Source organism: Geodermatophilus sp. SYSU D00525 (genome assembly GCF_054050475.1).
Map to the genome: position 1 here is coordinate 230,687 of NZ_JBJGZK010000001.1, position 55,907 is coordinate 286,593.

The following is a 55,907-nucleotide window of genomic DNA, read 5'->3' on the forward strand; positions in this document are numbered from 1 at the left end:
GGGCAGCGCTACGTCACCGCCACCCGCGAGGCCCTCGACGAGGTCGAGTACGACACCGCGCTGGCCGAGGGCGCGGTCCTCGACCGCGGCGAGGCGGTGGCGATGGTGGGCCGGCTCGCCGCGGAGACCCGCACCGCGGACCCGGTCGCCTAGCCGTCGGGTGGCCGCAGCCCGGCGTACAGCCGGGCGAGGTCGGGCAGCTGGAAGTGCGCGTTCAGCCCGCTCGGGTTGGGCAGCACCCACGTCTCGGCGCCGCCGACCGACACCGGCTGGCGGCCCCAGCCCGCGCGGGGCGCGCCGGTGGCCAGCCGCCAGGCGGTGAGCCCGAGGACCGCCAGCACCCGCGGGCGGCAGCGCGCGACCAGGCCGGCCAGCGCCGCGACGCCCGCGCGCAACTCCTCGGCGGTGAGCTCGGCCGCCGTCCGCGTGGGCCGGTCGGCGAGGTTGGTCACCCCCAGCCCGTAGCGGGGCAGGTCGCGGTCCTCCTCCGGCGCCAGCCGGCGGGGGGTGAGCCCCGCCAGGTGCAGCGCGGGCCAGAACCGGTTGCCGGGGCGGGCGAAGTGGTGGCCGCGCTCGGCCGACAGCAGCGAGGGGTTGATCCCGCAGAACAGGACGTCCAGGCCGGGGGCGACGACGTCGGGCAGCGGCTTGCCCGCTCCCCCCGGCGCGGACCGGGTCACCCCGTCCCTCCGCCGAGCCAGTCGACCGCCTCCCGGGCGACCTCGGGTGGGACGACGTGCCCGCCGCCGAACTCCCGGTAGGTGACGTCGTACCCGTCGTCGCGGAGGGCGGGGACGATCTCGCGGCTGGTCCGCTCGACCGGCAGGACGTCGTCGCCGGTCCCGTGGGACACGAAGACCGCCGGCCGCCCGCTGCGCGTCGCCGGCGGGACGAACCCCGGGGAGAAGGCGACGACCCTCCGGAACAGCCCGCCGTTGGCCAGCCCCAGCCCCAGCGCGTAGGACGCGCCGTCGGAGAAGCCGGCGACGGCGACCCGGGCGGGGTCGACCGGCACCCGGGCGAGGACGGCGGTCAGCGCGCGGTCGATCCCCGCGACGTCGGGCCCGTGGCCGCGCTGGACGGCGTCCCAGGTCGAGCCCCGGGAGGCGGGGGCCAGCAGCACCAGCCCGCGCTCGTCGGCGAGGGACCGCAGCAGCCCGAGCCCGGCCCCGGCGTCACCCCCCGCGCCGTGCAGGACGACGACGAGCGGCGCCGGGCCGGCGACCCCGGCGGCGGGGACGTGCAGCAGGGAGTCGCGCGTCTCCTGGAGGCCGAGGGCGGCGGTGCCCGGGGGCGGGGGCGGGAGGTCCGGTGGAGCGGTCGGGCGTGCGGTCAGGACGGCGGCCCCGTCGGCGTCGACCGCTCCGGGCAGCCGGACCGCGCAGCCGGTCAGGAGGGCCGCCCCGGCGACCCGGCCCGCCGCCAGGAGCAGCCGCCGGCGCGTGAGCGCGGTGCACGGGTGCCACTCAGGCGCTGACCTCCTCGTGGGTGTTCACCCCCGGGATCCGGCGGACCGACCCCCAGCCGAAGCGGGCCCACGCCACCAGCAGCGCCGCACCGACCAGGGACCCGAGGGTGTCACGGACGAGGTCGCCGTTGGTGTCGTCGTTGCCCTCCGACAGCCGCGTGCCGAACCACGCGTCGGACCGCCACTCGTACACCTCCCACAGCGCGCCGATCGTGACGCCGAGCGCCGTCGTGACGACCGCGATCCCGACGTAGTGGCGCAGGTGGGTCTCGTCGCGGGGGTCGGGGACGACGTCGAGGCGGGCGAGCGCGATGTAGACGACGGGCGCGGTGAGCAGCGGCAGCGTGACGTGCACCAGGTCGTCGAAGCGGACGAACCGGTCGTAGAGGCCCAGCGTCTCGCCGAACCCCTGCAGGACCATCCCGGCGGTCAGTGCGAGGTCGTACACCCGCGGCAGGTCGACCAGCCGCGCCAGGACGGTGACCGCCCCCAGGAACAGCAGGACCGCCGCGTCCCCCGCCCGCCCCGCCACCGCGTAGGCGACCCCGCCGGCGAGCAGCAGCAGCCGCAGGACGTCGATGCCGTCCCGGAGCACGGGCGTCCAGTCCCCCATCACGAGCCGGCGCGCGTCCACGTCCCCGCCCTACCCGGCCCGGCACGGGGACCCTCCGCCGGCCCGCCGGCGGAGGTCCGGGCGGGGCGTGGCACCGCCCCGGGGCGGCCCGCTCACCGCGGAGGGTCGGCCTCCGAGCCCACCGCGTCGTCGACCGAGGTCTCCCCGGCCGTGCGCCCTCCCCCGGCGTGCGCGACGTCCGGGCCGACGCTGGCCTGCGAGCCCTCCTCGTCCGGGCCGGCCTGGGGGGTGGGGTCGGTCTCGCTCATCGCTCCTCCTCGGGTGCGTGTCGTCCCGTCCCGTACCCCGCCGGCGGCGGGCCACGCCGCCGGTGGGGTACCGGGCCGGGTCAGTGCAGGCGCAGCACCGCCATCGCCCGGGCGGCCATCTCCGCCTCGCCGAGCGCGTTCGGGTGCATGACCACCGCGTTGGTGCCCTGCAGCACCGGCTCGACCCAGCGGACGCCGATCGGCGCGCAGGCGTCGTGCCCGGCCGAGGCGCGGGACAGGTCGACGTAGGTGACGCCGGTGGCCGCGGCCGCGCGCCGGACGGCGTCGTCGAGGGTGGTCTGCAGGGAGTGCAGGTAGGGGACGTCGCCCTCGGCGATCGGCATCCGGTCGAAGCAGCCGCCGGTCGGCGGGAGGATCGCGGGGTAGCCGAGGATCGCGACCCGGGCGCGCGGCGCGGCCTCGCGCACCGCCGTCAGCGCCTGCACCAGCGCCGGGTAGGTGGTGGTGCGGACGGTGTCCTCGAACGAGGTGCCGTAGGTGTCGCGGCACGGGCTGCCGCGGCCCAGCGTCAGCAGCCCGGCGGTGCCGCAGCGCAGGATCGACTCGATGAACACCCCGCTGTCGTTGCCGCCGATGGTCATCGTGACCAGCTGGGTGTCCGGGGACAGCGCCGCGAGCTGGGGCGGCACGCCGGGGTGCTGGGCGGTGGTGAGGTCGGAGGTGTCCGCGCCGCCGCAGGTGACGTCGGTCAGCTGCGCGCCGGTGGCCTGCGCGATCACCTGCGGGTAGTTGCGGGTGGAGCGCAGGCACTGCGGCGCGGCGGTCGGGTCCGGCGGCAGCACGCCGGAGGCCGCGCTGTAGGAGTCGCCGAGCGCGACGTAGCGCAGCGGTCCCGGGGGCGCGGCCGCGGCCGGGGGGACGACGAGCAGGACGCCGGCGAGCGCGGCGAGCAGGACGGTCAGCAGTCGGCGCACGGACCACTCCATCGGGGCCGGGGGCAGGTCGCCGGGCTCAACGACGCCGGCCCGGCCGGGTGACGGCGGTCACCCGGCCCCGGCGGCGGCGAGCGGCTCCACCCGGTGCGCCCGCACCCACGCCGCCGGGTCGCGGCGGCGCAGGACCAGCGGCAGGACGGCGTCGCGGACGGCGCGGCCCACGGCCGGCGGCGGCGTCGCGCTGCTCCGGCGGAACGCCTGGGCGACGACCCGCTCCGCGCGCGCCCGCCGCCGCTCCTCGAAGACGCGCAGGGCGTCGCCGACCGGCAGGTCCCGCAGGCACGAGGCGAGGACGACGGCGTCCTCCATCGCCAGCGACGAGCCCTGCCCCGCGGCCGGCGAGGTCGCGTGCGCGGCGTCCCCGATCAGGACCGTGCGGCCGCGGGACCAGCGGCGCAGGGTGGGGACGTCGTACGTCGTCCACCCGCGCAGCGGCCCGGGGGTGGCCGCCACCAGGTCCGCCAGCGGGGACCGGTCGCTCCCGTACAGGTCGTGGAGCAGGGCCCGCCAGCGCGCGTCGGGCGTGCCGGCGACCTCCCCGTCGGCCGGCTCGCGGGTCAGCGGCGGGTTGGCGAACCACCAGGTGCCGCCGTCCGGCGCGGCGAGGTACCCGGCGAAGGCGCGGCGGCCGAACACCATGGTCAGCCGGCCCACCTCGGCGCCGTCCGGCACGTGCGCGGAGTACCCGGCGGTGTTGAGCACCGGCACGAAGCGGGGCGGCGGGGCGGCGGGGTCGACCAGCGTGCGCACCGTCGACCGGACGCCGTCCGCGCCGACCAGCAGGTCCGCGGTCTCGGTGCGGCCGTCGGCGAACTCCGCGGTGACGCCGCTGCCGGTGTCGCGCACCCCGGTGAGGCGGGAGCCGTAGCGGACCTCGATGCCGCGCCCGACCGCCTCCGCGTGCAGCGCCCGGTAGAGGTCCGAGCGGCGCAGCGAGACGCCGGTGCCGCGCCTGCCCGACGGGTCCCCGGTGGGGAGGGCGGCCAGGACCCGGCCGGTCCCGCTGCGGAACTCGATGGTGGGCGTCGGGAAGCCCGCCGCGCGGACGGCGTCCTCGGCGCCCACCGCCGCGAGCGCGTCGAGGCCGTTGACCTGCACACCCAGCCACGCGCCGACGTCGCCTGCGGGAGCCGGGTGCGCCTCGTGCACCGTCGCCCCGATCCCCACCCGCTGCAGCGCCATGGCCGCCACCGGCCCCGCCACCCCGCCGCCGACCACGATCGCGCGCGTCATGCCCGGCATCCCCCCACACCCGGCGGCGCGCGCCAACCCCCTGACGCCCTCCCGTCCGCCGGCACCACCGGCACCGGGCCGGGCCCGGGCGGGACCTCCGTGGCCGCCGCCCGGTCCGCCGGGCACCCCGGCGGGGGCACGCGGCGGAGGTCCCGGCGGTCAGGTCGTCGGCACCGTGACCGGGGACTCCGGCTGCCGCGGGGCCGGGACGACCGGCACGGTGGCGACCTCCGGCGCGGGCGCCGGGCGGGCGGGCCGGCGGGCGAAGCCCGGGGCGAAGACGTCGGGCAGCACGAACACGACGCGCTGCGGCTGCTCGGGCCCGGCGTCCAGCAGGGCGCGGATCCGGCCCAGCTCGTCCTCCGCGGCCCGGGCGTCGTCCCAGACCTCGTAGACCATCACCGACCGGGGTTGCCGGACGTGCCGGCGCGAGAGGCAGCGCGGCGGCCGGTCCGCGTCCTCCGGGAGGGCCCGGCGCAGCACCTCGTACTGCTCCGGGTCGACGTCGTTCCACCGCAGGTGCAGGACGAGGAGAGACACGGTTCCCCCTGGTGGTCGGGCCGGTGGTGGTGCGGCACGGACGCTAGGGACGGCGGATCGGCACCGTCTGTACGCACATCTGCGTATCCGGCGGGGTGCGGCACCCCCTTGACGGCGTGCGGATCTCCGTTGACGCCGGCCCGCAGGGGCGGCCACGCTCGTCCTGCGCAGAGGGCTGCACACGCGACCGACGCGGGACCCGCGGGGTCCGCGCAGGATCGTCGGAGGCCGGCCATGGAGCCTGTGGTCCGGGAGCTGACCGACCTGGTGGTGGGCACGCTCGACGGCATGGTCGGCCCCCGGCTGCCCGCCGGCCCGGTGTTCGCCGTCCTGTGCCCCCGCCTGGAGGCGTCCGCCGCGGTGCTGCAGCGCACCGACTGGCGCACCGGGGCCACCGAGATCACCGCCACCGGCCTGGGCCCCGGTCAGCTCGAGCTGCTGGTCGACGCCACGCACCGCATGCGCTCGGTGCACCCCCTGCTGACCGCCGCCGCGGCCGGGGACCTCACGCCCGCGACCGCGCAGGAGGCGGCCGGCGGCTGGCAGAGCTGGCGCCGGTCCCCCGCCCGCGGCGTCATCGCCTCGGTGTGCGGCTGGGACCAGGTGGTCAGCCTGCCGCTGCGGGGCGGGCCGGCCGAGGTCTGCGGGTTCGCCTTCGGCCGGCCCCGCCGCGACTTCACCGCGGCCGACCTCGCGCTGCTCGGCGACGTCGCGCCGGTGCTGCGCGCGCTGGACCGGCACGTGCGGACGGTGCGGGCCTGGCAGGACGGCGCCGGGGACGGTCACGAGCCGGCCCGCGCCGCGGGCCTCACCTGCCGGGAGACGGCCGTCCTGGTGTGCCTCGCGGAGGGGCTGACGGCCACCGCGACGGCGCACCGGCTGGGCTGCTCGACCCGCACGGTCACCACGCACGCCGCGCGGCTGTACCGGAAGCTCGGCGTCCACGACCGGCTCACCGCGGTCCTCGAGGCGCAGCGCCGGGGCATCCTGGCCGCGCCGGCGGCGCTGTCCGGCTGAACGGGGTCACCGCGGTGTCCGCCAGGGCAGGAGCCGGGGGTCCAGGGGCGCCCCGAACCAGGAGGCCATCCACCGCATCCGCGCGGCGGTCGGCGACGGCGGACGGGCCGGCGTCGGGGTCGGGCTCGCGGTCATGGCGTCCTCCCTCGGAGCGGCTGCCGGACCAGGCTCCGGCCGGCGGCGGCGGCGTCGCGTCGGGGGAAACCCGCGACCTGGTGGGCCGGGCGGCGGAGCTCGCGCACCTCGACCGGCTCCTCGACGACGCCCGCGCGGGCCGGCCGGGCCTGCTGGTCGTCGAGGGCGAGGCCGGCGTCGGGAAGACCGCCCTGCTGCAGGCGGCGGCCGCGCGGGCCGGCGGGTGGACGGTGCTGCGCGCCCGCGGGATCGAGTCGGAGGCGACGCTGCCGCAAGCCGTCCTCCTGGAGCTGCTCGGCCCGCTGCGCCCCCTGCTGCCGGAGGTCCCGCCCGGGCAGGCGGCGGCACTCGCCGCGGCGCTGGGCTGGGGGCCGGCCGACGTCCCGGGCGAGCGGCACCTGGTCGCGGCGGGCACCCTCTCGCTGCTGGCGGCGGCCGCGGCGGCCGCTCCCCTGCTCGTCGTGGTCGACGACCTGCAGTGGGCCGACGCGGAGTCCGCGACCGCGCTGCTGTTCGCCGCGCGCCGGGTGCACGGGGACCGGGTCGCGGTGCTGGTGGCGCGGCGGCCGGGACCCGGCCCGCTGCCCGGCGCCGCCGTCCTCCCGGTCGCCGCCCTGCCCGACGACGCCGCCCGCGCACTGCTCGCCGACGCGGTCGCCCCCGCCGTGGCGCGCCGGCTGGTCGACCGCCTCGGCGGGGTCCCGCTGGCGCTCCTGGAGGTGGCCGCGGCCCTGTCGCCGGCCCAGCGGGCGGGCACCGAGCCGCTGCCCGCGGACCTGCCGGCCGGCCCGGCGCTGGCCGGGGCGCTCGAGCCGGAGCTGGCCGCGCTGCCGGCCGGGGCGCGGGAGGCGGTGCTGCTGCTGGCCGCGGCCCACGACGGCAGCGCCGCCGCCGTGGCCGCGGCGCTCGCCCGGTCGGGCACCGACCCCGCCGCGGCCCTGGACGCGGCGGAGGAGCGGGGCGTCGTCGTGCGCGACGGGGACGCCCTGGCGTTCCGGCACCCGCTGCTGCGCAGCCTGGTGTGGCACCGCGCGACGCCCGCCGAGCGCCGGCGGGCGCACCGCCTGCTGGCCGACAGCGTCCGGACCGGCGACGACCTCGCGGCGGTGTGGCACCGCGCCCTGGCCGCCGCCGGGCCCGACGAGGCGCTGGCCGGCGAGCTGGCCGCCGCAGCCGGCCGGGCCCGGGCGCGGCGCGGGTACGCGGCGTCGTCGGCGGCGCTGGAGCGCGCGGCCGCGCTGACCGGGGACGCCACCCGTGCCGCGGGGCTGCTGGCGGCCGCCGTCCGGGACGCCGCCGTCGGCGGGGACGCCGCCCGCGCGCGGGCGCTGGCCGGCGCCGTCCTGCGCGCCGAGGCGCCGGCGTCCGCGCGGGCGGAGGTCCTGCACGTGCTGGGCCGGGTCGAGCAGGACACCGGCTCGGTGCCGGCCGCGGGCGACCTGCTGCGCGCGGCGGCCGACCTCGCCACCGGCCGCACCGCCGCCTGGGTGCTCACCGACCTCGCCGTCGTGCAGCACCGGCTCGGGGACGTGGCGGGGATGCAGGCGACGGCGCGGCGGATCACGGCCGCCGCGGAGCCCGGCGACCCGCTGCAGCAGGTGCTCGCGGCGTGGGTCACCGGGATCGCCGCCCTGCACGCCGGCGACCCCGACCGCGGCCGGTCCGACCTGCGCCGGGCGCTGGCGGGGATGGAGGCGGGGCCGGAGCCGCGGGCGGAGCCCCGGCTGCTGCCGCTGCTCGTCCTCGCGGTGGGCTGGCTGCCCGACCCGTTCGCCGCCGTCCCGGTCGTGGAGCGCCGCCTGCGCGAGGCCCGGGAGGTCGGGGCGCTGGGCGTGCTGGTCGCCGTCCTGTCGATGACCGCCCACGGCCGGGCGGAGCTGCTGGGCGACCACCCGGGCGCCTACGCCGACGCCGGCGAGGCGGTCGAGCTCGCCGAACAGCTGGGCTACGTCGCCGACGCCGCGCCGGCCCTGGAGCTGCTGGCCTCGGAGGCCGCGATGCGCGGGCGGCACGCGGAGGCGGCGGCGCACCTGGAGCGTGCCCGCGCGCTGGTCACCCGCGCCGGCACCGCCGCCGTGGCGGCGCACCTGCCCCTCGCCGAGGCGTTCTGCGCGCTCTGCCGCGGCGACCTGGCCGCGGTGGCCCGGCCGCTGGAGGCACGGCTGGCGGCCGACGGCGGGACCGGCGCGCTCGGCGAGCCGCTGGGTGTGGCGCCGCTGCTGGTCGAGGCCTGGACCGGGCTCGGGCGGGTCGCCGAGGCCGCGGAGCTGGCCGGGGAGTACGAGCGGGTGTCCCGGTCGCCGCTGCCGCCCACGGCCGCGCTGGTGGCCCGCTGCCGGGCCCTGACCTGCCCCGACGACGAGGCCGCGGCGGCGCTGTTCGAGCGGTCGCTCGCCGCCCACGCGCTCGCGCCCGACCCCTTCGAGACCCCGCGCACGCGGCTGCTGTTCGGGGCGCGGCTGCGCCGGTCGGGGCAGCGGACGCGGGCGCGCGAGCAGCTGGCCGCGGCGGCCGACGCCTTCGCCGCGCTGGACCTCACCGCCTGGGCGCAGCGGGCCGAGGACGAGCTGCGGGCCACCGGGCGGACCGCGCGCCCGCGCCGGCCGCTGCCCGAGGAGCCCCTCACCGCGCAGGAGACGCGGATCGCCGTCCTGGCAGCGCGGGGCGCCTCGAACGCGGAGGTCGCCGCGGCGCTGTTCCTCAGCCCGAAGACCGTGGAGCACCACCTGAGCAGCGTCTACCGCAAGCGCGGGCTGCGCTCCCGCGTCGGGCTGGCGACCCTGTTCCCGCCCGGGGGCTGAGCGCGGGTCAGCCCGCCCGGTCGAGGCGGCCGGCCAGCCGGTCGACGAACCGGTCGACCGGGCGCGGCTGCTCGCCGGGCGGCAGCGGCTCGGCGGGGGTGAGCACCCACAGGACGGCGTAGAGCACCAGGCCGGCGCCGCCGGCGAGGGTCAGGGCGACGGCGGCGGCGCGCCACAGCACCGCGTCGACGCCGGTGTAGGCGGCCAGGCCGCCGCAGACGCCGCCGAGCATGCGGTCGGTGGAGCTGCGCCGCAGCGGAGGCCGGGTTCCGGTGTACGAGGTCGGGATCGTCATGGCACGAGGCTCCCGCCGCCGGGCCCCGCGGCGCATCGGGGAAGGCCCGGAACGGCACCCGGACCCGACCCTGGTCAGCCCGCGGCGACCTTCGGGGCGACCTCGGTGCCGAGCAGCTCGATGCCGCGCAGCAGGTCCTCGTGGGCCAGGCGCGGGTTGGTCATCTGGACGGAGACCCGGTCCACCCCGCCGAGCTGGGCGGAGATCCGCAGCAGCTTCTCGGCCACGGTGTCGGGATCGCCCGTGAAGAAGGCGCCGTCGGGCCCGCTGGTGGCGTCGAACTGGGCGCGGGTGGGCGCCCGGAAGCCGCGCTCGCGGGAGACCTTGGTGAACATCTCGTGCCAGCCCGGGTAGATCGTGTCCGCGGCGGCCTGCGTGCTGTCGGCGACGTAGCCGAACACGTGCAGGCCCACCTGCAGCCGCTCCGGCGCGTGCCCGGCCTGCGCGCCGGCCTGCCGGTAGAGGTCGACCAGCGGCGCGAACTGGCGGGGTTCGCCGCCGATGATCGCGACCATGAGCGGCAGGCCGAGCAGCCCGGCGCGCACGAACGACGTCGGGGTGCCGCCCACGCCCACCCAGACCGGCAGCGGGTCCTGCAGCGGCCGCGGGTACACGCCCTGGCCGGTGAGTGCCGGGCGGTGCCGGCCGGACCAGGTGACGTGCTCGGACTCGCGGATGCGCAGCAGCAGGTCCAGCTTCTCGTCGAACAGCTCGTCGTAGTCGGCCAGCGACAGGCCGAACAGCGGGAACGCCTCGGTGAACGAGCCGCGGCCGACGACGAGGTCGATCCGCCCGCGGCTGATGAGGTCGAGGGTGGCGAACTGCTGGAAGACCCGGACGGGGTCGGCCGCCGACAGCACCGCGACGGCGCTGCCCAGCCGGATCCGCTCGGTGCGGGCGGCGGCCGCGGCCAGGATCACCGGCGGCGCGGAGTCGTAGTACTCGGGCCGGTGGTGCTCGCCGATGCCGAAGGAGTACAGCCCGACCCGGTCGGCCAGCTCGATCTCCTCCAGCAGGTGGGCCATCCGCTCCTCGGGGCCCACGAGCCGGCCCGTCCGCGGGTCGGTCACCGCCGCCACGAAACTGTCGACGCCGAGGTGCACGGCGGTCCTCCTCCCGGGGCGGGCGCCCCTGCCGTCGAGACGCCGTTCGTCAAGCGCTCAACGACAGTGAACCAGCCGCCCCGCACCCGCCGCACGTGCGAGCGCCCCTCCGGCCTCGTGGCCGGAGGGGCGCTCGCGTGCAGGGTTCCTAGGCGGCGGTGGTCGCCCGGTCGTCGGTGCGGGGGCGGGGCGCCGCGGGGCGGTCCTCGGCGCCGGCGCGCAGGCCGGCGAGGTGCCAGGCGGTGCAGTCGGGGCAGCTGGCGATCCAGACGTGCCGGGGGTGGCGGAAGCAGGCGGCTCGGTCGGCCGGAGAGCTGGACATGGTGCGGGTACTCCCTGCCGCCGGTCTGACGGCGGCTCGTGACTCGTGGGACGGGTGGTGCAACACGGACGGACCGCTCCCCCATCCGCGTGTGTGGGAGGACACGTGACAGCCCGCGTACCTGCGCGTTCGGCGAGATGTGACGACGGGCACGTCACCCTTTGGCGGCGGGATGGTCACTCTCGACGACCGTGAATGCCGATCCTGGGCGCATGTCCGCTCGACTCGTCGCCGCCGGCAACGCCGCCGCGCAGCAGCCGTGGTCCCGGCCCGTCCCCCTGCCGGCGACCGAGGAGCAGCCGTGGTGGCGCTCGGCCGTCGTCTACCAGGTCTACCTGCGCTCGTTCGCCGACGGCAACGGCGACGGCATCGGTGACCTCGCCGGCCTGCGCGCCCGCCTGCCCTACCTGTCGTGGCTCGGCGTCGACGCGCTGTGGATCAACCCGCACTACCCCTCGGGCGGTGCCGACGGCGGCTACGACGTCGTCGACTACCGGGCGGTGGACCCCGAGTACGGCGACGTGTCCGACGTCGAGGCGCTGGTCGCCGACGCCCGGCAGCTCGGCCTGCGCGTCGTGCTCGACGTCGTCCCCAACCACACCTCCGACCGGCACCCCTGGTTCCAGGCGGCGCTGGCCGACCCCGACTGCCCCGAGGCCTCCCGGTACCACTTCGCGCCGCCGTCGGAGGAGCCGCCCAACAACTGGCGCTCGCTGTTCGGCGGGCCGGCCTGGTCGCGCACCCCGGACGGCCGCTGGTACCTGCACCTGTTCGCCCCCGAGCAGCCCGACCTCAACTGGCGCGACCCGGTCGTGGCCGAGGACTTCGAGCGCACCCTGCGCTTCTGGCTCGACCGCGGGGTGAGCGGCTTTCGCGTCGACGTCGCCTACGGGCTCCACAAGGACGCCGGGCTGCGCGACAACCCGGGCGAGTACTCCCCGACCCTGTTCGGCCACGGCCCCGAGCAGGCCATGACGTGGAACCAGCCCGAGGTGCACGACGTGTGGCGCCGCTGGCGGGCGGTCTGCGACGAGTACCCGGACACCATGCTCGTCGGCGAGGTGTGCCTCGCCGACCTCGACGAGGTCGCCCTCTACTCGCGGCCCGACGAGCTGCACCAGTCGCTGTCGTTCCGGCTGCTCAAGTCGACCTGGGACACCCCGGCCTTCGCCGAGGCGATCAGCAGCGCGCTGGACGCCTTCGGGCGGGTGGGCGCCCCGGTGTCGTGGGTGCTCGGCAACCACGACAAGGACCGCATGGTGACCCGCTTCGGCGGCGGCGAGACGGGCCTGGCCCGGGCGCGCGCGGCGGCCCTGCTGCTGCTCGCGCTGCCCGGCTCGGCCTACGTCTACGCCGGCGACGAGCTGGGCCTGCCGCAGGCGCACGTCCCCGACGAGGCCAAGCAGGACCCGATCTTCTTCCGCAGCAACGGCGAGCGCGCCGGCCGCGACGGCTGCCGCGTCCCGATGCCGTGGAACGCCACCACCGGCGTCGGCTTCTCCGCCGACCGCGCCGCGAGGCCGTGGCTGCCGGTGCCCGCGGAGTGGAAGCGGCACGCCGTCTCCCGGCAGACCCGCGACTCCGGCTCGGTGCTGCACCTCTACCGGCAGGCGCTGGCCGTGCGCGCCGAGCACCCGGCGCTGGGCACCGGCGAGGCCACCGTGAGCACCCGCGGCGACGTCCTCACGGTGCGCTGCACCGGCGGCGGGCGCACCGTCCGCTGCGTGGTCAACATGGGCGCCGACACCGTGCTGGTCCGCTCCCGCGGCCAGGTGCTGCTCGAGTCCGGTCCCGGGGTGCACACCTCGGCCCGCTCGGTGGCGCTGCCGCCGGACACCGCCGTCTGGATCGCTGGAGACTGACGGCGTGAGCCCGGAGCTCTGCCCCTGCGGATCCGGCCTGCCCTACGCGGAGTGCTGCGGGCGGCTGCACGACGGGACGGCGGCCGCCGCCACCGCGGAGCAGCTCATGCGCTCCCGGTACAGCGCCTTCGCCGTCGGCGACGCCGCCTACCTGCGGGAGACGTGGGACCCGGCCACCCGGCCGCGGTCGTCGACGCTGGACCCGGCGGTGCGCTGGACCGGCCTGGAGGTGCTGGCCACCACCGGCGGCGGCCTGTTCGACGCGGAGGGCACGGTGACCTTCCGCGCGCACTCGCGCGCCGGCGGGCACGAGCACGTGCAGGCCGAGCGCAGCCGGTTCCGGCGCGCCGGCGGCCGCTGGGTCTACGTGGACGGCGACCCCGCCTGAGGCCTCCGCAGCCACCGGTCCAGCCAGCGCAGCGTGCGGTCGACGACCTGCTCCAGCGCGCCGGGCTCGGGGAACAGGTGGGTCGCCCCGGGGACGACGGCCAGCTCGGCCGGCCCGCCCAGCCGCGCGGCGGCGTCCCGGTTGAGCGCGAGCACCTGCTCGTCCGCGCCACCGACGACGAGCAGCGTGGGCGCCCGCACCCGGGTCAGCGCCTCCCCGGCCAGGTCCGGCCGGCCGCCGCGGGACACCACCGCTCCCACCCGGCCGGGCCGGTCGGCGGCGGTGCGGAGGGCCGCCGCCGCCCCGGTGCTCGCCCCGAAGGTGGCCAGGGGGAGCCCGGCGGTCGCCTCCGCGCGGTCCAGCAGGTCGGCGGCAGCGGTCAGCCGGCCGGCCAGCAGGCCGACGTCGAAGCGCAGCTCGCGGGTGCGGGCGTCGACCTCCTCCTCGGCGGGCGTGAGCAGGTCCAGCAGCAGGGTGGCCCAGCCCGCCCGCTGGAGCGCTTCGGCCACCTGCCGGTTGCGCGGGCTGTGCCGGCTGCTGCCGCTGCCGTGGGCGAACAGCACCACCCCGCGGGCCGCGGCCGGCACGGCGAGGTCGCCGGCCAGCACCGCCCCGGGCGCGGGCACCTCGACGGGGACCTCACCGGGCATCGACGTCCCTCCCCGGACGACGGCTCCGGGGTACCCGGCGGGGACCGGCCCGACGCGCGGGTCCGGGCCCGGGTGTGGCGGGGAGCGGGCGGGTGTGGTGGTCTGCCGCGGTGCCCGCGCCCGCTGCCGACGTCGTCGTCGCGGGGGCCGGGCCGGCCGGGCTGTCGGTGGCCGCCGCCTGCGCCGCCGCGGGGCTGCGGACGGTGCTGGTGGCGCCGTCGGTCCGCCCGTGGCCGGCCACCTACTGCCTGTGGGCCGACGAGCTGGCGGCCGCGGCGGACCCGCTCGGGCTCGACCCGGCCGCCGCCGCGGCCGCGTACTCCCCCACCGTCGTGCGCACCGTGGCCGGCGGCGAGCGCCGGCTGGCCCGCGGCTACGCGCGGCTGCGCAACGACGTCGTCACCGCCGCCCTGCTCGACCGGCTGCACGCCGGCGGCGGCGCGGTGGTGACCGGCCGGCTGGCGGCGGTCGAGTCCGGGGAGGCCGGAGCCGGGGAGGCCGGAGCCGGGGAGGCCGGGGCCGGGGGGGCCGGAGCCGGGGAGGTCGCCGTCCTCGCCGACGGGCGCCGGCTGGCCGCGCGGGCGGTGCTCGACGCGCGCGGCGGCGGGCCGGGGACGGCGCAGCAGCGGGCAGCGCAACAACGGGCATGGGGCGAGGTGGTGGCCGGCCCCGTCGACGACGTCGTCCCGCCCGGCGGCGCGCTGCTCATGGACTGGACGGCGCTGGCCGACCCCGCCGCGCCGCCGGCGTTCCTCTACGGCCTCGGCCTCGACGACGGCACCCTGCTGCTCGAGGCGACCTCGCTGGCCGCCCGCCCGCCGGTGCCGCTGCCGGACCTGCGGGCGCGGCTGGACCGGTTCCTCGCCGCCCGCGGCCTGCGCCCGGCCGGGGAGCCCGAGCGGGTGGCGATCCCGCTGGACGCCCCGCCGCGGGCCGCCGGGCCGGGGACCCCGCTCGGCTCCGCGGCCGGCCTGGTGCACCCGGCCACCGGGTACAGCGTCGCGTCCTCGCTGCGGCTGGGTCCGCGGGTGGCGGCCGCCCTCGCGGCCGGCGGGGACGCGCGCGCGGTGGTGCGGCGGGCCCGCCCCCGGACGACGGCGGCGCTGCTGGGCCTGGGCCTGGAGGTGCTGCTGCCGCTGGACACCCGCGCCACCGATGCCTTCTTCGCCGCGTTCTTCGCGCTGCCCGAGCGGGCCTGGGCGGCCTACCTGGACGTCGGCTCGCCGCCGGCCGCCGTCGCCGCGGCGATGGCCCGGGTGTTCGCCGCGCTGCCCGGCCCGCAGCGGGCGCGGCTGCTGCGGGGGGTGGCCGGCGGGTCGGCCCGCGGCCTCAGGCGGGGGTGGGCGGCGGCGTCGGGTCGATGACGGCGGCGTGCTCGGGCAGCACGCCGGTGCGCCGGCGCTGGCGCAGCAGGTACCACGCCAGGCCGACCGCGACGATCGCGCCGATGAACACCGGCGCGGCCCACTGCAGGTACCAGTGCGGCTCGCCGGTGGCGTTGTAGACCTCCCGCCGCGGCCAGGCCAGGTTGACCGCCATCCCGGCGCCCCACAGCACCGCGAGCACGTTGACCGGCAGCCCCAGGCGGCCGAGGGAGAAGCGGCCCGGCGCCGGCCGGGGCCAGCGCCCGCGCAGCCGGGCGACCAGCATCGGCCCGGTCACCAGCAGGTAGGCCAGGTAGATCATCACCACGGCGATGCTGGTCAGCGCGGTGAACACCTGCGGCTGGCGCACGTTGAGCAGCAGCACGCCGACGGCGAGCAGCCCGACCAGGACGGCGGGCACCACCGGCGTGCGGCGCCGCGGGTCGACGTGCGCGAGCCGGGCGGAAGCGGGCAGCGCGTTGTCGCGGGCCATGGCGAAGGTCATCCGGATGGCCGCGGTGTGCACCGCGAGGCAGCAGACGGTGACCGCGACGACGATGCAGACGAGGAACGCCTTCCCCAGGCCGGTGCCGGCCACCGACAGCAGCACGTACTGCAGGCCCCCGCTGCTGGAGGACAGCTGCGGGTCGGTCAGGTCGGGGGCGGCCATCAGCCCGAACAGCAGGATCAGTCCGCCGAGCACGAAGGACGCGGTGATCGCCCGCAGGATCGCCCGCGGTGCGGTGCGGCCCGGGTCGACCGTCTCCTCGCCGAGCGAGCTGGCGGTGTCGAAGCCGTACATGACGTAGCCCGACGCGAGCGCCGCGACGAGGAAGGCGCCGAGGTAGCCCAGCGGCTGGCCCTCGCCCCGGCCGCCGGTGTCGAACAGCACCTCCTGCGGCCCGCGGGTGATCGCGGTGGCCAGGACGACGACGATCAGCACCGCGGCCACCAGCTCGATGAACACCCCGGCGCTGTTGATCCGCGCCATCAGCCGCACGCCGAACGCGTTGACCAGCGTGGTGAACGTGATCAGCAGGCCGCCCAGCACGACGGCGTTGACGGCGACGTCGTAGGTCCCGGTCCCGTCGCCCACCAGTTGGAAGCCGGACCACAGCTGCGGCAGCGTGATCTGGTAGGCCAGCGCGGTCGCGGCGAGGGTCACGATCGAGGCGGTGAGCATCACCCAGCCGGCCAGCCACGACGTCGTCGCGCTGCCGAGGCGCTTGGTCCAGTTGTAGAGCGACCCGGCCACGGGGTAGCGGGCGGCGAGCTCGGCGAAGCACAGCGCGACCATGAGCTGCCCGACGAAGACCATCGGCCACGACCACACGTACGCCGGGCCGCCGGCGCCGAAGCCGAAGTAGAAGAGCTGGAACGTCCCGGTGAGGATCGAGATGTAGCTGACGCCGGCGGCGAAGCTGGAGAACCGGCCGATGCTGCGGTCCAGGTGCTGCCGGTAGCCGAACTCCGCGAGCTGGGGTTCGCCGTCGTCGGTGGGGCGCACGGGGGGCCTTCCGGGTGGGGGGTGGGGGCGCTCCACTGTGGCCGACGGCGCGGCCCCCGGCCAGCCGGGGACCGGGCCGCCGTCGGGCTCAGCCGGCCGAGGGCTGCGGGGCGAACTGCGCCCGGGCCGCCGCGGCGGCGCCCTCCACCTCCTCGGCGCCGGCCGTCCCCGACGCCGTCACCGTGTCCACCCACGCGTCGACCGACGCGGCGGTGAAGCGGCGCACGTCCTCGCCGGCCTCCCACGCGACCGGGTCGCCGACGTCCTCGCCGCGCAGGTGCAGCGCCAGGCCGAGCAGCGCGACGTCCCAGCCCGGGCCGACGAACAGCGCGCCGGCGCCGCTGCCCGCGAACGCCAGGGGGACGGTGTGCTCGAGCGCCAGGACGGTGCCCTCCCCCGCCGGGGTCAGCGAGACGGTGACGACGCTGACCGGCCCGCCCCAGGTGAGGACCAGGGTCGAGGGCGGCGTGCACTCGCGGATCTCGCCGTCGGCGTTGCCCTCGACGGCGAAGGTGCCGCCCTCGCGGAGGTCGCCGGTGACCGGGGCGAACCAGCGGGCCAGGCGGGCCGGGTCGGTGACCGCCTCCCACACGTCCTCGGGCGCGGCCGGGTACCGGCGGCGCACGGTGACGGCGACCAGTTCGTCGTCGTCCCCGCCACGGCGGGCGACCTCCCGGGCGGTGTCGGCGATCTCGGCCAGCAGGTCTCTCACGGTTCCTCCTCGGGTGGACTGTCCTGGGGCCGGGTCTCGCGCGTGCGGCGCTCGCGCTTCCCCCGCGCGAGCTCGGTGGCGAGTGCGTCGAGGTGCCGGTCCCAGGTGCGGCGGAACCGCTCGAGCCACCGGTCGACGTCCTGCAGCGGGGCGGGCTCGACGGCGTACAGCCGCCGCGCTCCCTCCGCGCGGACCCGGGCGAAGCCGTTCTCCCGCAGCACCCGCAGGTGCCCGGACACGGCCGGCTGGGTGATCCCGAACTCCCGGCGGACGACGGCGGTGACCTCCCCGGCCGAGAGCTCGCCGTCGGCGAGCAGCTCGAGGATCCGCCGCCGGACCGGGTCGCCCAGGACGTCGAACGCGTGCACGGGAGGAGTGTTCAGCCTCCGCTGATATCAGTCAAGACCGATCACTCAGCCGAAGGTGAGCACCTCCGCGACCGGCCGGCGGTTGGTCGCCGGGCTGCGGTCCCCGGACGGGTACCCGAGCCGCATCAGCATCTGCGGGTGGCCGACCAGCGACAGCCGCGAGCGCAGCTGCGCGCGGGTGGCCGGCCAGTCCAGCGCCTGGGTCAGCGGGGAGGCCGCGAGCCCGGCGGCGGTCACCTCGAGCAGCACCCGGCCGAGCGCCCGCCCGGCGGTGAGCCAGGCCTGCCGGTCGTCGCCGTCGGTGCCCATGAGCACGACGGTCGGACGCTCGACCGGCGGCGGCGGGGCGTCGGGGTCGAGGTCGGGGACGTGCGGCCGGCCGGCGGGACGGGAGCCCACCACGAAGTCGCGGACCAGCCAGTTCGACGGCCGGGTCGACGGGTCCTCCCCGGGCACCGCCCTCACCGGGATCCCGTCGGGAGCGGTCGGGTCCGTGCGCATCCACCGCTGCAGCTCGGCGAGGTACTCGGGCTCGCGCTGCTCGACCTCCTCGGCGCGGGACAGCAGGAAGGTCGTGGTGACCTCCTCGTCCTCCCCGCTGATCCGCTTCACCCACACCCGGAACGCGCCGGCGGTGGCCTGCAGCCGGTCGACCACCTCGGCCGGGACGGCCTGCGGCAGGAACGGCGCGCGCTCGGTGTGCCGGGCGCCGATGGCGTCGGCCAGGGCGCGGTCGGCCTCGTCCGGGGTGCGGCCGCCGGTGACGGTGACGACGGCCAGCAGGTCGGGGTCGGCGGGGTCGGGCAGCTCCTCGACGGCGGTGTCGTGCCCGGCGGCCGCGAGCGCGACGACGGCGAACTCGACGGCGACGCCGCAGCTGACCACGCGTTGCCGGCCGCTGGGGTCGAGGGCGTGCAGCGCCCGCGCCGGATCGGTGCGGACCTCCAGCCGGTCGCCGGACGCGGTGAACCGCCACGGCTGCGTGTTGTGGATCGAGGGGGCCCGGGTCGCGGCCTCCACCACACGCGTCCACTCCTGCTGGTCCACCGTCGGCCTCCCGTCGTCCGTGCGTCCCGTGCAGGACCTGCCTACCCCATCCCCGCAGGTCACACCGCGCTGACCGCCGGGGCCCGCCGGAGCCGCCCGGCGAGGAGGACGACGACGCCGCGGCCGGTGACCGCCGCCATCGTCAGGGCCATCGCGAGGCCGCCGAGGACGCCGATCGCGGCGACCAGCAGGGGGTCCTGCCCTGGCTGCCACAGCGGTGTGGTGAGGGCGGTGAACACGAGCAGGCCGGCGAGCCAGGCCAGCGCGGTGCACCCGATCCAGCGGCCGGCGCGGGGCACGTGCCGGCGCAGCACCGTCCACTGGGCGGCGCCGATGACGGTGAGCAGCAGCGCCGCCGCGACCAGCGCCAGGGGCACCTGCACGGCGAGCGGCAGGCCGAGCACCCCGGACGCCCAGGTGCTCGGCGCCGCCCCGAGGAACCACGCCACGACGGCGGCCGCGGCGGTGCGCGCCGTCCAGTCGCGGCGGGACAGGCCGGGCAGCACGGGGGCGAGCACGGCGGCCTGCGCCGCGCCGAGCAGGGCTCCCTCGGCCGCGCCGGCGGCGACGAGCACCGCGAGCGCAGCGGGGCCGGGCAGGTCGGCGGCGCCGAGCAGCACCGCGGTCACCGGCACCAGGAACCCCAGGGCCTCGCCGGCGGTGACCACGAGCAGCCAGCGCCGCCACAGCGCGGTCGGGGTGGTCACCCGCGCAGCGTGCCGGGCGGACGCGCGCGTTCCGTAGGGCCGGAGGTCCCCGCCCGCCGGGCCCGCCGGCCAGTACCCTCCCGGCCGGTGAGCGCCCCTCCGTCCGACCCCGGCCCCGTGGCGGCGCTGCTGCGCCGGTGGCGGACGGCGGCCGCGCTCACCCAGGAGGAGCTCGCCGCCCGGTCCGGGCTCACCGCCAAGGCGGTGAGCGCGCTGGAGCGGGGCGAGCGGCGCCGTCCCCACCCGCACACCGTGCGCGCCCTCGCCGACGCCCTCGGCCTCGACGTCGCCGACCGCGCCGCCCTGACCGCCGCCGCCCGCCCGGTCGGCGGCGGGCCCGCGGCGGGCACCCTCCTGCCGCCCGCGGCACCGGTGTTCGGCCGCGAGGACGACCTCGCCGAGGTGGCCGGGCTGCTGCGGTCGGGCACCGCCCGGCTGGTCACGCTCACCGGCCCCGGTGGGGTGGGCAAGACGACGCTGGCGCTGGCCGTGGCGCGGGAGGTGGCGGCCGCGTTCCCCGACGGCGTCACGGTGGTCGAGCTCGCCCCGGTGCGCGAGCCGCGGCTGGTGCTGCCCACGCTGGCCCGCGCGCTCGGCGGCCGGCAGCTGGCCGGGCCGGTCGCCGACGCGGTGGCCGCCCGGATCGGCGACCGGCGGCACCTCGTGGTCCTCGACAACGTGGAGCACGTGCTCGACGCCGCGCCCGAGGTCGCCGGGCTCCTCGGGCGCTGCCCGGGCCTCGCGGTGCTGGCCACCAGCCGGGCGCCGCTGCGGGTGCGGGCGGAGCGGGAGCGTCCGCTCGCACCCCTCCCGCTGCCGGCGGGCACCGGCGCCGCGGCCGTGGCCGCCTCCCCCGCCGCCCAGGTGTTCCTCGACCGGGCGGCGGCCGCCGGGCGCCCGGTCGTCCTCACCGACGCCACGGCCGCCGACGTCGCCGCGATCTGCCGGCGCCTCGACGGGCTGCCCCTCGCCCTGGAGCTGGCCGCCGCGCACGCCCGGTACCTGCCGCCGGCGGCGCTGCTCGGGCGGCTGGACGAGGCGCTCGGGTCGGGCGGCTCCCGGGACCTGCCCGAGCGGCAGCGCACGATGCGGGCCGCGCTGGACTGGAGCCACGACCTGCTGACCGCCGCCGAGCAGCGGCTGCTGCGCCGGCTGGCGGTGTTCGCCGGCAGCTTCTCCCTCGACGCCGCGCGGGCGGTGTCCGGCGACGGCGACGTGCTGCCCGCGCTGGGCGGCCTGGTCGAGCAGTCCCTCGTCGTCGCCGAGGAGGGGCCCGAGGCCCGCTACCGGCTGCTGGAGCCGGTGCGGCAGTACGCCGCCGCCCGACTCGCCGACGCCGGGGAGACCGAGCTCGCCGCGGACCGCGCGACGGCCGCCGTCCTCGACCTCGCCGCCGGCGCCGAGGCCGGGCTGACCGGCCCCGCGCAGGGCGCCTGGCTGGACCGGCTGGAGCGCGACCACGGCAACCTGAGCGCGGCGCTCGGCCGGCTGGTCGCCGCCGGCCGGTCCGCCGACGCCGCCCGGCTGGTGCGGGCGACCTGGCTGTACTGGGCGGTGCGCGGCGACGTCGCCGAGGGCCTGGGCTGGGTCACCCGGGTCGACCGCGCGGGCCTGGAGCCGGTCGACGACGCCCGCCTGCTGCTCGCCCTCGCCGCGCTGCGCTACGCGGCCGGCGACGTCCCCGGGACCGCGGACGCGGCGGCCGGCGCCGCGGCGGCCGCCGGACGGGCCGGGGCCGGGGACCTGCGCGCGCTGGCGCTGGTGCTCACCGGCTCGGCGGCGGTGTTCCGCGGCGACCTCGGCGCCGCCGGGCGGGACCTCGCCGAGGCGCTGCGGCTGGCCGGGGAGACCGGGGAGGCGTGGGCCCGGGTGCACGCCGTCATCGCGCAGGGGCAGCTGCTGCTGCAGGCGGGCGACCTCGCCGCCGGGACGGCGAGGCTGGCCGACGCCGAGCGGCTGGCCCGCGGGCTGGGCAGCCCGTTCAGCCTGGCGACGCTGCTCAACGTGCAGGCCTCGCTGGCCGCGCTCGCCGGCGACGAGGACGGCGCCCTCGACCGGTGGGCGGAGGCGGCCGGCCTCGCCGCCGCGGTCCGCACCTCGTGGACGCTGGCCTACACGCTGCCCGGGCTGGCCGCCGTCGCCGCCGCCCGCGGGCTGCCGGAGCTCGCGGCGCAGCTGTTCGCGGCGGGTTCGGCGACGGCGGAGGCGGCGGCGGTGGCGGTGGCGTTCCCGCCCGACGTCGCGCTGGCCGCCCAGGAGCTGCCGGCGGTGCGGGCGGCGCTGGGCGAGGAGGCGTTCGCCCGGGCCTGGGACGCCGGCCGGCTGCTGCGCCCGGAGGACGTCCCGGCCCTGGCCGAGGCGATCAGGCGGGCCCGCGCACCTCGCTGACGTAGCGGCGGTAGCGCCGGGCGAAGACCGTCCGCAGCAGCACGCGGACCGGGAACGGGACGACGTGCAGCATCATCGTCCGCTCGTCGGGGTCGCACTCCTCCAGCAGCGCGCCGAACAGCAGCGGCAGGTCCCGCACCGGCATCTCGCCCTTGCCGTGCTCGCCGAGCTGCGCCCACTCCGCCCGGGTGACGTGCCGCTGCGCCAGCGGCAGGATCTCGCGCTCCTCCTCGGCCAGGTGCTCGGCCAGGACGGCGCCCAGCGCCGCGACGGTGGACGCCACCTCCTCGGCGACCGCCGGCCGCGCCTCCACCTCCCAGCGGTCCAGCGCCGGGCCGAGCGCGTCGATCAGCCGCTCGACCTCGGCGTGCTGGGCCTCCATGCGGTGGACGACGGCGGCGTCGGGCGGGCAGCGCTCCAGCAGCTTCGGCCAGAGCAGGTCGTCCTCGGCGGTGTGGTGCAGGTGCAGGCCGAGCAGCACCATCCGGGCGTGCCGGGCGAGGACGGCGGCGCGGGCGGTGTCGCCGGGGCCGACGGCGCGCACGAGCCCGGGGAGCAGGCCGAACTCGCGGCGGAAGGCGCGGTGGACGACGTACATGTCGCGGACGTCGGCCATCGGGACGGTGGGGGCGGGAGCGGTGTTCGTCATGGCGGCGAGCCTGTCGGCGGGGCCGCGCCGATCCCACCCACAGCGCACCCACACCGCCCCCACGGTCCGCCCGTGGCGGCGGTGTGGGGGTCAGCTCTCGGAGGCGTGGTGGTGGAAGCGCCGCCACGGGTGCCGGCGGGCCGTCGGGGGCTCGGGGTGCCGCGCCTCCTCCGGCGGCGGCCCCGCGGACTCCGCCGCCGCGCCGGCCTGGGCGGCCCGGCGGGGGGTCGGCGGCCGGGTGCTGTCGGCCAGCCGCTCGCGGCTGAGCTGGTGCTGCAGGCCGAGCGGGTCGCAGCGGTGGCCGCGCGCGGCGACGTCGTGCTGCGCCTCCCACTGCGCCATGAGCTTCTCGTCGAGCGACATCTCGCGGCGCACCGGCTCCTCGGGCGGGCGGGCGGTCGGGTCCATGGTTCCCCCTCTCACCCCCGGGGCCGTCCCCCGGGGGACGTAGGCGTCAGGGCCGGGCGGCGGCGCCGGACCCCACGGTCTCGGCCGGGCCGGGGCGCACCGCGTCGGGCCGCACGACGGTCACCGGGCAGGGCGCCGCGCGCAGCACCGAGGACGCGACCGAGCCGAGCAGCCGCCCGCGGGCGCCGCCCCTCCCCCGCGTCCCGAGGACCAGCAGCTCGGCGCCCTCGGTCGCGGCCAGCAGCGCGTCGACCGGCGCCCGGTGCACCGCGCGGCAGGTCACCGCGACCTCCGGCGGCACGCCGGCCGCGGCGACGTCGTCGGCGAGGGCCCGCTCCACGGCCCGCTCCCAGTCGGCCAACGGCGGCACGTAGGCGGGCTCCCAGGTGTCCGGGCGGGGTGCGGTCGGCACGCTCCACGCGCGCACCGCGGTCAGCGGCATGCCGGTGCGGGCGGCCATCCGGCCCGCCCAGGCGAGCGCGGCCCGCGCGCACGCCGAGCCGTCCACCCCGACGACCACGCCGCCAGCGACGCCACCGGGCCCGGCTCCCGAGGTCACGGCACAGCCCCCCTCAGCACCGGTCACCGGTGGCCGGCGCAGACCCATGACACGCCGCACCGGCGCCCGGCGGCAGGGTCGGAGGTCCCGGCCGGCGGACGCGACCGGCCGGTCTCCGGACCCCCGGAGGTCAGACCTCCTCGGTCTCCAGGTCCCCCGCCGCGCGCTGCGCCCAGCCCCCCACCACGACCGCCACGACCAGCGCGGCCAGGGCGCCGACGACCACGGACGCCGGCAGCTCCAGCAGCGCGTCGAGCAGGGCCACGGCCGCGGCGAGCAGCGGCCACCACCAGCCGCGCCGGACGTCCCCCGTCATCGCCGAGGCGGTGACGCTCGCGGCGACCAGGTAGACCGCCACCCCGCCGGCCACCAGCAACCGGGTCCCCGCCGGCACCTCGCCGGCCGCGGCCTCCTTGACCGCGAGCTCGAGGCCCGCGCCGACCGTGGCCAGCGCGAGCGTCAGCGGCAGGTGCCCGAAGACGTAGGCGTCGTGGGCGTGGGCGCCGTTGTGCTCCCCCGCCTCGCCCAGCAGTCGCTTGGCGCGGGCGCCGGCGAGGTCGAAGTAGCTCCACCACAGCGCGGCGGCGAGGACGAAGGCCAGCACCGCCACCGGCAGCGCCGAGCCCGACCAGCCGGCGTCGTACAGGCCGTGCGCGACCGCGGCGACCGGCTCGCCGAGCACGAGGATGACGAACAGCGCGAACCTCTCGGGCAGGTGCTCGACGTGCAGCGGCAGGTCGGCCGAGGACCGCGTCGCCAGCAGCGGGACCAGCGCCTCGGCCAGCACCGCGGCGGCCCACAGCGCGAACGCGGCCGGCCGGGGCACCGCGAGCGACACCGCCCAGAGCACCGCGCCCGCGGCGGTCCCGGCCAGGTAGAGCCGGGTGATCGGCCGCGCGTCCGGCACGTGCCGGTGGGCGCGGTGGTACTGCAGGAGCAGCATCGCGCGCAGCAGGAGCTGGCAGACGACGAAGACGGCGAACCGCTCGCCGGTCGCCTCCGACGCCGAGGCCGCCAGCCCGACGACGGCGGCCATGCTCCCGAGCTTGTAGAGGCGGTAGACGACGTCGTCGTGGTCGAAGCGGTTGGCGTAGAGCGTCGAGCTGACCCAGGACCACCAGACGGTCGTGAACAGCCCGGCGAAGACGAGGAACCCGTGCAGGGTCACGTCCTCGCGCAGCGCGATCGCGAGCTCGGCGACCACCAGGACGAAGGCCAGGTCGAAGAACAGCTCGAGCCGCGAGGCGGACCGGTCGTCGTCGGTGCGCAGGGACGGCGGCCGGACGGCGTCCCGGCCGGTGAGGGCGCCGAGCAGTCGCCGGGCCGGGGCCTGGTCAGGCACGTGTCCCCCTGATGGGGTCAGGGCGCGGGGGCCGCGTCCTCGGCCGGCGCCGACCGGCTCAGCTTGCGCCAGACCCAGCTCTGCGGCACCCGCTGGCCGGTGACCAGGTAGTCGGCGACGCCGTCGATGAACATCGTGGCCTCCACCTCCCGGTGCACCGCGGCGCGGCCGGCGAACAGCAGCTCGTCGCCGGGCTCGAGCACCGTCCCGGGGTCGGGGGTCAGCACCGCCTCGTCGCCGCGCAGCAGCAGCAGCGGCACGGCCAGCAGGGTCTGGTCGCGGTCGGCCGGGTCGCGCAGCAGGTCGGCGAGCCGGAAGCACCCCCCGGCCAGCCGGGGGTGCAGCGCCGGGGCGTCCTCCGGGGTCAGCCGCACCTTCCACAGCGCCTCCAGGTGGGCGCCGCACGCGTCCAGCAACCGCTCGACGACGCCTGCCGACCACTCGTCGCTCCGCCCGGGCAACTCGCGCAGGAACCGCCACAGCAGCGGGGTGCTCAGCCGGGCGTAGGCGTCGTGCGCGACCACCTCGGTGGGCACCAGCAGCGCGTCGACCTCCATCGCGGCGAACAGGGCGGCATCGGCGGGCTGGTTCTGGCGGGCGGCGACGAACAGCGAGGGGTTGACCCGCCGCGCCTCGGCCACCAGGGAGAGGTTGGTGGTGTCGTTGTCGGTGCCGGCCACCAGCCCGACCGCCGTGGCCAGGTCCGTCCGCCGGATGACGTCGGGATCGGCGGCGTCGCCCTCCACGACGCCGTCGCCCGGCGTCGTGTCCACGACGGTGACCTCCAGGCCCTCGGCGCCCAGGTCGGCGGCGAAGTGCCGGCCGAACCGGCCGTAGCCGCACACCACCCACCGGCCCGGCGCGGGCGCCTTGCCCCGCGGCGGCAGCTCGGCGCCCGGCCCGCTCTCCAGCCAGGTCGTGAGCTGGTAGGACGCCGGGGTCCGCAGCGCCAGCCGCAGGTGGTCGCCGAACCGGTCGAAGGGGTTGATGACCGTCGGCGAGCCGAACCGGCTCATCCGCTCGGCGACCGCGGACGACGTCGTGCGGGTGACCACCGTGAGCTCCGGGCGCAGCAGGGCGGCGGCCATGGCGACGGCGAGGTTGGCCTCGTCGTCGCCGGTCACGGCCAGCACGCCCTCGCACCACGGGTGCCCGAGGCCCGCGACGCCGAGCACGTGCGGGTCGCGCGCGTCGCCCACCACGCCGGGGACGTCCCCCCGGTGCGGCGCGATCTCCAGGACGTCGATGCGGCTCTCGGCGATGTCGACCACGGTGAACCGGCGGCCCAGCGCGTCCAGCGACAGCCCGAGCGCCTCCCCGGCCTGCCCGTAGCCGCAGATGAGCAGGAACGGCTCGCGCAGCCGGGTGACCTTGCGGGACACGTGCCGCAGCGCCAGCGCCTGGCGGAACGCGCGGTCCTGCAGCAGCGCCAGCAGCGAGCCGATGGCGTAGGCCCAGCCGACGACGGTCAGGTAGATCGCGCCGGTCACCCACATCCGCTGCGCGTAGCTGAACGCGTACGGGATCTCGCCGAAGCCGATCGTGGTCGCGGTGTAGCTCATGACGTAGAAGGCGTCGAACAGGCTCAGCCGCGCCGGCTGCCCGTCCGTGTCCACGCCGGGGACCAGCGACAGCCCGAGCACGCTGACGGCGAAGATGACGATCAGCGTGATCAGCGGCGCGCGCATCCGCCGGAGGACGGTGAACACCGTCGCCGAGCCCTCCGCGCGCGGCACCACCGGCGCCCGGCGGCGGATGCGCCGGCCGCGGGTGGTGACGGGGGGCGGTGGCGCGGTCTCCACGGCGGCCCGCCTCAGTGCCGCTGGAAGGACACGGTCTCGACGACGAGCAGCACCACCGAGACCACGTTGGCCAGCAGCGCGCCGCCGGACAGCGACACCATGCTCGCCGTCGTCACGTCGGTCAGCCCCTCGGCGGAGACGTGCACCGCCCAGGCCCAGGTGATGGTCGCCGCCACCAGCTGCAGGTCGGCGACCAGGCTGGTGGCCAGGTGCACCGCGCCGATCTGGGTGCGGTCGCCGAACTTGAGGACCGTGGCGACCAGGCTGACCACCAGCGCGGCGAACAGCTCGTAGACGTTGTGCACCGCCGGGTCGTCGATGTCGCCGAGGAAGAACCCGAAGTTCAGCGTCGCGGCGAGCAGCACGAAGAACCCGAAGACGACCTTCTCGAGGTTCACGCGGCGACCACCTCCTCTCGGCGCGGACGACGCTAACGGGATCACGGCACGCGCACCTCCCGGAGTCGTACCGCACTGTCACCATCGCCGCGTGCTGCTCGCCGACGTCGTCGCCGCCTCCGCGGCCGTGACCGCCACCCGCTCGCGCACCACCAAGGCGCAGGCCATCGCGGGGGCGCTGCGCGCCGCCGGACCGGACGAGGCCGGGCCGGTGGCCGCGTGGCTGGCCGGCGAGCTGCCGCAGGGCCGGGTCGGCGTCGGCTGGCGCACGCTGGCGCGGACCGCCCCGCCGGCCGCCGCCACGCCGTCCCTCACCGTCGCCGCCGTCGACCGCGCGCTCACCGCGCTGGCCGGCACCGCCGGCAGCGGCGCGGCCGCCCGCCGCGAGGCCCTGCTGACCGAGCTGCTCACCGCCGCCACCGCCGACGAGCAGCACCTCCTCGTCCGGCTGCTCGGCGGGGAGCTGCGGCAGGGCGCGCTGGAGGGCGTGGTGCTGGACGCGATCGCCGCCGCGGCCAGCGTCCCGGCAGCGGCGGTCCGGCGGGCGATGATGCTGGCCGGCCGGCTCGACGAGACCGCCGTCCTCGCCCTCGCCGGCGGGGAGGACGCCCTCGCCGCCGTCACGCTGCGGGTGGGGCGACCGGTGCGGCCGATGCTGGCCAGCCCCGGCTCCTCCCTCGACGCCGCGCTCGCCGACCTCGGCCCCGCGGTCACCGTGGAGCACAAGCTCGACGGCGCCCGCATCCAGGTGCACCGCGACGGCGACGACGTCCGGGTCTGGACCCGCACGCTGCGCGAGGTCACCGGCGCCGTGCCGGAGCTGGTCGAGCGGGTGCGCGCACTCCCCTGCCGCACCGCCGTCCTCGACGGCGAGACCCTCGCCCCCGACGACGACGGCCGCCCGCGCGCGTTCCAGGACACGATGAGCCGTTTCGGCAGCGACGGTGCCGATGCGAGCGTGCTGCTGAGCCCGTTCCTGTTCGACGTGCTGCACCTCGACGGCCGCGACCTGCTCGACGAGCCGCTCGACGTCCGCCTCGACGCGCTGGCCGGCCTGCTCGCCGACGACGCGCACGCGCCGCTGCGCATGCCCGGGGTGCGCCGGCCGACGCCGGAGCAGGCCGCCGCCGTGCTCGACGACGCCCTGTCCGCCGGGCACGAGGGCGTGGTGGTCAAGGCGCTGGACGCGCCGTACGCCGCCGGACGGCGCGGCCGCGCGTGGCAGAAGGTCAAGCCGGTGCACACCCTCGACCTCGTTGTCCTCGCCGCGGAGTGGGGGTACGGCCGGCGCACCGGCACGCTGTCCAACATCTGGCTCGGCGCCCGCGACCCCGAGGGCGGCGAGCCGGTCATGGTCGGCAAGACGTTCAAGGGCATGACCGACGAGCTGCTGGACTGGCAGACCCGCACCTTCCCCGCGCTCGCCCGCGCCGAGCACCCGTGGGGCGTGGAGCTGCGGCCGGAGCTCGTCGTCGAGGTCGCCCTCGACGGCGCCCAGCGCAGCCCGCGTTACCCCGGCGGGCTGGCGCTGCGGTTCGCCCGGGTGCTGCGGTACCGGCCGGACAAGACCCCCGGCCAGGCCGACGACCTCGACGCGGTGCGCGCCCTGCTCGCCGGCGGCTGAGCCGTCCGAGCCGTCCGAGCCGTCCAAGCCGGACGGCAGCCGGTCGCAAGCCCCCGTGCCGAGGCTGCTCCGCGTGATCCCGACCCGCTGCCTCCCCGCCCTGCTGGCCGCCGGCGCCCTCGTGCTCGCCGGCTGCTCCGCCGCCCCCGACGACACCGCCGCCGCGGCCGCGCCCACCGCGTTCGACGAGGTCCTCGGCACCGTGGTGCTCGACGCGCAGGCCGGCCCGCCCGAGGGGGACGCGCCGCGCACGCGGGTGCTCGACGCCGCCGCGCTGCCCGATGGCCGCGCCCACGTGCTCACCGCCGGTGCGACCGTGCGGCTGGTCGAGGTCGTCCGCGGCGACGCCGGCCCGGCCGCCGGCGACGCCGTCGAGCTGCCCGGCCTGGGCGGGGGCGCCGAGCTGGAGGTCACCGCCGACGGGGACGTGCTCGTCGTCGGCAGCGACGACGAGGGGCCGGTGCTCCTGACCGTCGCGGACGGCGGGGTGACCGAGCGGCGGGTCGACGACGAGGGGCGGGTGCTCGCCTCGGCCCTCTCCCCGGACGGCGGCACCGTCTACGTCAGCCTGGCGCCGGAGGAGGAGACGGGCACGCCGGCCCGGCTGCTCGCCGTCGACGCCGCCACCGGCGAGGTCATCGGCTCTGTCCCGCTGGGCGCCGGGCTCGACCCGCGGGCGCGCACGGCACGGCTCCTCCCGCGCCCGGACGGCGGCGTGGTGGCGCACATCAGCAACCCCGCGCCCGGCGGCGCCCAGGACTGGGTGGCCGAGTACGACGCCGACCTCGGCACGGTGACCGCTCCCTTCGGTGTCGTCGCGGCCCTCGGGGTGGACGGGCGCACCGAGGTCTCGGTCGGCGTGGCCGACGACGGCGACGTCGTGGTGCTGACCGAGGTGCGCGACGGGCGCCGGGTGTCGCGCTTCTCCGCCGGCGAGCTGCTCGGGACCGTGGACGCGGACTTCACCGGCCCGGTGGACGCCGTCGTCGCCGGGCCGCCGGCCGGCCTGGTCACGCTCGCGTGGGGGCGGGGCGGCGCCGACCCGGTGCTCGTGACGTTGGACCCGGCCACGGGCGAGCTCGGCCGGCCGCTGGCCACGTGCGACACCCTCGGCGGGCACGACGCGCTCGCCGTCGCCCCCGACGGGACCTGGGCGGTCGCGGCCGGCCCGTGCGGGGACGACGACGTGGTCGCGCTCCTCGTCGGGTGACCCCGGGGCCGGGTGGTTCACTGCACCGGTCGGGCGGGTGGACGGAGGGCGGGGACGGTGGCACAGCCGGTCGGCGGGGGTCCGGTGCCCGGTGGGCTGGTCGCCCTGCTCGACGTCGCCGAGGCCGCGCCCGGCCGGTTCCGCGGCGCCGCGCGCGGCGTGCCGGCCGACCGCGCCTTCGGCGGGGCGGTGGTCGCCCAGGCGCTGCTCGCGGCCACGGCGACCGTCCCGGACGACCGGGCGGTGCACTCGCTGCACGCCTACTTCGTCCGCGCCGGCGACCCGGCCGCACCCACCGACCTGGAGGTCACCCGGGTGCGCGACGGCGGCAGCTACACCACCCGGGAGGTCACCGCCGTCCAGCACGGGGAGACGATCCTGGTGCTGACGGCGTCCTTCGCACGGCCCGAGACCGGCCCCGAGCACCAGGTGCCCACCCTGGACGCCCCGCCGCCCGAGTCGCTGGCCGCGCCGGCCGACGCGCTGGCCGGCGCCCCCTCCTCCGTCCTCGCGTGGCTGGCGTGGCTGGACGCCCGGCACCCGTTCGACTTCCGTTTCGACGGCGGGCCGCCCCGGATCGCCGCCGGCCGGGGCGAGCCCGCGCCGCCGCGGCAGCGGTTCTGGTTCCGCTCCCGCGAGGCGCTGCCCGACGACCCGTGGCTGCACGCCTGTGCGCTCGCCTACGCCACCGACATGCTGCTGCTCGCCGTCGCGGTCGCCCCGCACGCGGCGGGGATCGGCGACCCCGGCCTGGTGACGGCGAGCCTCGACCACGCCGTCTGGTTCCACGGCCCGGCCCGCGCCGACACCTGGCTGTGCTTCGAGCAGGAGAGCGCCTGGTCCGCGGGCGGCCGCGCGCTGTGCTCCGGGCGGGTGTTCGACCGCGAGGGCCGGCTGGTGCTCACCGTCGTCCAGGAGGGCGTGCTCCGCCGGCGCCGGACCTGAGCGGCTGCCGGCGCAGGAGCACCGGCGCGCCTCCCCCCGTCCCGGCGCGATGTCTGCTGTGATGGGCGCCACAGCGGTTCGCACGCCCCGCGGAGGTGCCGATGGCCGGCTGCCCGGCGAGCGCCCCCGGGCTCACCCGACCGGGTGGGGACGTCCCGTCCGCCCTGTCGCGGCGGACCCCCGCTGCCGATGGGGAGTCGTGACCAGTCTCGCCGTCCGTCCGGGCGCCGGCGCCGTGCCCGGGGGCTCCCCGCGCCCGCCGGACCCGCTCGCGGTCCTGCTCACGACGCTCGACGAGCTGGAGACCCTCGCCCGCTTCGACTCCGAGGCGACCGCGCAGCGCGCCGAGGCCGCCGCGGGATCCGCCCGCGAGCTCGGCCGCCCCGACCTCGAGCAACGGGCGCGGCTGGCGGCCGCCGACCTGCTGCGCCGGCGCGGCTCGGTGGCCGAGGCCGGGCGGACCACGCAGGAGGTGCACCGCTGGGCCACCGAGGCCCGGTCCCGGCACCTGCTCGCCCGCAGCTCCTTCGTCCTCACCGCCGTCTTCCAGGAGCTCGGCGACCTCGCCGGCGCGCTGGAGCACGCCGTGCAGGGCGTGGACCTGCTCGACGACGACGCCCTCCCGGCCCTGCGGGTCGACCACCTGGTCCGGCTGGCCGACGTCCTGGGCCTGTCCCGCGACCCCGCCGCCCCCGAGCGCTACGCCGCCGTCCTCCGGCTGGCCGAGGACCTCGGCGACGTCGACCGGCAGCTGCGCATCCTCAACAACCGCGCCTACACCGACACCCTCGCCGGCCGGTTCACCGACGCCCTGCACTTCAGCACCCGGCTGCAGGACCTGGCCGCCGCGCACGGCGTCCCGCTCGACGTCGGCCGGCTCGACACCGTCGCCCGCGCGCTCATGGGCCTGGACCGGCTGGAGGAGGCCGAGGAGGCGCTGCTGCCGGGCCTGACGCCGGAGGTCCTCGACAGCTCCCACGACGGCGACGCCGGGGCCGACTTCCTGCTCACCCTCGCCGAGGTGCAGCGCCGCCGCGGCGCCGTCGACGCCGCCCAGCGGACCCTCGACGAGTGCGTGCGCCGCTGCCGGGAGCACGGGCTGACCTCCATCCGGGTGCGCGCCCGCGCCGAGCAGGCCGAGCTGCACGCCGCCGCCGGCGACCACCGCTCCGCCTTCGAGGAGCACAAGCGCTACTGCGCCGAGCTCATGGAGCAGCAGTCCTCCCAGCGCGAGTCCCGTGCCCGCACGCTGCAGGCGATGTACGAGACCACCGAGGCCCGCCGGCAGAGCCGCCGCTGGCGCGAGCTGTCCCTGCGCGACCCGCTGACCGGCCTGCACAACCGCCGGCACGTCGACGACGAGCTGCCGCGGCTGCTGGCCGACGGCGCGCTGGTGTGGGTGGCGCTGCTGGACCTGGACCACTTCAAGCGGGTCAACGACACCTGCTCGCACGCCGTCGGGGACGAGGTGCTGCGCACCGTCGCGGGGATCGTGCAGGGCCTCCCGGCCCCGGGCACCGGCTGCCTGGTCGCCCGCCTGGGCGGCGAGGAGTTCCTCGTGGTCCTCGCCGGCGCCGACACCGCGGCCGCGGCCCGGTACCTGGAGGACGTCCGCGGCGCCGTGGCCGGCCACGCGTGGGGCCCGCTCACCGGGGACCTGCCGGTGACCGTGAGCATCGGCGCCGCGAGCACCAGCGAGGTCATCGACCGGACGCCGGCCCAGCTGCTCGGCCGGGCCGACGCCCGCCTCTACCGCGCCAAGCGCGAGGGCCGCGACCGCGTCGTCGTCGGCGACTGATCAAGGACCCCCTTGCCCCCCACCGCTCGCGAGCTCGCGGCGGGCCCCTGCAAGGGGGCCTGACCGAGCTGTGCGATGCGGTGCGTCGACCCACGCGGTCGACGCCGGACCGGACGCGCGGCACGCTGCACGGGTGACCGTCGACCCGACGCCGATCAGCCGCTTCCCCGTCGCCGATCCCGCCGACCTGCCGCCGGACCTCGCCGAGCGCCACGCCGAGGTGGAGGGGAAGTCGGGGTTCCTGCCCAACGTCTTCGCGGCGCTGGCCTGGCGGCCGGCCGAGGAGCGGGCGTTCCTCGCGATGCACGACGCGCTGATGGACAAGGACACCCCGGGCCTGTCGACCGGCGAGCGGGAGCTGATCGTCGTCGCGACCAGCGCGGCCAACCACTGCGCGTACTGCGTCGTGGCGCACGGGGCGATCGCGCGCATCCGCACCCGCGACCCGTACCTGGCCGACCTGGTCGCCGTCGACTGGCGCAAGGCCCCGCTCGACGACCGGATGCGGACCGTCCTCGACGTCGCCGTCCGGCTGGCCACCGACCCCGCCGCCGTGACCGCCGCCGACCTCGACCGGCTGCGCGCGCACGGCCTGACCGAGGACGACGTCTGGGACGTGGGCGCGATCACCGCCTTCTTCGCGCTGTCCAACCGGCTCGCGCACTTCGCCGCGATCCCGCCCAACCCGGAGTTCCACCTCATGGGCCGGCTCCCCCGGTGACCCCGCGGGGGCCGACTACCGTGGCCGCGTGAGCGGCGCGGACAGCGGGACCGACCACCCGTCGGGCATCGCCGACGCCGACTTCGACCGGCTGGTCGTCCTGGTCCGCACGCTGCTCGACGTCCCCACCGCGCTGGTGACGCTCGTGGAGCCCGACCGCCAGGTGTTCCCCGGCGCGGTCGGGCTGCCGCCGGAGTGGCAGGCCCGGCGCAGCACCCCGCTGAGCCACTCGTTCTGCCAGTACGTGCGGGCCACCGCGCGGCCGCTGGTGGTCCGCGACGCCCGCGAGGTGGAGGTCCTGGCGGCCAACCGGGCGATCGACGACCTCGGGGTGGTCGCCTACTGCGGGGTGCCGCTGGTCGGTCCGGACGGCGACGTCGTGGGCGCGGTCTGCGCCATCGACTCCCGCCCCCGCGACTGGACCGACGCCGACGTCGCGGTGCTCACCCAGGTCGCCGGGCTGGCCGCCTCCGAGCTGCGGCTGCGCGCGCTGACCCGGGACGCCGAGGCCGCCCGCCGGGCCGCCGAGCGGGTCGGCGAGCAGACGAGGCTGCTGCTGCGGTTCGCCGAGACGCTGGCCGACGCGGTCACCCTCGACGACGTCGCCGCGGCCGTCACCGGCGCCGCCGCCGAGGCCCTGGGCACCTCGTGGACCTGCCTGGCCCTCGTCGACCCCGCGACCCGCCGGCTGCGGCTGGTGCCGGGCTCCGCCGGGGACGACGCCCCCGTCCACGAGACCTCCGTGCACGACGCCTCCGTGCACGACGCCTCCGTCGACGGCGCCTCCGTCGACGACGCCTCCCTCCCCCTGGGCGCCGAGGTCCCGCCGGCGGTCGCGCTGGCCACCGGGCGCGCGGTGTTCCTCCCCGACCCGGCCACCGCCGCCGAGCGGTTCCCGCACACGCGGCCGCCGCGGCCGGCCGGGGCATCGGCGCACCTGCCGCTGCCGGTCGCCGGCGCGCTGCCGGGGACGCTGAGCCTGGCCTGGGACGAGCCGCACACGTTCGGCCCGGTCGAGCAGGGCCTGGTCCTGGCCCTGGCGCAGTACACCGCCCAGGCCGTCGGCCGCGCGGTGCTGCTCGCCCGGCAGGAGTCGGTGGCCACCACCCTGCAGCGCGCGCTGCTCGGCGAGCTGCCCGCCCCGGCCGGGCTGGAGCTGGCCGCCCGCTACCTGCCCAGCAGCGCCGGCGCGCAGGTCGGCGGGGACTGGTGGGACGCCTTCGACGACTCCGACGGCGCCACCGTGCTGGTGATCGGCGACGTCAACGGTCACGACGTCGCGGCCGCGGCCACCATGGGCCAGCTGCGGGCGATGCTGCGCGGCTTCGCGTTCGAGGGCGGCGAGCCGCCGGCGAGGGCGCTGGACCGGCTCGACGCCGCCGTCGCCGGCCTGCGCACCGGCGCCCTGGCCACGGCGCTGGTCGGCCGCGTCGACCTCGGCGACGACGGCGGCCGGGTGATGTCCTGGAGCAACGCCGGGCACCCGCCGCCGCTGCTGCGGCACGCCGACGGCCGGGTCGAGGTGCTCGCTCCCACCCCGGACCTGCTCGTGGGCCTGGACGCCACCCGGGCGCGGGGCACCCACCGCATCGCCCTGGAGCCGGGCAGCACGGTGCTGCTCTACACCGACGGCCTGGTCGAGCGCCGGCGCACCGACCTGGACGACGGCATCGCCCAGCTCACCGCCGCCGTCGCCGCGGACGGCGCCGGCTCGCTGGACGACCTGCTCGACCGGCTGCTCGAGGGCGTGCGGGGCTCCACCGACGACGACGTCGCGCTGCTCGCCGTCCGCGTGCACTGACGGCGGGGTCCTGGAACCCGGCCGGAACACGGAGGCCCTACGGTGTCCCGATCCGGCCCGCCCGGGCCGCCCGAGGAGGTCATCCGTGCGCTCCCGCCCCCTGTACCGCCGGGCCGCCGTGGCCCTCGTCGCCGCCGCGTCCGTGGTCGCCGCCGCCGGCCCCGCTGCCGCGGCTCCCGGCGCCCCCGGCACCCCGCGCTACGCCGACGGCAGCACGTCCGGCGGGGACCCGTACTTCCCGGCCGCGGGCAACGGCGGCTACGACGTGCAGCACTACGGCCTGGACCTGTCCTGGTACGCCGACGGCCGGCTGGACGGCACGGCCGTCGTCACCCTCACCGCCACCCAGGACCTGGCGAGCTTCTCGCTCGACCTGCGCGGGCTGACCGCCTCCTCGGTGCTGGTCGACGGCAAGCCGGCCCGGTTCACCCAGCTGCCCGTCGACGCCGAGGGCCGTGGCGGCGAGCTGGTGGTCACCGTCGCGCCGAAGCTCGGGGCCGGCACGACACACGAGGTCACCGTGGTCTACGGCGGCACCCCGGGGCGGCCCACCGACGTCGAGGGGGCGTTCTACGGCTGGGTGACCGTCGACGACGGCGTCCTGGTCGCCAACGAGCCCGAGGGTGCGCCGACCTGGTTCCCGGTGAACGACGTCCCGACCGACAAGGCCACCTACGACTTCCGGATCACCGTCCCCGAGGGCAAGACCGCGGTGGCCAACGGCGAGCCGGTGGGCGCGCCGGTCACCTCCGGCGGCCGGACGACCTTCACCTGGCACGCCGGCGACCCGATGGCGAGCTATCTCGCGACGGCGTCGATCGGCGACTACTCCTCGACGACGCGGACCGGCCCCGACGGGCTGCCGATCCTGGACTTCGTCGACGACGGCGTGGCCGGCTCGGCGACCGACGCGGTCCTCGACCTGCAGCCGGCGATGATCGACTACTTCGAGGACCTCTACGGGCCCTATCCGTTCAGCTCGTTCGGGTCGATCGTCGACGACAGCGAGGACCTCGGGTACGCCCTGGAGACCCAGACCCGGCCGGTGTACTCCGGCGTCCCGGACGCGAGCACCGTCGCCCACGAGCTGGCGCACCAGTGGGTCGGCAACAGCGTGAGCCCGGAGACCTGGCGGGACATCTGGCTCAACGAGGGCTTCGCCACCTACTCCGAGTGGCTGTGGGAGGAGGCGTCGGGCGGCCGCACCGCGCAGCAGCAGTTCGAGGCGGTCTACAACCGCTCCGCGACGAGCTCCTTCTGGCGCACCGTGGTGAGCGACCCGGGGGCCACCGGCCTGTTCGCGGCCGCGGTCTACGACCGGGGGGCGGCCACGCTGCACGCGCTGCGCACCCGGATCGGCGACGCCGCCTTCTTCGACCTGCTGCACCGTTGGACCACCGCCAACGCCGGCGGCAACGTCACCACCGCCGACTTCGTGGCGCTCGCCGAGCAGGTCAGCGGGCAGGAGCTCGACGCCTTCTTCACCGACTGGGTCGTCGACCCGGACAAGCCCGCCCTGAACTGACCCACCGGGGGCGGGCAGGATCGGCTCCGTGCCCGCCCCCGGTACCGCGCTCGAGCGCCTCGGCTTCCTCACCATCGGCCTGTTCGACCCCGCCGACCCGGCCGCGGGCCACGAGACGACGCTGCGGACGGTCGAGCTCGGCGAGCGGCTCGGCTTCGACAGCGCCTGGCTGCGCCACCGGCACCTGCAGCACGGCATCTCCTCACCGGTCGCCGTCCTCGCCGCGGCCACCCAGCGGACCCGGCGGATCGAGCTCGGCACCGCGGTCACCCCGCTCGGCTGGGAGAACCCGCTGCGGCTGGCGGAGGACCTCGCCACCGTCGACGTCCTCTCCGGCGGCCGGCTCAACCCCGGGGTCAGCGTCGGCCCGCCGATGCACTGGGACGACGTCCGGGGCGCGCTCTACCCGGACACCGCCGACGTCGAGGACTTCTCCTACACCCGGGTGGAGCGGCTGCTGCGGCTGGTCGCCGGCGAGCCCGCGGCGTCGTTCGCCGGGCGGGAGGGCGTCGTCGAGGAGTGGTCGGACCGGGTGCAGCCGCACTCCCCCGGCCTGCGCGACCGGCTCTGGTACGGCGGCGCGAGCACCCGCTCCGCCCGGTGGGCCGGGCAGGCGGGCATGCACTTCCTCACCAGCAGCGTGGTCCGCGCCGAGGGCGGCTCGACCGACTTCGCGCAGATCCAGGCCGGCCAGGTGCGCGCCTTCCGCGAGGCGGACCCCGCCGGGCGGGTGTCACAGGGCCTGGTGGTCATCCCGACCGACAGCGCCACCGCCGGCCAGCGGGAGCGGTACGCCGCCTACGTCGAGGCCCGCAGCCCGCGGGTGGGGGTCCCCCAGGGACCGGGGAAGCTGCTGTTCGCCCCCGACCTGCTCGGCACCTCCGAACAGATCGCCGAGGCCCTGTACGCGCACGCCGGCTTCCGCGAGGTCACCGAGGTCGTGTTCGCGCTGCCGTTCAGCTTCGCCGAGGCCGACCACGAGCAGATCCTCACCGACACGGCCGAGCGCCTGGGCCCGCTGCTCGGCTGGTCCCCGGCCGCCTGAGCGCTCAGCGCGGCACGGACACCGACCAGGCGGCCGGGACCACCCGCCAGGTGCGCGCACCCACCGGCGGCAGCAGGTCCCCGTCGGCGTCCAGGCCGGCCGGCTCGCCGGACACGGTGACCTCCCGCCCGCGCACGACGACGACGTCGTCCCGCTCCGGGTGCCGGCCGCCGAGCAGCGCGACGGCGAAGGCGGCCCGCGCGGCGGGGCCGGTGGCCGCGCTGACCACGACGTCGGCGAGGCCGTCGCCGGGGTCGGCGCCGGGCGCGAGCGCGGTCCCGCCACCGATGGTGGGCCCGTTGCACACGCCGACCATGAGCAGCGGCGTCTGCCCGTCGGACGCCCAGCCGGCGGGCGCGGTGACGACGGCGCCGTCGACGGTCACCCGCAGCCGGTGCTCCGCGCCGGCGATCCCGGCGACCGCCGCACCGACGGGATAGGCCAGCACGCCGAGCCGGTCCTTGAGTCCCACGGCCTCGTCCGCGGCGCGGACGCCGATCCCGGCGTGCACCGCGTTGACCACCACACCCTCGGCGTCGTCGCGCAGCAGGTCCAGCCGGCGCGGGCCGCCGTCGAGGACGCACCGCGCGGCGGCGGCCGGGTCGTCGGGGAGCCCGAGCGCGCCGGCCAGGTCGTTGCCGGTGCCCAGCGGCACGACGCCGAGCGGGTCGGCGGGGTCGAGGGCGCCGGCGTGGTCCAGGGCGGCGACGACCGCGTGCACCGAGCCGTCGCCGCCGGCGACCACGAGCCGGCGCCCGTCCCGTCCGGCGAGCACCCGGCTGAGGTCGCCCGCGTCCGCGGTCGCCGCGACCTCGACGTCGGCACCGGCGCGCAGCACGTCCAGCGCCGGGTCCAGCCCGTCGGCGCTCCCCGCCGATCCGTTCACCACCAGCAGCACCCGCACGGGGAGCACCCTCCCAGCCCGCGCGGACCCCGGCCGCCCGCGGGCAGGATCGGCACCGTGACGAGTGACGCCGACGCCGTGGTCGCGGGCCTGCGCTCGCGCGGCAGCCTGAAGTGGACCCGCTACCCCGACGCGCTGGGCGCCTGGGTGGCCGAGTCCGACCTCGGCACCGCCCCCGCGGTCACCGCCGCGCTGCAGGACGCCGTCGCCCGCGGCCTGTTCGGCTACCTGCCGGACTGGCTCGCCGCCGACATGGCGCGGGCGACCGCCGGCTTCCTGCGCGACCGGCACGGCTGGGAGGTGCCGGAGGAGCGGATCCGGCCGATGGCCGACGTGCTGGCCGGGCTGTCCGCGGCGATCACCCACCTGTCCCGGCCCGGATCCCCGGTGGTCCTGCCGACCCCCGCCTACATGCCCTTCCTCGAGGTGCCGCCGGCGCTGGGCCGGGAGGTGCTCGAGGTGCCGATGGCCCGCGACGGCGACCGGTTCGTCTACGACCTCGACGCGCTCGACGCCGCCTTCCGCGCCGGCGGGGACCTGCTCGTGCTGTGCAACCCGCACAACCCGATCGGCCGGGTGCTCGAGCCCGCGGAGATGCTCGCCGTCGCCGAGGTGGTCGACCGGCACGGCGGCCGGGTGTTCTCCGACGAGGTGCACGCGCCGCTGGTCTTCCCCGGCGCCCGGCACGTGCCCTACGCGTCGCTGTCGGACACCACCGCCGCGCACACGCTCAGCGCCACCAGCGCGTCCAAGGCGTGGGACCTCGCCGGCCTCAAGTGCGCGCAGCTGGTGCTGTCCAACGACGCCGACGCCGCGCTGTGGGCGCGGGTCGGGCACGAGGTGGAGCACGGCTGCTCGACGCTGGGCGCGGTCGCCAACACCGCCGCCTACCGGGACGGCGTCGGCTGGCTGGAGGAGACGATCGCCGTCCTCGACCGGCACCGCCGGCTGCTCGCCGACCTCGTCGCGACGCACCTGCCCGGCGTCCGCTACCGCCCGCCGGAGGGCACCTACCTGGCCTGGCTGGAGGGCCTCCCGGCCGACGCCCCCGGCGACCTGCTGCTCGAGCGGGCCGGGGTGGCGGTGGTCGACGGTGCCCGCTGCGGCGAGGCCGGCCGGGGCGCGGTCCGGCTGAACCTGGCCACCCCCGAGCCGGTGCTGACCGCGATCGTCGGGCGGATGGCGGGCGTGCTGGCCCGCTAGGAGGGCGGCTCCCCGGCGGCCACCCGGTACACCCGGTACTCCACCCGCGCCCCGGGCAGCAGGCGCCCCTCTCCCACGAACACCGTCTGGTTGACCCACGCGTAGCGCTCGTCGCCGGTCTCGAGCCGGAGGGTGGTGATGAAGTACTGGTCGCCGAAGTCCGTCGGGGTGTCCCCGCCCTGCATGAGCGCCAGGACGGCCGGGGTGAGCTCCCAGATCCCCCCGTACTGGACGTAGACGTGGGCGCCGTCGACGGTCCGCATCGTGGTGCGCACGTCGAGCCGGCCGAAGCCGTCGGGGCCGACCAGCATCCAGTCCGCGCCACCGCCGACGATCGTGCCCTTGAGGCGGTCCCCCGAGATCTCGCCGCCGGTGATGGTCGCCTCGAGGCGGTTCCCGTAGGGCCCCGGACCGACCGGGTGGGGCTCGACGTTCGCGTGGTAGTCGAACTCCGGCACCAGATGGGGCATGGCGTCCCTCCCCCCGGGACGGGGCGGGCCGGGAGCCCGCCCCGGGCCCGGACGGTCCGCCGCCCCGACCGGACGGTCAAGGAACCCGCGCGCCCCCGGGCGTTCCGGACACGGCGCGTGCAGGCGGACCCCCGGCTGCGTCACCGGCGGGTGTCGGCCTCCACCGCCTCGAACGCCTTGCGGGCGGCGATGAGCACCGGGTCCCACACCGGCGCGAACGGCGGCGCGTAGGACAGGTCCAGGGACAGGACCTCGTCGACGGTCATCTCGTTCCAGATGCAGATGGCCAGCGCGTCGATCCGCTTGGCCGCGCCCTCCTCGCCGACCACCTGGGCGCCGAGCAGCCGGCCGCTGCGCCGCTCGGCGATCATCTTGACCCGGATCGGGGACGCGTTCGGCATGTAGCCGGCGGTGGTCGTGGAGTCGACGGCGGCGGTGACGAACGCGTAGCCGGCGTCCTCGGCCTCCCGCTCCGACAGCCCGGTGCGCGCGGCCTCGACCGTGCAGATCTTGGTGATCGCCGTCCCGATGACGCCGGGGAAGGTGGCGTAGCCGCCGCCGATGTTGATGCCGGCCACCCGGCCCTGCTTGTTCGCGTGCGTGCCGAGCGCGACGACGACCCGCTGCTTCGACAGCCGGTGCACCGACTCCACGCAGTCGCCGGCCGCCCACACCCCGGGCACCTGCGTGCGCATCCGCTGGTCGACGGCGACGCCCCCGGAGGTGCCGAGCGGGATGCCCGACTCCCTCGCCAGCCGCACGTTCGGCCGCACCCCGAGGCCGAGGACGACGAGGTCCGCGGGCAGCTCGCGGCCGCTCTCGGTGACCACCGCGCGCGCCCGCCCGTCGCGGTCGACGTCGATGCCCGCGACGCCGTCGCACAGGACCAGGTCGACGCCCTCGCTGCGGACGCCGTCGGCGAGGAACCGGCCGACGTCGGGGTCGAAGGTGCCCACCGGGGTGGCCGACTTGTCGACGACGGTGACCTCGAGCCCGCGCACCCGGCACGCCTCGGCGATCTCCAGCCCGATGTAGCCGCCGCCGACGACGACCACCCGCTGCACCCGCCCGCTGTCGAGCTCGGCCCGCAGCGCGACGCCGTCGTCGAGCACCTGGACGCCGTACACGCCCTTCGCGTCGATGCCCTCGACCGGCGGGCGCATCGGCACGCTGCCCGTGGCGTAGACGAGGTCGTCGTAGGGCTCGGTGCCCTGGGTGCCGGCGTCGAGGTCGCGCCAGTGGACGACGCCCTTGTCGGTGTCGATGCCGACGACCTCGGTGCGCGTGCGGACGTCGATTCCGGCGGCGCGGTGCTGCTCGGGCGTGCGGGCGACCAGCTGCGCCTCGCTGTCGACGGTGCCGGAGATCCAGTACGGGATGCCGCACGCGGAGTAGGAGGTCGCGCGGCCGCGCTCGAACACGACGACGTCGAGGTCGGGCCGCCGCTTCCTGGCCTGGGACGCCGCGCTGCCGCCGGCGGCGTCCCCTCCGATGACGACGAGACGGGTGCTCATCCCGGCAGGCTAGGACTCAGCGGCCCTCCAGGCTCACCGCGACGGTGGCGGCGAGCTCGCGGACCGCCTCGAGGTCGTCCTTCGTCGGGGCGCCGGTGAGCGACAGGGGTGCCGCGACCTGCTTCCACCGCAGGGCGCCGGTGATCGTGCCGATGGCCCTCAGCGCGCCGGCGGTGTCGTCGCCGCCGTGCACCCAGACGCCGAAGGGCAGGCCGACCGTGGCGTCCAGGCACGGGTAGTAGACCGTGTCGAAGAAGTGCTTGAGCGCGCCGCTCATGTAGCCGATGTTGGCCGGGGTGCCGAGCAGGACGCCGTCGGCGGCGAGCAGGTCCGCGGGCCCGGCCGACAGCGCCGGCCGCTCGACCAGGTCGGCCTCCTCGACCATCGCCACGCCCTCGCGGGCCGCCTCGAGCACCGCCTGCAGGTTCGGCGAGGGCGTGTGGTGGACGACGAGCAGCCGCGGCATGCCGCCATCCTGCCCACGCCGGTCGGTCGCCGCCGACGGCCGCGACCACGAGGCGCGACGGCTCGTAGGTCCCCACCCGCTGACCCTGCCGCCGGTCGCCGACCTCCGGCTGTCCCGGGCCGGCGGAGACCGCAGCAGGTCGACACCGGGCACGCCTGGTCGCCGAGGTGCGGACGAGGGCCGCCGTCGGCGAGGGCTCGACCACCGCCTCCCGCATCCCGGGAGACAGCGACGACGACGCTGCGTGGACGCGTCCGGTGGTGCTCGACGCGCCGAGCCCACGTCCCGCAGGATCGCGGGCATGGCGGACAACCCCCGGATCGGGCCCATCGAGCGGACCACGAAGCGGACGTGGGACGAGTGGCTCCGGTTCCTGGACGGTGTCGGCGCGCGGGACCTCGACCACCAGCAGATCGCGCTGCACGTCTACGAGGAGCTCGGCGACGGCTTCGAGCAGCGCGGCTGGTGGACCCAGTCGGTGACGGTCGCCTACGAGCACCACATCGGCCGCCGCGTCCCGGGCCAGCGCTCCGACGGCACCTTCCAGACCAGCGTCAGCCGGGCCACGCCGCTCGGCATGGCCGAGCTCATGGAGCGGTGGCGGGCGTTCGCCGACGGCGACGCGGCCGTGCAGGAGGTCGTCGCCGGCGGCGATCTCCGGGTCAGCGGCACCGACCGGCGCATCACCTGGCGGACGAAGGCGGCCGACGGTTCCTCGGTCGTCGTCACCAGCGAGCCGAAGAGGAACGGGACGGCGTCGCTCGTGGCGACCCAGATGGGCCTGCCCACCCTCGAGGCCAACGAGGCTGCCCGCGAGCGGTGGACGGGGATCGTCGAGCGGTTCCTGGCGGGCGCGCAGCCGGGCCGCTGACCCGGGGAGGCGGCACGCGAGACGCCCCTCCACGCGGCGCCTGACCGCTAGCCTCCCGCCGCCATCGGCGCGGCGGACGGAGGAACGTGGGCCTCAGGATCGGTACGGGGGTGCTGGCGGCCCTGGTCGCCGGCGCGTCACTCGGCGCGGTCAGCCGCGCGCTCATGTCCCTGGTCAGCCTCGCGGCCAGCGGGTCGAGCACGTTCTCGTGGAGCGGGACGTCCTTCGTCCTGCTGCTCCACGTGCTGGTCGCGGTCCCGGGCGGCGCGGTGGCCGGGCTGACGGTGCACCGGCTGCGCTGGCTGCTGCCGGTCGCCGGGGCGCTGTTCCTCTGCCTGCCGGCCGTCGGGGTGGCCGCGGCGGAGGTCGGCGCGACGGCGGGGTTCGGCGCCCTCCAGTGGCTCGGTGTCGTGAGCTTCGGTTCCGCCGTGTTCGCCACCATCGGGCTGTTGCCCGTGCTCACCGTCCGGCTGACCGACCGGTGGCTCGGCCGCCGTCGCGCCGTCGACCGCGGGGGATCCGGAACCGCGCCCGAGGGCACCGCTCCGGCGGCTCTCGGCACCTGAGCCCGGGCTCCGGGGCGTGGCCGCACGCCGCCGGCGTCACTAGCGTGGCGCGATGGCCATCGAGGTCCACCCGGCGACGCGGGAGCGGTTCGACGACGTCGCGACGGTGCTCGGCCCGCGGACCCCGGACGCGAACGTCTGCTGGTGCCTGAGCCACCGGCTCGACTCGCGCACCAACCGGGAGCTCGTCGGGCCCGCCCGGCGGGAGTACGTCCGCGAGCTCACCGGGCGCCCGGTCGCGCCGGGGGTGCTCGCCTACGACGACGGCGAGGTCGCCGGCTGGGCCGCGGTCGCGCCGCGGTCGGAGCTGCCCTTCGAGCGGTCGCGGAAGATCCCGCACGTCGACGACCTGCCGGTGTGGTCGCTGTGGTGCGTGCGCGTGCGTCCGGGGCACCGCGGGAAGGGCATCGCGCACGCCCTGCTCCGAGGGGCGGTCGAGTACGCGGCGGCGAACGGCGCCCCCGCCGTCGAGGGCTATCCCGCCGACAGCGGGGACGAGCGGGTCGACACGACCATGGCCTACGTCGGCACCCGGCGGCTGTTCGAGCGGGCGGGGTTCACCAAGGCCGCGGACACCGACGCCGTCGCCGGCGGCTTCCCCCGCGTCCTCGTGCGCCGCGCCCTCCCCTGACCCGGGACGTCACCGGTCGTCACAGCCGGTCGACGATCGGGCGGCCCACGCCGACCGCGACCGCCGGCGGTGCGCAGGACGGTGTCCGGTGTCCACGGGCGCACGAGGCTGGTCCCCAGGAGCGACGTCCACGGAGCCGGCTGTCGGGAGTGGGCCATGACCAGGGTGGCGATCGTGACCGGAGGCGCCTCGGGGATCGGGCGGGCGCTGGGAGCGGCGCTGGTGCGCCGGGGTGACCGGGTGGTCCTCGCGGACGTCGAGGGTGCGGCCGCGACCGAGGCCGCGGAGCGGCTCGCGGCCCTCGGCCCGGGGACGGCCTCGGCGGCTGCCGTCGACGTGCGGGACGCGGACGCGGTCGGCGCCCTGGTGACCGACACGGCCGGGCGGCACGGGCGGCTGGACCTGATGTTCAACAACGCCGGCCTGGGCATCCACGGGCCCGTCGAAGAGCTGTCCCCGGCCCACTGGGACCGGGCGATCGACGTCAACCTGCGCGGGGTGGTGCACGGCGTCCGGGCCGCCTATCCCCTGATGCTGCGCCAGGGTTCCGGGCACATCGTCAACACCGCGTCGCTCGCCGGCCTGCTGCCGAACCCGGGGGCCGCTCCGTACGGCACGACGAAGTGGGCGGTGGTGGGGTTGTCGCTGGCACTGCGCGTCGAGGCCGCGCCCCGAGGGGTGCGGGTCAGCGTGGTGTGTCCCGGCGTCGTCGACACCCCGCTGCTGGACAAGGGGATGCCGCCGGACCTCCCACGTGTCCCCACCGCGGAGGCCACCGACGTCCGCGGGGTGCTCACCAGGGCCAGCGGGGGGCACGTGCAGAGCGCCGACGCGCTGGCCGCGGACGTGCTGCGCGGGGTGGACCGCAACCGGGCGGTCATCGTCGCACCCCGGTGGGCGCGGGTCATGTGGCGCCTGATGCGCCTGTCTCCCTCGCTGGTCATGCGCCTCGAGCAGGGGATGATGGCCCGCGAGATGGGCCCGCCACGGACGGTCCCCGAGGCGGTGCCGGCACCCAGGACGGAGCCCGCGGAGGGTGCCCGCGCCCCCGGCTGACGTGGTGGAGCGCTCGCTCCACTACGCTGCGGTACCTCGTCCACGGAGGAGGTACCGATGCCCCGGCCCCGGCTCCACGCGCCCGACGCGGTCCTCGACGCCGCCGAGGAGCTGCTCGTCGACCGCGGCCGCGCGCAACTGACCGTCCGCGCGCTGGCCGCCCGGTCGGGGGCCTCGAACGGCAGCATCTACCACGCCTTCGGCTCGCTGGAGACCATCGCCGGGGCCGCCTGGCTGCGCCGCGCGCGGCAGTTCCTCGACCAGCAGCAGGCGGCCGTCGCGGAGGCCGGCCGGGACGCCCGCCGGGCGGTGCAGGCCGCCGCGGACGCCCCGGCCCGGCTCGCCGAGCAGGACCTGCGGGCGGCGCGGCTGCTGGTGGGGCTGCAGCGCGACGACGTGCTCACCGCCGCCGTCGCCCCGGACGTCGCCGACGGCCTGCGCGCCCTGGACGCCGCCCTGCTCGACACGCTGCGCCGGCTCGCCCGCTCGCTCTGGGACCGCGACGACGCCGCCGCCGTCGGTGCCGTCACCACCTGCGTCGTGCGCCTGCCCGCCGCGCTGCTGTTCCCCGGGATCCGCGCGGGGCGGGTCCACCCGCACACCCGCACCCAGCTCGCCGCCGCCGTCGGCGCGGTCGTCGACTGCGGTCCCCCGGCCTGAGTCGCCCTCCCCCACCCCCACCACGGACCCAGGAGCCTCCCGTGCCCACGCTCGCCCGCCACGACGACGTCTTCGTGCTCGACCTCGGCGACGACGAGAACCGCTTCTCCCCCGACTGGCTCACCGCCGTCGACAGCGCCCTGGACGAGGTCGAGGGCGCCCCCGGCCCCCGGGCTCTGGTCACCACGGCCACGGGCAAGTTCTTCTCCAACGGCCTGGACCTCGCCTGGCTGGCCGACCACGCCGACCAGCGCGACGCCTACGTCGCCCGCGTCCAGCGGCTGTTCGCCCGGGTGCTGGCGCTGCCGGTGGTCGGCGTCGCGGCGGTCCAGGGCCACGCCTTCGCCGCCGGGGCGATGCTCGCGCTCGCGCACGACCAGCGGGTCATGCGCGCCGACCGCGGCTTCTGGTGCCTGCCGGAGATCGACATCGACCTCCCGTTCAGCCCCGGCATGTCCGCGCTGGTCCAGGCCCGGCTGACCCCGCAGACGGCGCACGTGGCGATGACCACCGGCCGCCGCTACGGCGGCACGGACGCCCTCGCGGCGGCGATCGTCGACAGCGCCGTCGCCGAGGAGGACGTCCGCCCGGCCGCCGTCGAGATCGCCGCCGCGCACGCCGGGAAGGCCGGCCCGACCCTGGGCACCATCAAGTCCCGCCTGTACGCCCCGGCCCTGGCCCTGTTGCGGGACGCGGTGGCCCCCCGCGGCTGAGCACCGTCAGGGCGGCCGGCCGCTCAGTCGAAGACGACGAGCCCGCGGATGTTCTTGCCGGCCTTCATGTCGTCGAAGCCCTCGGCGACCTGGTCCAGCGAGTAGGTCCGCGTGACGAGCTCGTCGAGCTTGAGCGTCCCGGCCACGTACTGGCTCAGCAGGCTGGGGATGTCCCACCGGGGGTTGCAGCCGCCGAACAGCGCGCCCTGCAGCCGCTTCTGGAACACCGTGAACATCGTGTGGTTGATCGGGATGCCGCCCGCCTGGCGCATGCTCCCGGTGCCGGTGAGCACGACCGTGCCGGCCTTGCGGATGGAGGCCACCGCCTCGGCGATGTGGTCGCCGGTGACGACACCGACCGCCACGACGGTCGCGTCGGCGCCCTGGCCGTTCGTCATGGACCGGGCGAGCTCCGTGGCCTCGGCCATGGTCCCGGCCGTGTGCGTCGCGCCGAGCTGCTTGGCGGTCTCGCGCTTGAACTCGACCGGGTCGACGGCGATGACCGCCCGCGCGCCGATGGCCCGGGCGGCCTGCACGCTGTTGATCCCGATCCCGCCGACGCCCATGACGATGACCACGTCGCCGTCGCGGGCGTCGGACAGGTTGGTGACCGACCCCCATCCGGTGGGGACGCCGCAGCCGACGAGCGCGGCCTTGTCGAGCGGCACGTCGGGGTCGATCTTCACCGCCGACCGCGCGTCGACGACGGTGTGCTCGCTCAGCGCGGCGAGGCCGTAGGCCTGGCCCACCGGCCTGCCCTGGTAGGACATCCGGAAGCTGGTCGGGTCCTCGATCCGGGCCCCGCTGAACAGCCGCGCGCCGAGGTCGCAGAGGTTCTGCCGGCCGGTCGAGCACATCCGGCACCGTCCGCAGACCGCGACGAAGCTCAGCACCACGTGGTCACCCTCGGCCCACCCGGGGGTGTGGGGACCGACGCCGACGACGACGCCGGCGCCCTCGTGGCCACCGGCGAGGGGCAGCCGGAGGGGCGGGGCACTCCCCGGCGGGACGTCGTGGTCGTCGGTGTGGCACAGCCCGACGGCGGCCATCCGCACGAGCAGCTCACCCTCGCGCGGCTCGTCGAGGTCGACCTCGGTGACCTCGTACCGGCCGGGCTGGGTGTGGAGTACGGCACTGCGGGTCTTCACGACGGCTCCTCGCGGGCATCCGGGCAGGTGACGAGGGTCACACTGAGGTACCGGACAGTATCGGAGGACGCCCGGTTTGCGGAATCCGTCAGCGCCGGATCGCGGCCAGCAGGTCCGCGCGAGCGGTGGCCAGCGACGGGCCGTACCAGGTCAGCGCCCGCCCGGAGACCAGCACCGACCGCACCCCGGGGAACGCCTCGGGGCCGTCGTCGGCGGTGAAGAGGTAGGGCTCGTCGGGCAGCAGGACGACGTCGGGCCGCGCGGCCAGGACGTCGCCGACCGACACGTGCGGGTAGCGGTCGACCCCCGCACCGAAGACGTTGACCAGCCCGAGACGGGCCAGCACGTCGCCGGTGAAGGTGCGCGGGCCGACCACCATCCACGGGTCCCGCCACACCGGGACGGCGCAGCGCAGCGGCGGCTCCGGCGCCGGCTCCGCCCACGCGCGGGCGGCGTCCGTCAGCCAGCCGGGCTCGGGGACGCCCAGCGCCTCGGCGAACAGCCGCCGCATCGAGGCCAGCGCCTCGTCCACCGACTCGATCACCGTCACCCACACCGCGACGCCCGCCGCGCGCAGCCGCTCGACGTCCAGGCGCCGGTTCTCCTCCCGGTTGCAGACGACGAGGTCGGGCGCCAGCGCCGCGATCGCCGCCCGGTCGGGGTTCTTGGTGCCGCGGACGCGCGGCACGTCGAGGTCCGCGGGGTGGGTGCACCAGTCGGTGGCGCCGACCAGCCGCTCGGGCACGGTCACCGCCAGCGCCTCGGTCAGCGAGGGCACCAGCGACACCACCCGCCGGGCCGGCCCGGCCAGCGGCACCGGCTCCCCGAGGTCATCGGTGGTGACGTGCTGGAACGGCCCCGCTGCAGGGGCCCGCCACGAGCGCAGCGAGTGGTGGGGGGCAGCGGGGTCCTCCATCAGACGTTGCGGCGGTACTGGCCGCCCACCTCGAAGAACGCGTCCGAGATCTGGCCGAGCGAGCACACCCGGACGGCGTCCATGAGCGCGTCGAAGACGTTGCCGCCCGACGTCGCCGCCTCCTGCAGCCGGGCGAGCGCCGCCGGCGCCTCGTCGGCGTGCCGGGCGTGGAAGTCGGCCAGCCGGTCCAGCTGGGACTGCTTCTCCGCCTCGGTGGCGCGGGCCAGCTCCAGCTCCTTGGGCGGTTCGGAGCCCGAGCGGGGGTCGAGGAAGGTGTTGACGCCGACGATCGGCAGCGAGCCGTCGTGCTTGCGGTGCTCGTAGAGCATCGACTCGTCCTGGATCCGGCCGCGCTGGTAGCCGGTCTCCATCGCGCCCAGCACGCCGCCGCGCTCGGCGATCCGGTCGAACTCGGCCAGCACCGCCTCCTCGACCAGGTCGGTGAGCTCCTCGACGATCGCCGACCCCTGCAGCGGGTTCTCGTTGCCGGCCAGCCCCCACTCGCGGTCGATGATCATCTGGATGGCCAGCGCCCGGCGGACCGAGTGCTCCGACGGCGTCGTCACCGCCTCGTCGTAGGCGTTGGTGTGCAGGCTGTTGGCGTTGTCGTAGATCGCGCACAGCGCCTGCAGGGTGGTGCGGATGTCGTTGAAGTCCATCTCCTGCGCGTGCAGCGACCGGCCCGACGTCTGCACGTGGTACTTGAGCTGCTGCGAGCGCGCGCCGGCGCCGTAGCGGTCGCGCATCGCGACCGCCCAGATCCGCCGCGCGACCCGGCCGATCACCGTGTACTCGGCGTCCATCCCGTTGGAGAAGAAGAAGCTCAGGTTGGGCGCGAAGTCGTCGATCGCCATGCCGCGGGCGAGGTAGGCCTCGACGTAGGTGAAGCCGTTGGCGAGGGTGAAGGCGAGCTGGCTGATGGGGTTAGCCCCGGCCTCGGCGATGTGGTAGCCGGAGATCGAGACCGAGTAGAAGTTGCGCACCCGGTGCTGGATGAACCACTCCTGGATGTCGGCCATGCAGCGCAGCGCGAACTCGGTCGAGAAGATGCAGGTGTTCTGGCCCTGGTCCTCCTTGAGGATGTCGGCCTGCACCGTGCCGCGGACGGTGGCCAGCACCCAGGCGCGGATCTCCTCGGCCTCGGCGGCGTCGGGCTCGCGGCCCTCCTCCTCGCGGAAGCGGTCCAGCCGCTGCTCGATCGCGGTGTTCATGAACATCGCCAGGATCGCCGGGGCGGGGCCGTTGATCGTCATCGACACCGACGTCGTGGGCGCGCACAGGTCGAACCCGTCGTAGAGCACCCGCATGTCCTCGAGCGTGGCGATCGAGACGCCGGAGGTGCCGACCTTGCCGTAGACGTCGGGCCGCGGCTGCGGGTCACGGCCGTAGAGGGTCACCGAGTCGAACGCCGTCGACAGCCGGGTGGCCTCGTTGCCGGCCGACAGCACCCGGAACCGCCGGTTGGTGCGGAACGCGTCGCCCTCGCCGGCGAACATCCGCGCCGGGGCCTCGCCGGAGCGCTTGAACGGGAAGACGCCGGCCGTGTACGGGAACGCGCCGGGCAGGTTCTCCCGCCGCAGGAACCGCAGCAGGCCGGCGGCGTCGGAGGTCCGGGGCAGCGCCACCCGCGGCACCTCGGTCCCGCTGAGCGTCTGGCGCTTCAGCGGGGTGCGGATCTCCTTCCCGCGCACCGTGTAGACGAACTCGTCGCCGGAGTACTGCTCCACCCGCGCCGGCCACTCCTCCAGCAGCGTGCGCACCTCGGGCAGCAGCTCCCGGTCGGCGGCCTCCGCCGCCGCCCTCGCCGCCTCGGCGGCGTCCCCGTCCAGCACGTCGGCCGCGGTGGTCAGGTGCTCCCGCCGCCGGACGACGGCGGCCTGCTCCTCGGTCACCCGGTGGTGCGCCCGCACCGCCTCGGCCACCTCGGCCAGGTACCGCGACCGCGACGACGGGACGACGCTGGCCAGCCCGGTCGAGGCGCGCACGTCCACCCGCGGCAGCACACCGGTGCCCGCGGGCAGGCCCTTCTCCACGAGCAGGCCGAGCAGGTGCTGGTAGAGCGCGGTGACGCCGTCGTCGTCGAAGCGGGCGGCGCTGGTGCCGAACACCGGCATCTGCTCCCACGGGACGCCGAACGCCTCGCGGTTGCGGACCATCTGGCGGGCGACGTCGCGGCGGGCGTCCTCGGCGCCGCGCCGCTCGAACTTGTTGATCGCGACGACGTCGGCGAGGTCGAGCATGTCGATCTTCTCGAGCTGCGACGCGGCGCCGAACTCCGGCGTCATGACGTAGAGCGAGACGTCGCTGAACGGCACGATCGCCGCGTCGCCCTGCCCGATGCCCGGCGTCTCCACGATGACCAGGTCGAACCCGGCGGCCTTCACCGCGGCGAGGACGTCGTCGAGGTGCGCCGGCACCTGCGCGCCGGCGGTGCGGGTGGCCATCGAGCGGAAGAAGGTGTGCGACCCGTCGCCGGACTCCAGCGCGTTCATCCGGATCCGGTCGCCGAGCAGCGCGCCGCCACCGCGGCGGCGGCTGGGGTCGATCGCCACGACGGCGACCCGCAGCTTGTCCTCCTGGTCGCGGCGCAGCCGGCGCAGCAGCTCGTCGGTGAGCGAGGACTTGCCCGACCCGCCGGTGCCGGTGATGCCGAGGACCGGCACGGTGCGGGTCGCGGCGGCCTCGCGGACGCGGGCGGCGAGCGCCTCGTCGGCGCCGGCCTCCAGCACGCTGATCGCCCGGGCCAGCGCCCGCGGGTCGCCGGTGAGCAGCGCGTCGACGTCGGGACCCTCGGCCGTCAGGTCGACGTCGCAGGCGCGGACCAGCTCGTTGATCATCCCGGGCAGACCGAGCCGCGCGCCGTCCTCGGGGCTGAACACCCGCACCCCGCGCTCGGCGAGCAGGGCGATCTCCTCGGACACGATGACGCCCCCGCCACCGCCGAAGACCTGCACGTGGCCCGCCCCGGCGTCGGCCAGCCGCTCCTTGAGGTAGCTGAAGTACTCGACGTGCCCGCCCTGGTAGCTGGAGATCGCGACGCCCTGCACGTCCTCCTCGACGGCGGCCCGCACCACCTCGTCGACGCCACGGTCGTGGCCGAGGTGCACCACCTCCGCGCCCTGGCTCTGCAGCAGCCGCCGCATCACGTTGATCGCCGCGTCGTGCCCGTCGAACAGGCTGGCCGCAGTGACGAAGCGGACGGGGTGGACGGGCACGTGCAGCTCCGCAGACGCCATGGCTGCACGGTAGGCGCGATTTAGTAGGACGTCCAACCATCTCGGCGTGTCCCACACGGGGCGTCGCGGACCGGCCCGGTGACGTCGGCCCGGTGGGAGGCTGACCGGCACGCGCGGGAACCCCTCGTCAGGTCCCGGCCGTCGTGTCAGGGTGCCCGCCGTCCCCGAACCGAACGGAGCAGCACCCCCATGGCCTTCCGCAACCTGATGGCGAAGCTCGGCGCCGGCAACGCGAGCGTCGACGCCGTCCTCGACCGCCCCGTGACCACCCCCGGCGGCACCGTCACCGGCACCGTGCACCTCACCGGCGGGCAGGTCGCCCAGGAGATCAACGAGATCCGGGTGTCCCTGCAGGCCACCGTCGAGGTCGAGAGCGGCGACAACGAGTGGAAGGAGAACGTCACCTTCGGCACCGCGCCGATCGCCGGCGCCGGCCGGATCGAGGCGGGCGCGAAGGCGGCGATCCCGTTCAGCTTCCCGGTGCCCTGGCAGTGCCCCTTCACGACGCTCGACGGCTGGACGCTGCGCGGCGTGAAGATCGGCCTGCGCACCAAGGTCGACATCCCCGGCGCCGTCGACCCCGGCGACCTCGACGCGGTGACGGTCGAGCCGCTGCCGGTCCAGCGCACCGTCGTCCGGGCGCTCGACGGCCTGGGCTTCCGCTTCCGCGGCGCGGACGTCGAGAAGGGCCGGCTGGCCGGCAGCGACCTGCCCTTCTACCAGGAGGTCGAGTTCGCGCCGCCGTCGTCGCTGCGCGGGCGCGTCAACGAGCTCGAGGTGACCTTCCTGGCCGGCCCGCACGGCGTCGAGGTCGTGCTCGAGGTGGACCGGCGCGGTGGGCTGCTCACCGAGGGCCGCGACGTGGGCGGCCGGCTGCAGTTCGGCCACCACGACACCGACGTCTCCGCGGTGGCCGCGCAGCTCGACGCCGCCGTCCGCCAGCTCGGCGCCCGGCGCGGCTGGCTCTGAGCACCCCCGACCGGGACACGGCGGCCGCGCGCCTGCGGGACCTCCCGCGGCGCGCGGCCGGCCGCCCCGACCTGCGCCAGGCCGCCGTCGCCGTCTGCGTCACCTGCACCGGCGACGTCCCGGCCCTGCTGGTCACCCGCCGCGCGGCCGGGCTGCGGGCGCACGCCGGGCAGTGGGCGCTGCCCGGCGGCCGGCTCGACCCGGGCGAGACCCCGGTGCAGGCCGCGCTGCGCGAGCTGGAGGAGGAGGTCGGGCTGGTCCGCGGGGCGGACGACGTCCTCGGCCTGCTCGACGACTACGTGACCCGCTCCGGCTACGTCATGACCCCGGTGGTCGTGTGGGCCGGGGACGCCGGGGAGCTGCGCCCGGCCGAGGCCGAGGTGGCCGCGGCGTACCAGGTGCCGCTGGCCGACCTGGACGTCGAGCCGGTGCTGGTGTCCATCCCCGAGTCCGACGCGCCGGTCATCCGGCTGCCGCTGCTCGGCGGCTGGGTGCACGCCCCGACCGCCGCGGTCGTGTACCAGTTCTGCCAGGTGGTGTGCCGCGGGCGGCACACCCGCGTGGCGCACCTCGAGCAGCCGGTCTTCGCCTGGCGCTAGCGCGTCCGGTCCGGCGTCAGCGGCGGTGCCAGCGAGCCGCGCCGTAGGAGGCCAGGCCCAGCACGATCCCCGACAGGACGGCGCTGCGCCGGGCCACGTCGCCCTCGGCGCGGGAGGTCCACACCGCGGCGGCGTCCAGCGCGGTGAGCAGCAGCGTCACCTCGGTGGTGCGCCGCGCCTGCGGTGCCGGGGTCACCAGCAGCGCGGCGCCCATCGCGATGTTGCGGGCCGCGCCCAGGCGCACCAGCAGCGGCAGCGCGACGTCGTCCCGCGCCGCGTCGGGGCGCACCCCGAGCGTCTCGGCGATCCACCGGGGCGCGAACAGCGCCGCCGTCCCGATCCACACCGACAGCGACCCGACGGTCCTGCGGGTGACGTCCCAGTCGTGACTGCTCACGGGCGGCCCTTGCCCGCGAACGCCCTGCTCGAACCGGCGGTGAGCACCAGCACGACGGCGAGGAACGGCAGCGTCGCCCAGCTGGCCACCACGTCGCTGAGCGTCGCCACGGTGAACGCCGCCGCCGACGGGGCGCCCAGCGGGCCGACGACGTGCTCGAGACCGAGCGCGGCGACAGACGCGGGCACGGTCAGCAGCGCCGACACCGCGCCGCCGAGCACCACGCCGGCGACCACCGCGGCCGGCGAGGTGCGCACCGCCCGCAGCGCGGTCGCCGTCCCCCGGGCGAGCGCGCCGCCGGGCCGGACCCGGCCGGTGCCGGGCAGGTCGGTGAGCGCGCCGGTCAGCCACAGCTGGGCGAGCAGGCCGGTGGCGAAGCCGACGACGTCGACCAGCAGCGCGTGCGCGACGCTCGGGTCCCGGTACACGAGCAGCTGGCGCAGCACGTCGGGGACGGTGTTGACCAGCGTGACCGCGAGCGAGAGGGCGTAGACCCGCCCGGCGTGCCGGCGCAGCAGCGCCAGGGTCTCCCGGACGACCGCGGAGACGCTCACGCGCGGGTCGCGACGGCTTGGATCCAGCGGTCGCCGGCCGCCCGCCGCAGCCGCCCCGGCGGCACCTCCAGCCCGTGCGCGCGCAGCTCGGCCAGCAGCTGCTCCGTGGAGAACCGGTCGGCCGGGTGGCGGGAGACCGCGCGCAGCCACGGCGCGTCCACGAACCGCGCGGTCATCTCGGTGAGCGCCAGCTGCCCGCCCGGGCGCAGCACCCGCGCGACCTCGGCGACGGCGGCCCGCCAGTCCCGGACGTGGTGCAGGGCGTGGAAGTCGACGACGAGGTCGGTGCTCGCGTCGTCGACCGGGAGCGCGGTGGCGTCCCCGACGCGGAAGGCCACCCGGTCGGCGAGGTCGGCGCAGGCGATGCGGGCGCGGCCCACGCTGGCCGGGTGGAGGTCGAACGCGGTCACCTGCGTGGCGCCGAGCCGCTCGACGGCGACCCGCGCGCCCAGGCCGCGGCGGCCGGTGCCGATCTCGACGACGCGCTCGCCGCGGGCGCCCAGCCGGCGCAGGATGCGTCCCTCGACCCGCAGGCCGATCTCGTACCGGAGGCGGGAGTCGACCCACAGGCGGTTGGCGTCGACGTAGGTCGGGGGCACGGTGCTGCTCCCGCGCGCGGCAGTCATGCCGGGCGGCTACCCACGTCGCGGGCGAGCGCACCGTAGACGTCGCGGGCGTGGTCGAAGACGAGGAAGTGCCCCTCGCCGGCGTGCCAGTGCGCGGTGACCGACGGCAGCATCCCGGCCAGCACCCGGCCGAGCGCGACCGGCACCTGCCAGTCCTGGGTGCCGTGCCAGAGGTGGACGTGTTGACGCACCTCCCCGACCGGGAAGCCCCAGGGCCGGAACAGCAGCGCCCGGTCCTCGGCCAGCACCCCGGCGCCCTGGCGCAGCCCCTCGGTGAACGTGCGCGCGAGCACCCGCCGCACCGCGGGCCGGCCGATCACCCGCCGGTCGGCGGGGTTCAGCCGCAGCTGCAGGTAGCGGGGCAGCAGCTGCGGGCGGACCGTCAGCGGCGCGAACACCGGCCGCAGCAGCGCCGCCGTCGCCGGGGACGGGCGGTGCGCGGCCGCGCGGACCGACGTCGGCAGCCAGCCCGGCCACGGCCACGGGACGTCCGGCGGCGGGGCGCCGCCGAGGATGCCGACGGCGGTCACCCGGTCGGGCAGGGCGTGCGCGCAGGCCAGCGCGTAGGCGGCGCCGCCGGACAGCGACAGGACGGCGAACCGGTCGATGCCGAGGGCGTCGAGCAGCTGGACGACGTCGTCGGGCCAGTCGGTCACCCGCCGGCCGGGCTGGGGGTCGGAGGCGCCGAAGCCGGGCCGGTCGGGGACGACGAACCGCACACCCCACCGCCGGTAGGCGGCGGGGTCCTCGACGTGCCGCTCGAACCGGGAACTGGGCGAGCCGTGGCAGCCGAGCACCGGCCGGCCGTCGGGGTCGCCCCACTCGGCGTAGGCCAT

General features: G+C 77.3%; 58 protein-coding genes (2 of these 58 running past the window's edge). 24 read left to right on the forward strand and 34 right to left on the reverse strand.

The features are described 5' to 3' along the window. On the forward strand, positions 1 to 153 hold the 3' portion of the coding sequence (locus ACI796_RS01045; RefSeq protein WP_456939396.1) for a BTAD domain-containing putative transcriptional regulator. The gene continues 2,748 nt to the left of window position 1, outside the view; 153 of the gene's 2,901 nt are visible here — the last part of the coding sequence; its start codon lies off the left edge, out of view; it ends in the stop codon at positions 151 to 153. Here ACI796_RS01045 and mug read toward each other — a convergent pair. The 7 genes from mug to ACI796_RS01080 all read right to left on the reverse strand — a co-directional run bounded on the left by mug (position 150) and on the right by ACI796_RS01080 (position 5,079). After that, a complete protein-coding gene (mug, locus tag ACI796_RS01050) occupies positions 150 to 680 on the reverse strand; it encodes a G/U mismatch-specific DNA glycosylase (RefSeq protein ID WP_456939397.1) in 531 nt (176 codons plus the stop codon). The genes ACI796_RS01045 and mug overlap by 4 nt on opposite strands. Beyond that, positions 677 to 1,123: an alpha/beta hydrolase gene (locus tag ACI796_RS01055; protein WP_456939398.1), complete on the reverse strand. Its 447-nt coding sequence runs from the start codon at positions 1,121 to 1,123 to the stop codon at positions 677 to 679. The genes mug and ACI796_RS01055 overlap by 4 nt, the downstream gene beginning before the upstream one ends. A gap of 343 nt (positions 1,124 to 1,466) precedes the next feature. Continuing rightward, positions 1,467 to 2,102 carry a hypothetical protein gene (locus ACI796_RS01060; RefSeq protein WP_456939399.1) on the reverse strand — a complete coding sequence of 212 codons (636 nt, stop codon included), beginning with the start codon at positions 2,100 to 2,102 and terminating at the stop codon, positions 1,467 to 1,469. Between the two features lie 92 nt (positions 2,103 to 2,194). Beyond that, positions 2,195 to 2,350, reverse strand: coding sequence for a hypothetical protein (locus ACI796_RS01065; RefSeq protein ID WP_456939400.1), 156 nt, complete (start codon positions 2,348 to 2,350; stop codon positions 2,195 to 2,197). An 80-nt stretch (positions 2,351 to 2,430) separates the two neighbouring features. Then, positions 2,431 to 3,285, reverse strand: a complete 855-nt coding sequence (locus ACI796_RS01070) for an SGNH/GDSL hydrolase family protein (protein WP_456939401.1) — start codon at positions 3,283 to 3,285, stop codon at positions 2,431 to 2,433. A gap of 69 nt (positions 3,286 to 3,354) precedes the next feature. Beyond that, complete coding sequence (locus tag ACI796_RS01075; RefSeq protein ID WP_456939402.1) at positions 3,355 to 4,539, reverse strand: FAD-dependent oxidoreductase; 1,185 nt, start codon at positions 4,537 to 4,539, stop codon at positions 3,355 to 3,357. Positions 4,540 to 4,698: 159 nt separating this feature from the next. After that, positions 4,699 to 5,079: a hypothetical protein gene (locus tag ACI796_RS01080; protein ID WP_456939403.1), complete on the reverse strand. Its 381-nt coding sequence runs from the start codon at positions 5,077 to 5,079 to the stop codon at positions 4,699 to 4,701. Between the two features lie 234 nt (positions 5,080 to 5,313). On the opposite strand from ACI796_RS01080, the gene ACI796_RS01085 reads away from it, so the two are divergent. Further along, on the forward strand, positions 5,314 to 6,096 hold the full coding sequence (locus ACI796_RS01085; protein WP_456939404.1) for a helix-turn-helix transcriptional regulator: 783 nt from the start codon (positions 5,314 to 5,316) through the stop codon (positions 6,094 to 6,096). A gap of 6 nt (positions 6,097 to 6,102) precedes the next feature. Here ACI796_RS01085 and ACI796_RS01090 read toward each other — a convergent pair whose 3' ends face one another. Beyond that, on the reverse strand, positions 6,103 to 6,231 hold the full coding sequence (locus tag ACI796_RS01090) for a hypothetical protein (RefSeq protein WP_456939405.1): 129 nt from the start codon (positions 6,229 to 6,231) through the stop codon (positions 6,103 to 6,105). An 80-nt stretch (positions 6,232 to 6,311) separates the two neighbouring features. Here ACI796_RS01090 and ACI796_RS01095 point away from each other — a divergent pair, with 80 nt between their 5' ends. After that, on the forward strand, positions 6,312 to 9,032 hold the full coding sequence (locus ACI796_RS01095) for an AAA family ATPase (RefSeq protein WP_456939406.1): 2,721 nt from the start codon (positions 6,312 to 6,314) through the stop codon (positions 9,030 to 9,032). 7 nt (positions 9,033 to 9,039) lie between these two features. On the opposite strand, the gene ACI796_RS01100 is transcribed toward ACI796_RS01095, so the two are convergent. The 3 genes from ACI796_RS01100 to ACI796_RS01110 form a co-directional block, all read right to left on the reverse strand. Further along, entirely contained in the window at positions 9,040 to 9,327 is a 288-nt protein-coding gene (locus tag ACI796_RS01100) for a PspC domain-containing protein (protein WP_456939407.1), read from the reverse strand. Between the two features lie 74 nt (positions 9,328 to 9,401). Continuing rightward, positions 9,402 to 10,430, reverse strand: a complete 1,029-nt coding sequence (locus ACI796_RS01105) for an LLM class flavin-dependent oxidoreductase (protein WP_456939408.1) — start codon at positions 10,428 to 10,430, stop codon at positions 9,402 to 9,404. Positions 10,431 to 10,578: 148 nt separating this feature from the next. Beyond that, the gene (locus ACI796_RS01110) at positions 10,579 to 10,752 is read right to left on the reverse strand and encodes a hypothetical protein (protein ID WP_456939409.1); all 174 of its coding nucleotides are present in this window, start codon (positions 10,750 to 10,752) and stop codon (positions 10,579 to 10,581) included. Positions 10,753 to 10,964: 212 nt separating this feature from the next. Between ACI796_RS01110 and ACI796_RS01115 the strand changes: the two genes are divergently transcribed. Together ACI796_RS01115 and ACI796_RS01120 are read left to right on the forward strand one after the other, a co-directional pair. Further along, positions 10,965 to 12,614 (forward strand): glycoside hydrolase family 13 protein, encoded by a 1,650-nt coding sequence (locus ACI796_RS01115; protein ID WP_456939410.1) that lies wholly within the window; start codon positions 10,965 to 10,967, stop codon positions 12,612 to 12,614. A gap of 4 nt (positions 12,615 to 12,618) precedes the next feature. Then, entirely contained in the window at positions 12,619 to 13,002 is a 384-nt protein-coding gene (locus ACI796_RS01120; RefSeq protein ID WP_456939411.1) for a YchJ family protein, read from the forward strand. On the opposite strand, the gene ACI796_RS01125 is transcribed toward ACI796_RS01120, so the two are convergent. Next, entirely contained in the window at positions 12,978 to 13,652 is a 675-nt protein-coding gene (locus ACI796_RS01125; RefSeq protein ID WP_456939412.1) for a dienelactone hydrolase family protein, read from the reverse strand. The two genes, ACI796_RS01120 and ACI796_RS01125, sit on opposite strands and share 25 nt — an antisense overlap. Before the next feature lie 110 nt (positions 13,653 to 13,762). Between ACI796_RS01125 and ACI796_RS01130 the strand changes: the two genes are divergently transcribed. Beyond that, the gene (locus ACI796_RS01130; RefSeq protein ID WP_456939413.1) at positions 13,763 to 15,016 is read left to right on the forward strand and encodes a lycopene cyclase family protein; all 1,254 of its coding nucleotides are present in this window, start codon (positions 13,763 to 13,765) and stop codon (positions 15,014 to 15,016) included. On the opposite strand, the gene ACI796_RS01135 is transcribed toward ACI796_RS01130, so the two are convergent. The 5 genes from ACI796_RS01135 to ACI796_RS01155 form a co-directional block, all read right to left on the reverse strand. Continuing rightward, entirely contained in the window at positions 14,982 to 16,523 is a 1,542-nt protein-coding gene (locus ACI796_RS01135) for an APC family permease (protein ID WP_456939414.1), read from the reverse strand. The two genes, ACI796_RS01130 and ACI796_RS01135, sit on opposite strands and share 35 nt — an antisense overlap. 88 nt (positions 16,524 to 16,611) lie before the next feature. Further along, entirely contained in the window at positions 16,612 to 17,235 is a 624-nt protein-coding gene (locus ACI796_RS01140; protein ID WP_456939415.1) for an SRPBCC family protein, read from the reverse strand. Next, entirely contained in the window at positions 17,232 to 17,603 is a 372-nt protein-coding gene (locus ACI796_RS01145) for an ArsR/SmtB family transcription factor (RefSeq protein WP_456939416.1), read from the reverse strand. Before ACI796_RS01145 ends, ACI796_RS01140 begins: the two co-directional genes overlap by 4 nt. A 45-nt stretch (positions 17,604 to 17,648) precedes the next feature. Then, positions 17,649 to 18,713, reverse strand: coding sequence for an Acg family FMN-binding oxidoreductase (locus ACI796_RS01150; protein WP_456939417.1), 1,065 nt, complete (start codon positions 18,711 to 18,713; stop codon positions 17,649 to 17,651). Beyond that, positions 18,710 to 19,357 carry a hypothetical protein gene (locus ACI796_RS01155; RefSeq protein ID WP_456939418.1) on the reverse strand — a complete coding sequence of 216 codons (648 nt, stop codon included), beginning with the start codon at positions 19,355 to 19,357 and terminating at the stop codon, positions 18,710 to 18,712. Before ACI796_RS01155 ends, ACI796_RS01150 begins: the two co-directional genes overlap by 4 nt. A gap of 87 nt (positions 19,358 to 19,444) precedes the next feature. Between ACI796_RS01155 and ACI796_RS01160 the strand changes: the two genes are divergently transcribed. Then, a complete protein-coding gene (locus ACI796_RS01160) occupies positions 19,445 to 21,745 on the forward strand; it encodes an ATP-binding protein (RefSeq protein WP_456939419.1) in 2,301 nt (766 codons plus the stop codon). On the opposite strand, the gene ACI796_RS01165 is transcribed toward ACI796_RS01160, so the two are convergent. The 6 genes from ACI796_RS01165 to ACI796_RS01190 form a co-directional block, all read right to left on the reverse strand. Beyond that, positions 21,720 to 22,394 (reverse strand): hemerythrin domain-containing protein, encoded by a 675-nt coding sequence (locus ACI796_RS01165; protein ID WP_456939420.1) that lies wholly within the window; start codon positions 22,392 to 22,394, stop codon positions 21,720 to 21,722. The two genes, ACI796_RS01160 and ACI796_RS01165, sit on opposite strands and share 26 nt — an antisense overlap. 90 nt (positions 22,395 to 22,484) lie before the next feature. Further along, on the reverse strand, positions 22,485 to 22,802 hold the full coding sequence (locus ACI796_RS01170) for a hypothetical protein (protein ID WP_456939421.1): 318 nt from the start codon (positions 22,800 to 22,802) through the stop codon (positions 22,485 to 22,487). A 46-nt stretch (positions 22,803 to 22,848) separates the two neighbouring features. Then, positions 22,849 to 23,322, reverse strand: coding sequence for a universal stress protein (locus tag ACI796_RS01175; RefSeq protein ID WP_456939422.1), 474 nt, complete (start codon positions 23,320 to 23,322; stop codon positions 22,849 to 22,851). A gap of 169 nt (positions 23,323 to 23,491) precedes the next feature. Then, positions 23,492 to 24,703, reverse strand: a complete 1,212-nt coding sequence (locus tag ACI796_RS01180) for a low temperature requirement protein A (RefSeq protein ID WP_456939423.1) — start codon at positions 24,701 to 24,703, stop codon at positions 23,492 to 23,494. A gap of 17 nt (positions 24,704 to 24,720) precedes the next feature. Then, positions 24,721 to 26,505: an NAD-binding protein gene (locus ACI796_RS01185; protein ID WP_456939424.1), complete on the reverse strand. Its 1,785-nt coding sequence runs from the start codon at positions 26,503 to 26,505 to the stop codon at positions 24,721 to 24,723. An 11-nt stretch (positions 26,506 to 26,516) separates the two neighbouring features. Continuing rightward, positions 26,517 to 26,903, reverse strand: a complete 387-nt coding sequence (locus tag ACI796_RS01190) for a DUF6394 family protein (protein ID WP_387993095.1) — start codon at positions 26,901 to 26,903, stop codon at positions 26,517 to 26,519. A 91-nt stretch (positions 26,904 to 26,994) separates the two neighbouring features. Between ACI796_RS01190 and ACI796_RS01195 the strand changes: the two genes are divergently transcribed. The 8 genes from ACI796_RS01195 (at position 26,995) to ACI796_RS01230 (ending at position 37,572) form a co-directional block, all read left to right on the forward strand. Then, the gene (locus ACI796_RS01195; RefSeq protein ID WP_456939425.1) at positions 26,995 to 28,527 is read left to right on the forward strand and encodes an ATP-dependent DNA ligase; all 1,533 of its coding nucleotides are present in this window, start codon (positions 26,995 to 26,997) and stop codon (positions 28,525 to 28,527) included. Positions 28,528 to 28,600: 73 nt separating this feature from the next. Further along, complete coding sequence (locus ACI796_RS01200; protein ID WP_456939426.1) at positions 28,601 to 29,737, forward strand: YncE family protein; 1,137 nt, start codon at positions 28,601 to 28,603, stop codon at positions 29,735 to 29,737. Positions 29,738 to 29,794: 57 nt separating this feature from the next. After that, complete coding sequence (locus ACI796_RS01205) at positions 29,795 to 30,682, forward strand: acyl-CoA thioesterase (RefSeq protein WP_456939427.1); 888 nt, start codon at positions 29,795 to 29,797, stop codon at positions 30,680 to 30,682. A gap of 199 nt (positions 30,683 to 30,881) precedes the next feature. Next, positions 30,882 to 32,480 (forward strand): diguanylate cyclase, encoded by a 1,599-nt coding sequence (locus tag ACI796_RS01210; RefSeq protein WP_456939428.1) that lies wholly within the window; start codon positions 30,882 to 30,884, stop codon positions 32,478 to 32,480. A 133-nt stretch (positions 32,481 to 32,613) separates the two neighbouring features. Beyond that, on the forward strand, positions 32,614 to 33,201 hold the full coding sequence (locus ACI796_RS01215; protein WP_456939429.1) for a peroxidase-related enzyme: 588 nt from the start codon (positions 32,614 to 32,616) through the stop codon (positions 33,199 to 33,201). Positions 33,202 to 33,229: 28 nt separating this feature from the next. Next, positions 33,230 to 35,002 carry a GAF domain-containing SpoIIE family protein phosphatase gene (locus ACI796_RS01220; protein WP_456939430.1) on the forward strand — a complete coding sequence of 591 codons (1,773 nt, stop codon included), beginning with the start codon at positions 33,230 to 33,232 and terminating at the stop codon, positions 35,000 to 35,002. Between the two features lie 85 nt (positions 35,003 to 35,087). After that, positions 35,088 to 36,527, forward strand: coding sequence for a M1 family metallopeptidase (locus ACI796_RS01225; RefSeq protein WP_456939431.1), 1,440 nt, complete (start codon positions 35,088 to 35,090; stop codon positions 36,525 to 36,527). 28 nt (positions 36,528 to 36,555) lie between these two features. Further along, positions 36,556 to 37,572: an LLM class flavin-dependent oxidoreductase gene (locus ACI796_RS01230; protein WP_456939432.1), complete on the forward strand. Its 1,017-nt coding sequence runs from the start codon at positions 36,556 to 36,558 to the stop codon at positions 37,570 to 37,572. 4 nt (positions 37,573 to 37,576) lie between these two features. Here ACI796_RS01230 and ACI796_RS01235 read toward each other — a convergent pair whose 3' ends face one another. Further along, on the reverse strand, positions 37,577 to 38,476 hold the full coding sequence (locus ACI796_RS01235; RefSeq protein WP_456939433.1) for a diacylglycerol/lipid kinase family protein: 900 nt from the start codon (positions 38,474 to 38,476) through the stop codon (positions 37,577 to 37,579). A 57-nt stretch (positions 38,477 to 38,533) separates the two neighbouring features. On the opposite strand from ACI796_RS01235, the gene ACI796_RS01240 reads away from it, so the two are divergent. Continuing rightward, positions 38,534 to 39,679, forward strand: coding sequence for a MalY/PatB family protein (locus tag ACI796_RS01240; protein WP_456939434.1), 1,146 nt, complete (start codon positions 38,534 to 38,536; stop codon positions 39,677 to 39,679). Here ACI796_RS01240 and ACI796_RS01245 read toward each other — a convergent pair. The 3 genes from ACI796_RS01245 to ACI796_RS01255 all read right to left on the reverse strand — a co-directional run bounded on the left by ACI796_RS01245 (position 39,676) and on the right by ACI796_RS01255 (position 42,129). Beyond that, the gene (locus ACI796_RS01245) at positions 39,676 to 40,149 is read right to left on the reverse strand and encodes a DUF3237 domain-containing protein (RefSeq protein ID WP_456939435.1); all 474 of its coding nucleotides are present in this window, start codon (positions 40,147 to 40,149) and stop codon (positions 39,676 to 39,678) included. The two genes, ACI796_RS01240 and ACI796_RS01245, sit on opposite strands and share 4 nt — an antisense overlap. A 140-nt stretch (positions 40,150 to 40,289) precedes the next feature. Next, entirely contained in the window at positions 40,290 to 41,663 is a 1,374-nt protein-coding gene (locus tag ACI796_RS01250; RefSeq protein ID WP_456939436.1) for an FAD-dependent oxidoreductase, read from the reverse strand. A 16-nt stretch (positions 41,664 to 41,679) separates the two neighbouring features. Beyond that, entirely contained in the window at positions 41,680 to 42,129 is a 450-nt protein-coding gene (locus ACI796_RS01255) for a flavodoxin family protein (RefSeq protein WP_456939437.1), read from the reverse strand. A gap of 301 nt (positions 42,130 to 42,430) precedes the next feature. Between ACI796_RS01255 and ACI796_RS01260 the strand changes: the two genes are divergently transcribed. The 6 genes from ACI796_RS01260 to ACI796_RS01285 all read left to right on the forward strand — a co-directional run bounded on the left by ACI796_RS01260 (position 42,431) and on the right by ACI796_RS01285 (position 46,626). Then, positions 42,431 to 43,000 carry a hypothetical protein gene (locus ACI796_RS01260; RefSeq protein ID WP_456939438.1) on the forward strand — a complete coding sequence of 190 codons (570 nt, stop codon included), beginning with the start codon at positions 42,431 to 42,433 and terminating at the stop codon, positions 42,998 to 43,000. Between the two features lie 86 nt (positions 43,001 to 43,086). Next, on the forward strand, positions 43,087 to 43,566 hold the full coding sequence (locus tag ACI796_RS01265) for a hypothetical protein (protein WP_456939439.1): 480 nt from the start codon (positions 43,087 to 43,089) through the stop codon (positions 43,564 to 43,566). Positions 43,567 to 43,618: 52 nt separating this feature from the next. Continuing rightward, a complete protein-coding gene (locus ACI796_RS01270; protein ID WP_456939440.1) occupies positions 43,619 to 44,197 on the forward strand; it encodes a GNAT family N-acetyltransferase in 579 nt (192 codons plus the stop codon). Between the two features lie 156 nt (positions 44,198 to 44,353). Continuing rightward, the gene (locus ACI796_RS01275; RefSeq protein ID WP_456939441.1) at positions 44,354 to 45,253 is read left to right on the forward strand and encodes an SDR family NAD(P)-dependent oxidoreductase; all 900 of its coding nucleotides are present in this window, start codon (positions 44,354 to 44,356) and stop codon (positions 45,251 to 45,253) included. A gap of 57 nt (positions 45,254 to 45,310) precedes the next feature. Further along, positions 45,311 to 45,913 (forward strand): helix-turn-helix domain-containing protein, encoded by a 603-nt coding sequence (locus ACI796_RS01280; protein ID WP_456939442.1) that lies wholly within the window; start codon positions 45,311 to 45,313, stop codon positions 45,911 to 45,913. 41 nt (positions 45,914 to 45,954) lie between these two features. After that, a complete protein-coding gene (locus ACI796_RS01285; protein WP_456939443.1) occupies positions 45,955 to 46,626 on the forward strand; it encodes an enoyl-CoA hydratase-related protein in 672 nt (223 codons plus the stop codon). 23 nt (positions 46,627 to 46,649) lie between these two features. Here the strand turns inward: ACI796_RS01285 and ACI796_RS01290 are convergent, their stop codons facing one another. The 3 genes from ACI796_RS01290 to icmF form a co-directional block, all read right to left on the reverse strand. Continuing rightward, positions 46,650 to 47,774, reverse strand: coding sequence for an NDMA-dependent alcohol dehydrogenase (locus ACI796_RS01290; protein WP_456939444.1), 1,125 nt, complete (start codon positions 47,772 to 47,774; stop codon positions 46,650 to 46,652). Positions 47,775 to 47,862: 88 nt separating this feature from the next. Further along, on the reverse strand, positions 47,863 to 48,690 hold the full coding sequence (locus ACI796_RS01295; protein ID WP_456939445.1) for a helical backbone metal receptor: 828 nt from the start codon (positions 48,688 to 48,690) through the stop codon (positions 47,863 to 47,865). Next, entirely contained in the window at positions 48,690 to 51,926 is a 3,237-nt protein-coding gene (gene icmF / locus ACI796_RS01300; protein WP_456939446.1) for a fused isobutyryl-CoA mutase/GTPase IcmF, read from the reverse strand. The genes ACI796_RS01295 and icmF overlap by 1 nt, the downstream gene beginning before the upstream one ends. A gap of 189 nt (positions 51,927 to 52,115) precedes the next feature. Between icmF and ACI796_RS01305 the strand changes: the two genes are divergently transcribed. Continuing rightward, positions 52,116 to 52,895, forward strand: a complete 780-nt coding sequence (locus ACI796_RS01305) for a sporulation protein (protein WP_456939447.1) — start codon at positions 52,116 to 52,118, stop codon at positions 52,893 to 52,895. A 71-nt stretch (positions 52,896 to 52,966) separates the two neighbouring features. Beyond that, the gene (locus ACI796_RS01310) at positions 52,967 to 53,494 is read left to right on the forward strand and encodes an NUDIX hydrolase (RefSeq protein ID WP_456939580.1); all 528 of its coding nucleotides are present in this window, start codon (positions 52,967 to 52,969) and stop codon (positions 53,492 to 53,494) included. 16 nt (positions 53,495 to 53,510) lie between these two features. On the opposite strand, the gene ACI796_RS01315 is transcribed toward ACI796_RS01310, so the two are convergent. The 4 genes in view from ACI796_RS01315 to ACI796_RS01330 are tightly spaced (each overlapping or abutting the next) and all read right to left on the reverse strand, a layout consistent with a single transcriptional unit that may run on beyond the window. After that, positions 53,511 to 53,891, reverse strand: a complete 381-nt coding sequence (locus ACI796_RS01315) for a DUF4267 domain-containing protein (RefSeq protein WP_456939448.1) — start codon at positions 53,889 to 53,891, stop codon at positions 53,511 to 53,513. Next, on the reverse strand, positions 53,888 to 54,445 hold the full coding sequence (locus ACI796_RS01320; RefSeq protein ID WP_456939449.1) for a hypothetical protein: 558 nt from the start codon (positions 54,443 to 54,445) through the stop codon (positions 53,888 to 53,890). The genes ACI796_RS01315 and ACI796_RS01320 overlap by 4 nt, the downstream gene beginning before the upstream one ends. Next, the gene (locus ACI796_RS01325; protein ID WP_456939450.1) at positions 54,442 to 55,071 is read right to left on the reverse strand and encodes a class I SAM-dependent methyltransferase; all 630 of its coding nucleotides are present in this window, start codon (positions 55,069 to 55,071) and stop codon (positions 54,442 to 54,444) included. The genes ACI796_RS01320 and ACI796_RS01325 overlap by 4 nt, the downstream gene beginning before the upstream one ends. After that, positions 55,068 to 55,907, reverse strand: the 3' portion of a protein-coding gene (locus ACI796_RS01330) for an alpha/beta fold hydrolase (protein ID WP_456939451.1). 72 nt of this gene lie beyond the right edge of the window; only the last 840 of its 912 coding nucleotides appear in the window; its start codon lies off the right edge, out of view; it ends in the stop codon at positions 55,068 to 55,070. The genes ACI796_RS01325 and ACI796_RS01330 overlap by 4 nt, the downstream gene beginning before the upstream one ends.

Coding starts and splice junctions, on each gene's coding strand:
- icmF (WP_456939446.1), bottom strand. CDS start 51,926: ATGGCGTCTGCGGAGCTGCACGTGCCCGTCCACCCCGTCCGCTTCGTC.
- ACI796_RS01255 (WP_456939437.1), bottom strand. CDS start 42,129: ATGCCGCGGCTGCTCGTCGTCCACCACACGCCCTCGCCGAACCTGCAG.
- ACI796_RS01090 (WP_456939405.1), bottom strand. CDS start 6,231: ATGACCGCGAGCCCGACCCCGACGCCGGCCCGTCCGCCGTCGCCGACC.
- ACI796_RS01165 (WP_456939420.1), bottom strand. CDS start 22,394: ATGACGAACACCGCTCCCGCCCCCACCGTCCCGATGGCCGACGTCCGC.
- ACI796_RS01325 (WP_456939450.1), bottom strand. CDS start 55,071: ATGACTGCCGCGCGCGGGAGCAGCACCGTGCCCCCGACCTACGTCGAC.
- ACI796_RS01305 (WP_456939447.1), top strand. CDS start 52,116: ATGGCCTTCCGCAACCTGATGGCGAAGCTCGGCGCCGGCAACGCGAGC.
- ACI796_RS01250 (WP_456939436.1), bottom strand. CDS start 41,663: ATGAGCACCCGTCTCGTCGTCATCGGAGGGGACGCCGCCGGCGGCAGC.
- ACI796_RS01100 (WP_456939407.1), bottom strand. CDS start 9,327: ATGACGATCCCGACCTCGTACACCGGAACCCGGCCTCCGCTGCGGCGC.
- ACI796_RS01110 (WP_456939409.1), bottom strand. CDS start 10,752: ATGTCCAGCTCTCCGGCCGACCGAGCCGCCTGCTTCCGCCACCCCCGG.
- ACI796_RS01275 (WP_456939441.1), top strand. CDS start 44,354: ATGACCAGGGTGGCGATCGTGACCGGAGGCGCCTCGGGGATCGGGCGG.
- ACI796_RS01170 (WP_456939421.1), bottom strand. CDS start 22,802: ATGGACCCGACCGCCCGCCCGCCCGAGGAGCCGGTGCGCCGCGAGATG.
- ACI796_RS01075 (WP_456939402.1), bottom strand. CDS start 4,539: ATGACGCGCGCGATCGTGGTCGGCGGCGGGGTGGCGGGGCCGGTGGCG.
- ACI796_RS01270 (WP_456939440.1), top strand. CDS start 43,619: ATGGCCATCGAGGTCCACCCGGCGACGCGGGAGCGGTTCGACGACGTC.
- ACI796_RS01295 (WP_456939445.1), bottom strand. CDS start 48,690: ATGGAGGACCCCGCTGCCCCCCACCACTCGCTGCGCTCGTGGCGGGCC.
- ACI796_RS01085 (WP_456939404.1), top strand. CDS start 5,314: ATGGAGCCTGTGGTCCGGGAGCTGACCGACCTGGTGGTGGGCACGCTC.
- ACI796_RS01125 (WP_456939412.1), bottom strand. CDS start 13,652: ATGCCCGGTGAGGTCCCCGTCGAGGTGCCCGCGCCCGGGGCGGTGCTG.
- ACI796_RS01280 (WP_456939442.1), top strand. CDS start 45,311: ATGCCCCGGCCCCGGCTCCACGCGCCCGACGCGGTCCTCGACGCCGCC.
- ACI796_RS01115 (WP_456939410.1), top strand. CDS start 10,965: ATGTCCGCTCGACTCGTCGCCGCCGGCAACGCCGCCGCGCAGCAGCCG.
- ACI796_RS01065 (WP_456939400.1), bottom strand. CDS start 2,350: ATGAGCGAGACCGACCCCACCCCCCAGGCCGGCCCGGACGAGGAGGGC.
- ACI796_RS01245 (WP_456939435.1), bottom strand. CDS start 40,149: ATGCCCCATCTGGTGCCGGAGTTCGACTACCACGCGAACGTCGAGCCC.
- ACI796_RS01260 (WP_456939438.1), top strand. CDS start 42,431: ATGGCGGACAACCCCCGGATCGGGCCCATCGAGCGGACCACGAAGCGG.